The 57671-nt window shown below is 68.7% G+C and carries 42 protein-coding genes and 8 pseudogenes (2 of these 50 only partly in view); 21 read left to right on the top strand and 29 right to left on the bottom strand.

The window, feature by feature from the left end; all coding sequences use genetic code 11:
* The 7 genes and pseudogenes from ACFVV1_RS25520 to ACFVV1_RS25490 all read left to right on the top strand — a co-directional run.
* Positions 1-1006: the 3' portion of an acetyl-CoA carboxylase biotin carboxylase subunit family protein gene (locus tag ACFVV1_RS25520; protein WP_389993348.1), read on the top strand. It extends 26 nt beyond the left edge of the window; the window shows 1006 of its 1032 coding nt (coding positions 27-1032); its start codon lies off the left edge, out of view; the stop codon is at positions 1004-1006.
* A gap of 248 nt (positions 1007-1254) precedes the next feature.
* Positions 1255-4002 carry an alpha/beta fold hydrolase gene (locus ACFVV1_RS25515; protein ID WP_389993346.1) on the top strand — a complete coding sequence of 916 codons (2748 nt, stop codon included), beginning with the start codon at positions 1255-1257 and terminating at the stop codon, positions 4000-4002.
* Between the two features lie 40 nt (positions 4003-4042).
* Positions 4043-5029 (top strand): NAD-dependent epimerase/dehydratase family protein, encoded by a 987-nt coding sequence (locus ACFVV1_RS25510; RefSeq protein WP_389993343.1) that lies wholly within the window; start codon positions 4043-4045, stop codon positions 5027-5029.
* A complete protein-coding gene (locus ACFVV1_RS25505) occupies positions 5022-6968 on the top strand; it encodes a pyridoxal phosphate-dependent aminotransferase (protein ID WP_389993340.1) in 1947 nt (648 codons plus the stop codon). The genes ACFVV1_RS25510 and ACFVV1_RS25505 overlap by 8 nt, the downstream gene beginning before the upstream one ends.
* Positions 6969-7015: 47 nt before the next feature.
* Positions 7016-7474, top strand: coding sequence for a hypothetical protein (locus ACFVV1_RS25500; RefSeq protein ID WP_389993337.1), 459 nt, complete (start codon positions 7016-7018; stop codon positions 7472-7474).
* A gap of 53 nt (positions 7475-7527) precedes the next feature.
* Positions 7528-9309: a carbamoyltransferase gene (locus ACFVV1_RS25495; RefSeq protein ID WP_389993334.1), complete on the top strand. Its 1782-nt coding sequence runs from the start codon at positions 7528-7530 to the stop codon at positions 9307-9309.
* 499 nt (positions 9310-9808) lie between these two features.
* A pseudogene (locus ACFVV1_RS25490) lies at positions 9809-10570 on the top strand (salicylate synthase); the annotation flags it as partial.
* A 235-nt stretch (positions 10571-10805) separates the two neighbouring features.
* Here ACFVV1_RS25490 and ACFVV1_RS25485 read toward each other — a convergent pair.
* Positions 10806-11045: an Rrf2 family transcriptional regulator gene (locus ACFVV1_RS25485; protein ID WP_389993331.1), complete on the bottom strand. Its 240-nt coding sequence runs from the start codon at positions 11043-11045 to the stop codon at positions 10806-10808.
* A gap of 305 nt (positions 11046-11350) precedes the next feature.
* On the opposite strand from ACFVV1_RS25485, the gene ACFVV1_RS25480 reads away from it, so the two are divergent.
* Entirely contained in the window at positions 11351-12208 is an 858-nt protein-coding gene (locus tag ACFVV1_RS25480; protein ID WP_389993406.1) for a serine protease, read from the top strand.
* Positions 12209-12327: 119 nt separating this feature from the next.
* Positions 12328-12672, top strand: a pseudogene (locus tag ACFVV1_RS25475) (helix-turn-helix domain-containing protein); the annotation flags it as partial.
* Positions 12673-12941: 269 nt separating this feature from the next.
* Here the strand turns inward: ACFVV1_RS25475 and ACFVV1_RS25470 are convergent.
* Complete coding sequence (locus ACFVV1_RS25470; RefSeq protein WP_389993328.1) at positions 12942-13457, bottom strand: hypothetical protein; 516 nt, start codon at positions 13455-13457, stop codon at positions 12942-12944.
* A gap of 169 nt (positions 13458-13626) precedes the next feature.
* Here ACFVV1_RS25470 and ACFVV1_RS25465 point away from each other — a divergent pair, with 169 nt between their 5' ends.
* The 4 genes and pseudogenes from ACFVV1_RS25465 to ACFVV1_RS25450 all read left to right on the top strand — a co-directional run bounded on the left by ACFVV1_RS25465 (position 13627) and on the right by ACFVV1_RS25450 (position 18424).
* Positions 13627-14016: a hypothetical protein gene (locus ACFVV1_RS25465; RefSeq protein ID WP_389993325.1), complete on the top strand. Its 390-nt coding sequence runs from the start codon at positions 13627-13629 to the stop codon at positions 14014-14016.
* Between the two features lie 11 nt (positions 14017-14027).
* Positions 14028-17612 carry an NACHT domain-containing protein gene (locus ACFVV1_RS25460; protein WP_389993323.1) on the top strand — a complete coding sequence of 1195 codons (3585 nt, stop codon included), beginning with the start codon at positions 14028-14030 and terminating at the stop codon, positions 17610-17612.
* A 28-nt stretch (positions 17613-17640) separates the two neighbouring features.
* Positions 17641-17886 (top strand): annotated as a pseudogene (locus tag ACFVV1_RS25455) (transposase); the annotation flags it as partial.
* Between the two features lie 169 nt (positions 17887-18055).
* A complete protein-coding gene (locus tag ACFVV1_RS25450; RefSeq protein ID WP_359117993.1) occupies positions 18056-18424 on the top strand; it encodes a VOC family protein in 369 nt (122 codons plus the stop codon).
* Positions 18425-18471: 47 nt separating this feature from the next.
* Here ACFVV1_RS25450 and ACFVV1_RS25445 read toward each other — a convergent pair whose 3' ends face one another.
* Positions 18472-19311, bottom strand: coding sequence for a transposase family protein (locus ACFVV1_RS25445; protein WP_389993319.1), 840 nt, complete (start codon positions 19309-19311; stop codon positions 18472-18474).
* A gap of 58 nt (positions 19312-19369) precedes the next feature.
* On the bottom strand, positions 19370-19825 hold the full coding sequence (locus tag ACFVV1_RS25440) for a hypothetical protein (protein WP_389993316.1): 456 nt from the start codon (positions 19823-19825) through the stop codon (positions 19370-19372).
* 281 nt (positions 19826-20106) lie between these two features.
* On the opposite strand from ACFVV1_RS25440, the gene ACFVV1_RS25435 reads away from it, so the two are divergent.
* Positions 20107-20760, top strand: a complete 654-nt coding sequence (locus ACFVV1_RS25435) for a tyrosine-type recombinase/integrase (RefSeq protein ID WP_389993313.1) — start codon at positions 20107-20109, stop codon at positions 20758-20760.
* A 50-nt stretch (positions 20761-20810) separates the two neighbouring features.
* On the opposite strand, the pseudogene ACFVV1_RS25430 reads toward ACFVV1_RS25435, so the two are convergent.
* Positions 20811-21320 (bottom strand): annotated as a pseudogene (locus ACFVV1_RS25430) (transposase); the annotation flags it as partial.
* 643 nt (positions 21321-21963) lie between these two features.
* Between ACFVV1_RS25430 and ACFVV1_RS25425 the strand changes: the two are divergent.
* Entirely contained in the window at positions 21964-22569 is a 606-nt protein-coding gene (locus tag ACFVV1_RS25425; RefSeq protein ID WP_389993310.1) for a DinB family protein, read from the top strand.
* An 18-nt stretch (positions 22570-22587) separates the two neighbouring features.
* Positions 22588-23246 (top strand): annotated as a pseudogene (locus tag ACFVV1_RS25420) (IS5 family transposase); the annotation flags it as partial.
* 168 nt (positions 23247-23414) lie between these two features.
* Here ACFVV1_RS25420 and ACFVV1_RS25415 read toward each other — a convergent pair.
* The 7 genes from ACFVV1_RS25415 to ACFVV1_RS25385 form a co-directional block, all read right to left on the bottom strand.
* Positions 23415-24281 carry an NAD-dependent epimerase/dehydratase family protein gene (locus ACFVV1_RS25415; RefSeq protein WP_389993308.1) on the bottom strand — a complete coding sequence of 289 codons (867 nt, stop codon included), beginning with the start codon at positions 24279-24281 and terminating at the stop codon, positions 23415-23417.
* 26 nt (positions 24282-24307) lie between these two features.
* Positions 24308-26530, bottom strand: a complete 2223-nt coding sequence (locus tag ACFVV1_RS25410; protein WP_389993305.1) for an FAD-dependent oxidoreductase — start codon at positions 26528-26530, stop codon at positions 24308-24310.
* 12 nt (positions 26531-26542) lie between these two features.
* Positions 26543-28834, bottom strand: coding sequence for a hypothetical protein (locus ACFVV1_RS25405; protein ID WP_389993303.1), 2292 nt, complete (start codon positions 28832-28834; stop codon positions 26543-26545).
* Between the two features lie 104 nt (positions 28835-28938).
* Positions 28939-29817, bottom strand: a complete 879-nt coding sequence (locus ACFVV1_RS25400; RefSeq protein WP_389993300.1) for a carbohydrate ABC transporter permease — start codon at positions 29815-29817, stop codon at positions 28939-28941.
* Positions 29814-30764 (bottom strand): carbohydrate ABC transporter permease, encoded by a 951-nt coding sequence (locus ACFVV1_RS25395; protein ID WP_389993297.1) that lies wholly within the window; start codon positions 30762-30764, stop codon positions 29814-29816. Before ACFVV1_RS25395 ends, ACFVV1_RS25400 begins: the two co-directional genes overlap by 4 nt.
* Positions 30765-30771: 7 nt before the next feature.
* Positions 30772-32112 (bottom strand): ABC transporter substrate-binding protein, encoded by a 1341-nt coding sequence (locus ACFVV1_RS25390; protein ID WP_389993294.1) that lies wholly within the window; start codon positions 32110-32112, stop codon positions 30772-30774.
* A gap of 119 nt (positions 32113-32231) precedes the next feature.
* A complete protein-coding gene (locus tag ACFVV1_RS25385) occupies positions 32232-33233 on the bottom strand; it encodes a LacI family DNA-binding transcriptional regulator (protein ID WP_389993291.1) in 1002 nt (333 codons plus the stop codon).
* 235 nt (positions 33234-33468) lie between these two features.
* On the opposite strand from ACFVV1_RS25385, the gene ACFVV1_RS25380 reads away from it, so the two are divergent.
* From ACFVV1_RS25380 to ACFVV1_RS25370, 3 genes are all read left to right on the top strand, one after another.
* Positions 33469-34611, top strand: coding sequence for a mandelate racemase/muconate lactonizing enzyme family protein (locus ACFVV1_RS25380; RefSeq protein ID WP_389993288.1), 1143 nt, complete (start codon positions 33469-33471; stop codon positions 34609-34611).
* Between the two features lie 299 nt (positions 34612-34910).
* Positions 34911-37004: a DUF6351 family protein gene (locus tag ACFVV1_RS25375; protein WP_389993285.1), complete on the top strand. Its 2094-nt coding sequence runs from the start codon at positions 34911-34913 to the stop codon at positions 37002-37004.
* Between the two features lie 133 nt (positions 37005-37137).
* Complete coding sequence (locus ACFVV1_RS25370; RefSeq protein ID WP_389993283.1) at positions 37138-39591, top strand: S8 family peptidase; 2454 nt, start codon at positions 37138-37140, stop codon at positions 39589-39591.
* Between the two features lie 133 nt (positions 39592-39724).
* Here ACFVV1_RS25370 and ACFVV1_RS25365 read toward each other — a convergent pair whose 3' ends face one another.
* From ACFVV1_RS25365 to ACFVV1_RS25345, 5 genes are all read right to left on the bottom strand, one after another.
* On the bottom strand, positions 39725-40039 hold the full coding sequence (locus tag ACFVV1_RS25365) for a hypothetical protein (RefSeq protein WP_389993280.1): 315 nt from the start codon (positions 40037-40039) through the stop codon (positions 39725-39727).
* Positions 40036-40203 (bottom strand): hypothetical protein, encoded by a 168-nt coding sequence (locus ACFVV1_RS25360; RefSeq protein ID WP_389993403.1) that lies wholly within the window; start codon positions 40201-40203, stop codon positions 40036-40038. Before ACFVV1_RS25360 ends, ACFVV1_RS25365 begins: the two co-directional genes overlap by 4 nt.
* Before the next feature lie 334 nt (positions 40204-40537).
* Positions 40538-42202, bottom strand: coding sequence for an ABC-F family ATP-binding cassette domain-containing protein (locus tag ACFVV1_RS25355; protein WP_389993277.1), 1665 nt, complete (start codon positions 42200-42202; stop codon positions 40538-40540).
* A gap of 79 nt (positions 42203-42281) precedes the next feature.
* Positions 42282-43916, bottom strand: a complete 1635-nt coding sequence (abc-f, locus tag ACFVV1_RS25350) for a ribosomal protection-like ABC-F family protein (RefSeq protein WP_389993274.1) — start codon at positions 43914-43916, stop codon at positions 42282-42284.
* A gap of 595 nt (positions 43917-44511) precedes the next feature.
* Positions 44512-44985 (bottom strand): hypothetical protein, encoded by a 474-nt coding sequence (locus tag ACFVV1_RS25345; protein WP_389993271.1) that lies wholly within the window; start codon positions 44983-44985, stop codon positions 44512-44514.
* A 156-nt stretch (positions 44986-45141) separates the two neighbouring features.
* Here ACFVV1_RS25345 and ligD point away from each other — a divergent pair.
* Positions 45142-46066: pseudogene (ligD, locus tag ACFVV1_RS25340) on the top strand (non-homologous end-joining DNA ligase).
* A 413-nt stretch (positions 46067-46479) separates the two neighbouring features.
* On the opposite strand, the gene ACFVV1_RS25335 reads toward ligD, so the two are convergent.
* From ACFVV1_RS25335 to ACFVV1_RS25305, 7 genes and pseudogenes are all read right to left on the bottom strand, one after another.
* Positions 46480-47202, bottom strand: a complete 723-nt coding sequence (locus tag ACFVV1_RS25335; protein WP_389993268.1) for a dienelactone hydrolase family protein — start codon at positions 47200-47202, stop codon at positions 46480-46482.
* A 410-nt stretch (positions 47203-47612) separates the two neighbouring features.
* Entirely contained in the window at positions 47613-47735 is a 123-nt protein-coding gene (locus ACFVV1_RS25330) for a hypothetical protein (RefSeq protein ID WP_389993265.1), read from the bottom strand.
* A gap of 77 nt (positions 47736-47812) precedes the next feature.
* A complete protein-coding gene (locus ACFVV1_RS25325; protein ID WP_389993262.1) occupies positions 47813-48547 on the bottom strand; it encodes a dienelactone hydrolase family protein in 735 nt (244 codons plus the stop codon).
* A 312-nt stretch (positions 48548-48859) separates the two neighbouring features.
* Positions 48860-49099 (bottom strand): hypothetical protein, encoded by a 240-nt coding sequence (locus ACFVV1_RS25320; RefSeq protein WP_389993259.1) that lies wholly within the window; start codon positions 49097-49099, stop codon positions 48860-48862.
* A 249-nt stretch (positions 49100-49348) separates the two neighbouring features.
* Positions 49349-49825 (bottom strand): annotated as a pseudogene (locus ACFVV1_RS25315) (alpha/beta hydrolase family protein); the annotation flags it as partial.
* The gene (locus tag ACFVV1_RS25310) at positions 49786-50142 is read right to left on the bottom strand and encodes an FAD-dependent oxidoreductase (RefSeq protein WP_389993256.1); all 357 of its coding nucleotides are present in this window, start codon (positions 50140-50142) and stop codon (positions 49786-49788) included. The pseudogene ACFVV1_RS25315 and the gene ACFVV1_RS25310, both read right to left, overlap by 40 nt.
* Before the next feature lie 217 nt (positions 50143-50359).
* Positions 50360-50595: pseudogene (locus ACFVV1_RS25305) on the bottom strand (transposase); the annotation flags it as partial.
* A 650-nt stretch (positions 50596-51245) separates the two neighbouring features.
* On the opposite strand from ACFVV1_RS25305, the gene ACFVV1_RS25300 reads away from it, so the two are divergent.
* Entirely contained in the window at positions 51246-52466 is a 1221-nt protein-coding gene (locus ACFVV1_RS25300; protein ID WP_389993253.1) for a hypothetical protein, read from the top strand.
* 122 nt (positions 52467-52588) lie between these two features.
* On the opposite strand, the gene ACFVV1_RS25295 is transcribed toward ACFVV1_RS25300, so the two are convergent.
* The 5 genes from ACFVV1_RS25295 to ACFVV1_RS25275 form a co-directional block, all read right to left on the bottom strand.
* A complete protein-coding gene (locus ACFVV1_RS25295; RefSeq protein ID WP_389993251.1) occupies positions 52589-53563 on the bottom strand; it encodes a LuxR C-terminal-related transcriptional regulator in 975 nt (324 codons plus the stop codon).
* Between the two features lie 653 nt (positions 53564-54216).
* Entirely contained in the window at positions 54217-54999 is a 783-nt protein-coding gene (locus tag ACFVV1_RS25290) for an inositol monophosphatase family protein (RefSeq protein ID WP_389993248.1), read from the bottom strand.
* Positions 55000-55031: 32 nt separating this feature from the next.
* On the bottom strand, positions 55032-56432 hold the full coding sequence (locus ACFVV1_RS25285; RefSeq protein ID WP_389993245.1) for an MATE family efflux transporter: 1401 nt from the start codon (positions 56430-56432) through the stop codon (positions 55032-55034).
* Positions 56425-56982 carry a DUF1349 domain-containing protein gene (locus ACFVV1_RS25280; RefSeq protein ID WP_389993242.1) on the bottom strand — a complete coding sequence of 186 codons (558 nt, stop codon included), beginning with the start codon at positions 56980-56982 and terminating at the stop codon, positions 56425-56427. Before ACFVV1_RS25280 ends, ACFVV1_RS25285 begins: the two co-directional genes overlap by 8 nt.
* A gap of 49 nt (positions 56983-57031) precedes the next feature.
* Positions 57032-57671: the 3' portion of a glycosyltransferase family 2 protein gene (locus ACFVV1_RS25275; RefSeq protein ID WP_389993240.1), read on the bottom strand. 536 nt of this gene lie beyond the right edge of the window; 640 of the gene's 1176 nt are visible here — the last part of the coding sequence; the start codon falls outside the window, past its right edge; it ends in the stop codon at positions 57032-57034.

Genomic DNA, 57671 nt, shown 5'->3' with positions numbered 1-57671 from the left:
GGCGGTGCTCTCCGCCGGTCTCCGCGACCTGGCCGGCGTCATCAGCGTCCATGAGTTCGGAGTCTTCACGGCGGCCTATTTGCGCCAGCAGTTGAATCTTCCCGGAAACTCGGATTCCCAGGGAGTTCTCTTCTTCCGGGACAAGTACCTGCAGAAGAGCCAGCTCCCGCCGGAGGTGCGGCGCGCACGGGCCCGTTATGCGTCCCGGACCACGCCCTACGCGGAACTCGCCGAGGAACTGGGGAAACCGTTCGTCGTCAAACCAGCCATCGGCGCGGGCTCGCTGCGCACCGAGGTAGTCCGCTCTGCCGAGGAGTACCACCGCGTCCTGGAGCCGTTCCCAGGCGAGTCGGACGTCGACGTGGTCGCGGAGTCGTTCGTCGATGCCCCCGAGATCTACATGGACGGCATCTGGCAGGGCGGCGACCTGCACTGGCGTTCCCTGACGCGCTATCACAGCTCGCCGCTGAGCGCCGTGCACGGTCGCGTCCTCGCGGCCCATCTGCTCGACGAGCGGCTGCACCCCGACCTGTTCGAACAGGCAGAGGACCTCACCAAACGGGTGCTCAAGACCCTGGAGGCACCGGACTGCGTGTTCCATCTGGAGGCGTACGTCGAACAGGACGGGCTGACCTTCGGCGAATGCGCCATCCGCCTGCCGGGCGCGCTCTCCCCTCAACTGGTCCAGCTCACCTACGGAGTCGACCTCATGGACGCCGAGATCAGCCTGGCGCTCGGACTGAGCGTCTCCCTCCCCCCGGCGGTCCGCCCGCCGGAGCGCTTCCACGGCTATCTCCTGCTGCGGCGCCCCGACCACGGCAGCCTGACGCGCGAGGACTTCGCGCGTACCTTCAACTTCGACAAGCTCACTTATTCCTCCTCACCGGACACGCCACCCGGCCCCTACGGCCGCGTCGGCGAGGCGATCGTCTCCGACCCGGACGACCGGCGGCTGAGCCGCACGATCGCAGAGATCGTCCGGTTCAACGAGACTGGCGGGACGTAGGGCCCCGGCGCGAACAGGCCCATATTCCAGCGCCGCAGCGACTCCCACCGGCGCATTGTCCGCACGCGGACCGCCACCCGCCGACCTGAACCGGCCGCGACCGCGTGCCGCGCACCGCCCGCGGCGGGCACCGCCCCGCCCCGGACTCACCGGGCCTCACCGCTCGCGGATACCACCCACCCCTCCGCCAGTACGTGCGCGCTGATCCACCCAGTTCAGTCCCACCTCGATCGGGGGTCTTCACCGCCATGTCGGACATACGTCACGCCACAAGCGTCACGACGCTTCCGCATCTGCTCGAACGCGCCGCACAGGACACCACACGCGGCGTCACCTTTGTCGACGGTCCGTTCGTCTCCTACGCCGACCTGCGCGAAGGCGCCCTGAGAATCGCCCAGGGCCTGCGCAGCCGGGGCACCGCACCGGGGGACCGCGTCCTGGTCGCGGCTGGCGACCCCGAGAGCTTCTTCCGCGTCTTCTGGGGCTGCCTGCACGCGGGCGCCGTGCCCTGCCCGATCGCCCCGCCCGCCGATCCCTCCCGCCTGCGCCCGCAGCTGGAGCACCTGCGCGGCCTCCTCGGCGACCCGCTGGTCGTCGTACCGAAGGCATACGACGATCTGCCCGACGTCGGGCTGACCACGGTAGCCGCGGAGGAGCTGGACGCCGCCCCGGCCGAGCCCGAGCACATCCACGCGGCCGCCCCGGACGACCTCGCCCTGCTGATGCTCACCTCCGGGTCGACCGGATCGAGCAAGGCGGTCCGGCTCACCCACGCCAACCTTCTCGCGGCGCAGGCCGGGAAGTCGGGGGCGCTGGACCTGGGGCCCGCCGACACCATGATGAACTGGATCTCCGCTGACCACATCGCGGCCATCGAGGCGCACCTGCTGCCGATGCGCAACGGTGCGAACCAGGTCATCATCACCCCGGCCACCGTGCTGGCCGAACCGGTTGGATTGCTCAGACTCCTGACGACGCATCAGGTGCGGGTGACGTTCACCCCCAACTTCCTCTTCGGTCAGATCAACCAGGCCCTCGCGCGGACGGCCGGGACTCTGTCCGGCGTCGATCTCTCGCGGATCCGGTACATCATCTCCGGCGGCGAGGCGACCGTGACCGCCACCGTGCGGTCGTTCCTGGACGCCCTGGCCCCCTACGGACTGCGCCCCGACGTGGTGGTGCCCGCGTTCGGGATGACCGAGACCTGCGCGGGCAGTGTGTTCAACCGCGAGTTCACCGACCGCGACCTCGGCGAGGAGTTCCCGCCGCTGGGCCACCCGGTCGAGGGGCTGCGCATCCGGATCGCCGACGGCACCGGCACGGTGCTCTCCTCAAGCGACCGTCCCGCCTCGGCGGTGTCCGGCGAGGTGCAGCTGCGCGGAACCATGGTGACCGGCGGGTACTTCGGCAACCCCGCGGCCACCGCCGAGGCATTCACCGACGACGGCTGGTTCCGCACCGGCGACCTGGGCCGGCTCGACGCCGACGGGCGGCTGACCCTCATCGGCCGCACCAAGGACTCCGTCATCGTCAACGGGGTCAACTACTACAGCCACGAGCTGGAAGCGGTCCTCGATGAACTTGACGGCGTCCGGCGCGGACAGGTCAACGCCTTCCCGATCCGACCCGAAGGCGCCGACTCCGAACAGCTCGCTGTCGCCTTCGTGCCGGCCGGCGACCCAAGCGACGAGACGACCCTCTACCGCACGCTCGTCGCGGTACGCAGCTCCACGGTGATGCACTGGGGATTCCGTCCGCAGCTGATCCTGCCCGTCGCCGAGACGCAGATCCCGCGCGGCAACCTCGGCAAGGCCCAGCGGTCCCGGCTGCGCACGGCCGTCGAGTCCGGGGCGCTGGACGCGGCGGCCCGGCGCGCCCAGGAGGTGACCGGCCGCTTTCTCGGCGGCCACGTGGAGCCGGCGGACGAGGCGGAGACCACCCTGGCACAGGTGTTCGCCGAGGTGCTGAACGTCGAGCGGGTCCCGGTCACCGCGAGCTTCTTCGACCTGGGCGGCACCTCGCTCGACGTCCTGCGGCTCAAACTCCGCGTCCAGACCGCCTTCGGCCTCGACGACCTCCCCATGGCGACGCTCCTGCAGGCCCCGAGCGTGCGGGCGCTGACGGCCCGCCTGGCCTCGGCGCCCGGCGCGGACGGCGACGCCGCCTACGACCCGCTGGTGCCGCTCCAGGTCACCGGCGAGGGGACCCCGCTGTTCTGCGTCCATCCGGGCCTCGGCGAGGTACTGGTCTTCGTCAACCTCGCCAAGTACTTCACCGGGGAGCGGCCGTTCTACGCGCTGCGGGCCCGGGGCTTCGGGCAGGGGGAGTCGCACTTCGCCTCCTTCGACGAGATGGTCGGCGCGTATGTCGCGGCGATCCGCCGGACCCGCCCGAGCGGCCCGTACGCCGTGGCGGGCTACTCCTACGGCGGAGCCGTGGCGTTCGAGATCGCCAAGCGTCTGGAGGCCGACGGGGAAAGGGTCGACTTCGTCGGCATCTTCAACCTTCCCCCGCGCATCTCCGAGCGGATGAACGAGATCACCTTCTCCGACGGCGCCATCAACCTGGCACTGTTCCTCGAACTCATCAACCCCGCCGATATCCCCGAACTGACCACTGCCCTGCGTTTGTTGCCCGAGGCGGACCAGCTCGCCCACCTCGTCGAGCACGCCCCGCCCAGGCGGCTGGCCGAACTCGACCTGAACGTCGAACGGTTCGGCGCCTGGGTGAACCTGGCGCAGAGCATGGTGCACCTGGGACGCGACTACCAGCCGTCCGGCACGGTCGAACGGGTGCGAGTCTTCTACTGCACCCCGCTCAAGGGCACCAAGCAGGAGTGGCTGAACGGTCAACTGCGCGACTGGGACGAGTTCACCCGCGAGACGAACAGCTACATCGAGGTGGACGGGGAGCACTACACGCTGATGAGCCCCCAGCACGTCCAGAGCTTCCAGGCGATCCTGCGCAGGGAACTGACCCGCGCGCTGGACCGATGACCTGCCGGGCCCCCTCCGACACGACCGGGAGCGACTGACCATGCAAGGCAAGAAGATTCTCGTCACCGGCGCCACCGGACAGGTCGCGCGACCCGTGGCCGAGGCGCTCGCCGCCAGCAACGAGGTGTGGTGTCTCGGCCGGTTCGGCGATGCCGAGGCCCGCAAGGCGCTGGAGACCGCCGGCGCCCGTACCGTCGTCTGGGACATGGCCACCGACGAACTCGACGGACTGCCGGAGGACTTCACCCATGTGCTGCACTCGGCCGTCCACCGGGGCGACGGCCACGACTTCGAGGACACCGCCCGCGTCAACGCGGTGAGTACCGCGCGCCTGATGACGCACTGCGCCGGCGCCGAGGCCTTCCTCTACGTGTCCTCCGGAGTCGTCTACAACCGGGCCGACGCGACCCACCGCTACCGGGAGAGCGACCCGCTCGGCGGCGCGGTCCCATGGCTGCCCACGTACCCCGTCGCCAAGATCACGGCCGAGGGCGTGGCCCGGGGCCTCGCCGAGAGTCTGCGACTGCCGACGGTCATCGCCCGGCTGAACATCGCCTACGGCCCGTACGGGCATGGCGGCGTGCCGGTGATCCTCTTCGAGCAGCTGCGTAGCGGCCGGGCCTGCGCGGTGCCGCGCGAGGGTCAGAACTACTGCAACCTGCTCCACACTGATGACGTCGTCCGTCAGGTGCCGCTGCTGTGGGCGGCCGCCCGCACGCCTGCTCAGGTGGTCAACTGGGGCGGAGACGAAGAAGTCGGCATGACCGACCTCATCGGGTACATGTCCGCTCTCACCGGCGTCCCGGCCCGGCTCGACCGCGAGTCGCCCAGCCGCGAGACGGCGATTTTCGACCACCGCGTCCGCCGCGACCTCATCGGCGACTGCACCGTCGACTGGCGGCCGGGCATCGCTCGCACGCTGTCCGAAATGTTCGAGGAGTACCGCGACCGCATCGAGGCGCACCTCGCCGCCGACGAGGGCGAGACGTCCGGCGCCTCCGAGGGAGTGGAGGGCAGCGATGCGTAGGGAATCGGATGTCACCGAGCTGCGGCGCGTACTGTGCGCCGCGCTGGAGTCGGGCCGGCCGGTCGGCACGCCGGGCCGACTCGGTCTGCACCACGAGCGGTTCACGCGGGCCGAGGTGTCTGACCCGCAGCGCCCCACCTTGATCGGGGGAGTCCCCCAGGGCCCGAGCAGTCCCGTCGGCCTGCTTGCGGTGGACGAACTCCTCCGGCAGGCAGAGAAGTTGGGGCTGGAACAGATTCTCGTGCCGTACGTGCGCCGCACCGACGACACCGGGCCGCTGCGCGCGGCCGGGTTCGTCGCCGCCGCTGCGGGAAGCGAGGGGCTCGTACGGCTGCCCGGCGAGGTGGCCGACGTGCTGCGCGGCCGGGTCGGCGAGCAGCGGCTCGGCGAACTGCGCGCCCGCCACGACGAGCACCGGGAGCTGAGCTGGGAGCTGAGCCGGCTCGGCGACCTGCCTCGGCAGCCCGCGGTGCGCGAGGCGTTCGCCGCCCTCCATCAGCAAGAGGGCGGGCGTGGCGCGCTCTGGAGCGCCGAGGCGCTCGACGCCCTGGCCCAGGGGACCCTGGCGGACCGCACCGACCTGCTCGTACGCCGCCGTGGCTGCGACGTCGTACAGGCCGGGCTCCTCATCCGCTCGCACAACGGGCGCGGGATCTACAGCCTCACCCAGGCCCTGGCACCAGACGCTCCGGCCGTGCGGCAGGCCCTGTACGAGGCATCCCTGTACGAGCTGTATCTGCACGCCCGACGCACCGGCCTGGAGTGGGTCCACCTGGGGCCCGGCGACGCCGAGCGGACGCGGGCCCTGGGCGCCGACCAGTTCGTCCCCCTCGACCACTGGCTGCTCGCCCCCGGCGTGGACGCCGAGCCTGAAAAGCCCACGGAAATCGAGGTGTCGGCCTTCGCTACCGAACCGGTCGCCGCGGTACCGGTTCCGGGCCCGGCACGCTTCCGCGGTCGGCCCAAGTTCGACCTGCTCGACCTCTCCGGCAACACCAACCCGTTCCTCGGGGCGGACGGACGCTACCCCGAACTCGACACGGCCGAGTTGGCCCGTACGTATCTGACGACCGTCGGACGGCTGCCCGGACACGAGGGCCTCGGTAAACTCGGCGCGGAGTGCGCCCTGTTCACCAGCGGGGCCGTCGACGCCGTCATGCTGCTGCTCGCCGCGCTGGCCTCACCGGGCGAGGCGGTCTGCGTCACCCCTCCGACCTTCGAGCTGTACGCGCACTTCGCACGCGTGCTGCGGCTGCCCGTCGTCGAGGCGCCGCTGCTCGGCGACGACCTGGCGCGGCTGGACGTCGAACGGATCCTGGCGGCCGACCCGCGCGTGACGTTCTTGTGCGACCCCAACAATCCGGTCGGCACCAGGCTCGACCCGGAGCAGGTGCTCGAACTGGTCACCCGCAGCCGGGGCCTGGTCGTGATCGACGAGGCGTATGTGGAGTTCAGCGCGGGGCACTCGTACGCCCCGCTCATCGCCCGGCACGACAACCTCATGGTGCTCAGGACGCTCTCCAAGGCGTGGGGGCTGGCCGGGGCCCGCTGCGGTGTCGCTCTGGCACAGCCGGGGCTCGTCGACGCCCTGCGCCGGGTCCAGGTGCCCTTCGGGTTCACCAACGCCTCGCAGTGGGCGGTACGCGACCGGCTCACCGACTCCGCGCGGGTGCTGGACAGCGTCCGGCGCATTCTGTCGGAGCGGGACCGGATGGCCCGTGCGCTCGCCCAGCACCCGGCCGTGGAGCGGGTGTTCCCCTCCGAGGCCAACTTCCTCCTGGTCCGCACGCACAAGCACGAACGCGTCATGGAGCAGCTGCGCGGCGCCGGGATCATGGTTGCCGACACCGCCCGGCTGGTCCCCGACACCTGCCGCGTCTCCATCGCCGACGAGCGGGCCGGCGACACCCTGCTCGACGCCTTGTCCCGTGTGCGGTGACCGCTGGCCGACCGTCGCGCCACTCCCGAGACCGAAAGGACCGGCCCGTGGGTAACCGCCCCCAGACCGACCACCACCCGGTGCACGACCGCCCGCTGACCAGCGAGGTCGTCGCCGAGAACTACGACCGCTGGAGCCCGCCGCTGTACGCGGACTTCGCCGCCAACGAGCACAACGGCCGCGTCGGCGGCACCCTGCTGTTCGACACCGAGAGCCTGCGCGTCTGGGAGACGCGCCTCGAGCCGGGCGAGCGCCTCCCCGTCCACCGTCATGTCCTCGACTACCACTGGATCGCCCTCACCGACGGTCGCGCCCGCCAGCACATGAGCGACGGCACCAGCCGGGAGATCTCCTATGCGCGCGGACAGACGAGGTCCTTCACCGTCGCCGACGGCGGACATCACCTGCACGACCTGAAGAACATCGGTGACGAGGTGCTGTCCTTCCTGGCCATCGAGTCCAAGGACGGCCCGAACGAGCCGATCGACCTTCCGCAGGACCCGTGACGGCGGCCGTGGGGCCGTGCCGCAACCATCTTCGCCAGGGAGGCCGAACCACCGTGATCGTGCTCGGATACAACGGATTCACGAGGGGCGCCGAGATCTTCGGGCGTCTGTTCGGGGCGACCGGCGTCGCCCGCAACCTGCTCCTGGGCCACGACGCGTCGGCGGCCCTCGTGGTCGACGGCGAACTGGTCGCCGCCGTCGAGGAGGAACGGCTCAGCCGCGTCAAGAAGACCTCCGACTTCCCCACCCACGCGATCCAGTGGTGCCTGGACTTCGCCGGCGTCCCCCTCGACCAGGTGGACGTGGTCGCATTCCCCTGGCGCTTCTCGCCCGAGGTGGCCGACGAGATGATCGCCCAGGTCGCCTCGGGCGGTCAGTCGCCCGCCGAGAAGTTCGACGTCCTGCGGCGCGCCGGCGAGTTCTACACCGACATGGTCAGCCGTGAGGCGATCCACGACGACTTCGTCCAGCGCACCGGCCACGAGCTCGACCCCAACAAGCTGGTCCTGGTGCCCCATCATCTGGCCCATCTGACGTGCGGCGCCTATCTGGCCGGGGGCGGGGACGCGGCGTTCCTGGTGAGCGACGGACGGGCCGAGACCCTGTCCTCGGTGATGGGCGAAGTGCGCGACGGCGTGGTGCGCCTCTTCGACGACAGCACCATCCCGATGACCAGTTCGCTCGGCGTGGCCTACGGACGGATCACCCGCTACCTCGGCTTCGTGCCCAACAACGACGAGTACAAGGTGATGGGCCTGGCCGCCTACGGTCCGTCGCCACGTCGCAACCCCCTGCTGGAGCGTTGCGTACGGCTCCACGAGAACGGCACGTACACCATTTCCATCCCCAGGGGCGTGACGGCGTACTACGCGCTGTTCGACGAGCTGTTCGACGGAGACAGCGAGAAGCGCGAGGAGTTCGACTTCCGGGTGAAGGTCGCCGCCATGGCCCAGCACATGGTGGAGGCCGTCACTGCCCACCAAGTGCGGGCGCTGACGGCCGTCTCCGGTCTGGACACACTCCTCTTCGAGGGCGGTCTCGCATTGAACTGCGTGGCCAACACCAAGATGCTGGAACGCTCGTCGTTCACCGGCATGGAGGTCAGCTTCGGCGCGAGCGACCCGGGGGTCGCCATCGGCGCGGCCGTGTACACGGCCGGGCTCAGAAACCGACCCACCGACGCCGCCACCACTCCCTACCTCGGGCCCTCCTACGACGAGCCGCACATCCTGGAGGCACTGGAGGAGTACGCCGACCGCGTCGAGTGGCAGGAGGAGGCCGACATCGAGGCGGTCACCGAGCGCACGGCGCGGCTGCTGTCGGAGAAGAACGTCGTGGCCTGGTTCCAGGGGCGCACCGAGTACGGGCCGCGCGCTCTGGGCAACCGCAGCATCCTTGCCAACCCGGCCTTCCCCGAGATCAAGGACATCATCAACGTCCGGGTCAAGCACCGCGAGCCCTTCCGCCCCTTCGCCCCGGTCGTCCTCGAGTCCGAAGCGCCCCGGGTGTTCGACTTGGGCAAGAAGACCTCATCGCCGTACATGACGTTCGTCTTCCCGGTCCGCGAGGAGTACCGCGAGCGGATACCCGGAGCCTGCCACGTCGACGGCACCGCGCGCGTGCAGACCGTCGACGACTGCCAGAACCCGGTCCTGGCCCGCCTTCTGCGCGCTTTCACAGACCGGTCCGGCGTGCCCTGCCTCCTCAACACGTCCTTCAACGTGGCCGGTGAGCCCATCGTCTGCTCGCCGCGCGACGCTCTGGAGTGCCTCCTCGCCACGGAGATCGACCATCTGGTCATCGACCGCTTCGTGATCACCAAGAAGTCCGGCTGACCCCGGTGCCCCCGTTCCCGCGGTGAGCCGGGCGGATGCGAGGCCTACGGCGGCCGACACACCCGCAGTCCGGCCCCGCCCGCGCTCGCCGCAGGCCCGTAACCACCAGCCCGTCACGTCCTGCGCCCGTCCATCCTGGTCACCCACGTGGTCCCGGAGCGAGCGTCGGCCTTGGCGGACATGAGCGCGTCTGCGAACGTCTTGACCATCGCGCGCAGCAGATCGGGATTCGCCGCCGCGAGGTTGTCTTCCCGAGGGCGTGCAGGGGCACACTGTCAGGTGCGGTCATCATGCTGATCTCCTTCAAAGACCTGGTCGACTTGAAAGATCAGCCGGTGGCCGTTCATCTATGCGGGCCTCACCCCGATGCCGGAGCAAACCCTCTGACAGCCAGGCGGCAGAAGATCGGGACGCGGTGGCGACGCCTTCCCGCCGCACGTCAGGCCCTGCTCGCTCTGGCCCACCTGCGGTGCGGTGACACCTACGCCCGTCCGGGCGGGGCCTGTTGGAGAAAGCCGTCGTCTCGCGTGCGGTTCCGCTGCCCGCCGAGCCCGTTGCCGACTTCGCGGCGACCTGTCTCGCCGGCCGGCGGGCCAACACCCCCGCACGCTCCTTCCTCATCGACCTCGGCGGACGCAGGGCGGCCGGATTCAGTCCAGAAACGGTGCTGGAGGTCCGGCAGGACGGCCGGGTCAGCACGCAGCCGCTCGCGGGCACCCGCGCACTGGGGGCCGACCCGGTGGAGAACGACCGGCGGCGGGCGGAACTGCTCACGGACCCGAAGGAGATCCACGAGCACGCCGTCTCCGTACGCCTCGCCTGTGACGAGATGGGTGCGGTCTGCCGCCCCGGGTCGGTCGTGGTCGAGGAGTTCATGGCGGTCAAGCCGCGCGGTTCGGTGCAGCATCTCGCCTCCCGCGTCACGGGCCGGCTCCGGCCCGGCACCGGACCGTGGGCCGCCTTAGCATCGCTCTTCCCCGCGATCACCGCCACGGGCTCACGGAAGCGGGCTGCCCTGAGCGCGCTTGCGCGATACGAGGAGAGGCCTCGGGGCTTGTACGGCGGAGCGGTCTTCCGAGGAGGTACGGACGGTTCGCTGGACGCGGCCCTGGTTCTTCGCACGCTGCTGGGTGAGGCGGACAAGGCCTGGCTCCGTGCGGGTGCCGGCGTCACCGGCCAGTCCGTTCCCGCAAGGGAGATCGAGGAGACGTGCGAGAAGCTGCGCAGCGTCGCTCCCCACCTCAGGTATGCCGAGAGCTGACGGACGTACCGCACTTTTCATGAGGGCGGGGAGGGTGGGGGCAGCGCCGGGTACGGCGCTGCCCCCACGCTCCCCGACGGCGTCCCGCCGCTACTGCCGGATCGCGACGAGGACGTAGCTGTTGCCCACCTGCCAGACCGGGCTGGCATGGCCGAAGCCCGCTTCGGCCAGCAGCTCGACGTGCCGGCTGAGCGGTGTGCGGCAACAGCAGGCCCGAGGGCGGTGACGGCTCGGCTCAGTACATCCTGCTGATAACGCACGGCCCGTCACACCGCTCGACGGGCAGGGCGCAGGCGCCGCGCTGCCGGATCTTTGTACCGATAAAGGGAGGAGCCGAGCCCTCGATCGCCTCCATGATGTCGAGGACAGTGATGTCCTTCGGGGCCCGTGCCAGCCGGAATCCGCCGCGCGGCCCCGAGGTGGCGGCTAGGACGCCGCCCCGACCACCTTGCCGTACCAGCCCCGCCCACCGCACCCCCTGCCCGCCGCTCCGGCGACCCCGCCGGAGCTGACGTGACCTGGGGGAACAGCAAGTCGCGGACCGTGAGTGCGAGTTCGGGTCCGCTTGTGCACCGGGCCCGGCCCGTGCCCGCGTCCGCCGCGCCCGCGGACCGCGGCGGGACACGGACGTGATCCCACCCCTTGTCCCGCCGCCCGTCGGCACCGAAGAATGCGCACGTCAACCATCGGCTACAGACGTCACACCCGGCGTCGGCAAGGGGGCTCCACCCAATGTCACCTGCAGCACCGATAACACGCACGACACGTCGCTCACCGAGGATCGGCAAGGCGCTCACCGGCGCGGCGTTCGCGCTCGCCCTGGTCGGCGCGGGCGCGGCACCCGCCGTCGCCGGGACCGCGGGCGGGGACGCCGGCACCCGCGCGAGACCGAACGACACGCCCGTCACGTTCGCCGGCACTGTCGCGCTCAGCAACTGTTCCGGCTCCGTCGTGCGCACCCCGCAGTCACAGCCCGACGACCCCGCCCTCGTGCTGTCCAACGGGCACTGCATCGAGAGCGGCTTCCCGAAGGCCGGCCAGGTCATCGTGGACCAGCCGTCCACCCGCACGTTCAAGCTCCTCGACGAGGACGCCGGGGTGCTCGGCATGCTCCAGGCCGACCAGATCTCGTACGCGACGATGACCGACACCGACATCTCGCTGTACCGGACGACCACCACCTACGCCGAGATCGAGAGCAAGTACCACGTACGGCCGCTGCTGCTCGACCCGCGCCACCCGCGCAAGAACACCGAGATCACCGTGACGTCGGGGTACTGGAAGAAGCAGTACAAGTGCTCCGTCGACGGGTTCGTGGACCAGCTCAAGGAGTACTGGTGGACCTGGAAGGACTCGGTGCGCTACACGCCCGCGTGCCAGACCATCGGTGGCACCTCCGGCTCCCCGGTGATCGACGACCACACCGGACGCGTGGTCGCCGTCAACAACACCGGTAACGATGACGGCGAGCAGTGCACGCTCAACAACCCCTGCGAGGTCGACCGCAAGGGGCGCATCACCGTCCGCCAGGGCACGCACTACGCGCAGGAGACCTACGGGATCGTGCCGTGCGTCGTCGACGGCAGCAAGCTCGACCTGGGCCGCAAGGGATGTGAACTCCCCGAGTCCCAGGCCTAGGTGTTCTGCCCCGGGAGGTTGCGGACGGGTGATACAGGTCTCGGTTGAGGGATCTTGAACAGGTGAGGGCCTTCCGGTTCGGTGTGGATTGCGACGTCTACACCAACTGAAAGGCCCTCGTGCCCCACCGCAATACACCCCTGACCGAGACCGGACGCCTGCGCCTGGCCCGCTGCGTCGTCGAGGACAACTGGCCCCTGCGCCGGGCCGCCGAACGCTTCCAGGTCTCGCCGACCACGGCCCAGCGGTGGGCCTCCCGCTATCGCCGTTTCGGCGAGGCGGGCATGACCGACCGCTCCTCCCGTCCTCACACCAGCCCGCGCCGTACCCCGACCCGTACCGAACGCCGGATCATCAAGGTCCGCCTCGCACGCCGGTGGGGACCTGCCCGCATCGCGCACCTGCTCGGACTGGTGCCCTCCACCGTGCACCGCGTGCTGACCCGCTTCGGCCTGGCTCGCCTGACGGCCTCCACTAGGGTTCCCGCCACGACTGGCCCGGCTGGGGCATCCGATCGCACCGTCCACGGTCTGGGGAATCCTGCACGCGGCGGGCATCGGCCCGGCCCCGCGTCGCAGCGGCCCGAGCTGGCGCGAATTCCTCACCACCCAGGCCGAGGGGATCAACGCGGCGGACTTCTTCCACGTCGACACGATCACCGGCAGGCGGCTGTACGCGCTGGCGTTCCTCGAACACGACACCCGCCGGCTCCACATCACCGGCATCACCGGCATCACCGCCCACCCCACCGCGCAGGGGGGCGACCCAGCAGGCCCGCAATCTGACCGCCGACCTCGGCGCACGCGTCGAGTCGCTCCGCTTCGTTCTCCGCGACTGCGACAGCAAGTACACCGACTCCTTCGACGCCGTCTTCGAGGCCGAAGACATGAACGTGCTGCTCAGCGCGCCACAGGTGCCGCGCATGAACGCCCGCTGCGAGCGAGTGATCGGCAGGATCCGGCGCGAGGTCCTTTCCGGGCCGGGTCCGCGCAAGGACGGCCTTGACGAGACACTCGTACGGCTCGCGATCGAGCGGGAGCTCCGCTTCGATCAGTCCGTCGGGGTCGTGCAGAACTCCCAGCAGATCGCCCTGCAACTGACCGGCCGCGCCCGCGTGGTCGCCGCCGACGTCCGCCGCCGCGCCGACCGGCAGCCGAAGAACAGCGGACCCAAAGCGCTCGCCCAGCCATCGCCGACCGCTACGGACAGCCTGACCTTGCCGCCGACATGGTCTCACTGCGCCCAACACGGCAGAATGAGAACACGGAGCGGGGCCGACAGCACAGCCCAAATGGCTGAATTCGGAACCTCGCCCAGGCCCGAGGGAGGAGGGCAAGTGGTCGGTGGGATCGACCAGTTGAGTCGTTCAGTCCATCCTTGTACAGCCGGTTCGGGTCGAGTGTCGAAGGGGTACATCCGTGGAGCCTGTGACAGCCGAACTTCTCATGGCCCTGGCGAGCGGGGCCGCGGGAGCCGCGGGACAGAGTCTGTGGGAGCGGCTGCGTGGGCTCGTACGAAGAGAAGCTTCCGCAGGTGAGGGCGTAGATCAGCCTGTCGCCGAAGGTGAGTTGGTCGCGCTCGACGAGGACACCGGGAACACCCCGCGCGCCCGCGAACTCGCCGACGCCCTCGCCCTGCGCGCCCGCCAGGACCAGGCCTTCGCGGAGGCGCTCGAGCTGTGGCGACAGGAGGCCGAGCGGCTCCACAGCGGTGGGGTCGGCGGTGATATGCACCAGGAGGTGTCGGGCGGCACCCAGCGCAACGTCGTCTTCACCAGGGACGTGCACGGTTCGATCAACCTGGGCTGAAGGGCGCGGCTGTGAAGCACGGGGGAGCCGACGGGTCTCATCAGGAGATTTCCGGCGGCACACAGAAGAACGTCATCTTCGCGCGCGATATCCAGACGATGGAGATCCACGGGGATTACGAGATCCACTCGGGCTCCGGTCCTGCCGTGTCCTCGCGCCGTCTCGTGGGCCTGCTCGCCCACTTCGGCATCGCGCTCCTGGGGCTTTTCCTCATCTTCGCCCGCCCCGAACTGCCCCTCCTGGAAAGGTTCGACCCGGGGCCGGTGGTCGGCGGCTGGCTGCTGATCGCGGGCGCGATCGTGCTCGATGCCGGTACGAGGGTGAGGGCTGCGGTCTCCCGGCGCCGCCGCGCCGTCTGGCGGTCCGAGAAGAATCTCGCGCGCGCGGTCGAAGCCCTGGCCGAGGGCCTGGCCTTCCGATACGACCAGGACGAACGGCTGACGAGGATCAACGACCCCTATGCGCTCGACGTGAGCTGGGCGACCGAGTCGGAACACCCGGAAGCCATGGGGAGCGCCGCCCCGGAACCCGGCGCCGACTCCGATTCCGACGACGATTCCGCCTCCATCGCGGACTGCTTCGCCTCCACCCCGACCCGACGCCTCGTCGTCCTCGGCGGTGCGGGCGCCGGCAAGTCCGTTCTCGTCCTGCGCCTTGCGTACGAGCTCCTGCGCCGGCGTACCCGCGGCTCCCAGGACCCAGTACCCGCCGTGGTCTCGCTGGCGTCCTGGGATCCGGGGCAGGGCCTGCTGGGCTGGCTGGCCGGGCAGTTGGCGGCCGAGTATCCGGACGCCTGCACTCCGGTCGCGGGTGCGCCCCCGGTCGATGTCGCCTTCCATCTGCTGCTGACCCGGAGGGTCCTGCCCGTACTCGACGGTTTCGACGAGCTGCCCGAGCACCGGCGCGCGGACGCCCTCCGGCAGATCACGGAGACCATGGTGGGCCGCCGCCCGTTCGTCCTCACCAGCCGCGAGCCCGAGTACCGCGAACATGTCCCGGACGAGGGCGTGCTCGAGCGCACCGAGATCCGCCTGAGCCCACTGAGTGACGACACGGTGCGGGCGTACCTCAGCCCGGGACGGACCCGTACCCGCTGGACTCCGGTACTCGACCGGCTCGGCGACCGCTCCGCCGACGCGCCGGAGGTACAGCGGCTGCGGGACGCTTTGAGCGTGCCGCTCATGGTGGGCCTCGCGCGGGTCGCGTACGCGCGCGGGGACTCGGACCCGGCGGAGTTGCTGAAGCCCGGCAGATTCGACGACCGGCGGGATATCGAGCGGCATCTGTACGACGCGTTCCTCGATGTCGTCTACAGCGGCTCGCACGACGTACGGGCCGCCCACGGCGGATCACCGCCGGAACGGGCGCGCGTATGGGCAGCGTTCCTTGCCGCGCGGATGAAGGAGGCGGGCGAGCAGGACCTCGCCTGGTGGAAGCTCGACGAGATGGTGCCACGGGTCGTGCGCGCGCTCGCGCTGGTGCCGGCGTTCGTCGTGGGCGCACTGCCGGTCGCACAGATCGAATTTGGACCGCCCTGGTGGGGCACGTGGCTACCACTGAAGGGTGCGTTCGTGCTGCTGTGCGGCCTGGCGCTGACGGCTGCGGCCATGACGGGTCCGGCCCCTTGGCAGCACCCGCCGCGCCGCCCCACCAGGCCCGGCGGGGCCGAGATCCGTGCGGTGCTCGGCCGGCGGTCGGTTCAGGTGAAGGCGGTTCTCGCGTCGCTCGGACTCGTGGCGGGCTGGGCCACCGTGCTGGCCACCGACGTCTCGGTTCTTCCCTTGCTGATGGTGATCGTGACAGTGAGGGTCGTGTGGGTGTACGGAACGCGGGTCATCGGTTTCGTCTGGCACAGTTCCGACCCGGCGCTGGCCGACACCCCGGCCGGGCTGCTGCGCGCCGACCGGCGTGGGGTCCTGACCCTCGGCTGGCTTGCACCGGCCAGACAGGGAGTGGAGGAAACCCCGCTGGCTGTGCTGGTGCTGCCGCTCGCCATGCTCATGGCCTGGCAGATGTTCGCCGGTTCGGACGTCGTCTCCGCTCGCGACTGGCTCCTTCTGGCCATTGGGCTGCCATTCGCCTGGGTGCTGTACTCCTTCGGTGCGTCCGCGTGGGGCGGCTTCACCGTCGCGCGCCTGTACTTCTGGGCCACGGGCAGGCTGCCCCGGCAGCTCATGGCGTTCTTGGAGGATGCCCACGCGCGCGGGGTGCTGCGGCAGTCCGGCGGTGTATACCGCTTCCGGCACATCGAGTTGCGGGACCGGCTGGCGCAGGGCGCGGGTGGCGGCGCGGACACGAGCAGGCGCAGCCGTGGGTTCGGCGCGCCGGGCGGCGTGCCGGCCACACTGCTTGCGATGGCCACCATGCTGGCACTGCTGGCAGTCGCCTCAGGAGCCTTGATCGCGGGTTCACTGCCGGCGCCGTTCCGGTCGCTGCCCGCTGCCTGCGGGCTGCTCGCGCAACAGGACCTCGACCGGCTGATGATGGATCCCGCGAAGCTCGCCGACGCGGACGGCCAGAAGTGCAGCGTGGGCGAGCAGGCGCCGTTCTCCCGGAACATCCGGATCAGCGTCCACACCCAGTTGGAGACCGGGAAGGGGCGCTTCAACACGGGGGCGACCAAGGCGCACCTGGCGTACACGCGGGCGCATGCCGCGGCAAAGGGGTGGGCGACAGCGGCCGCGCGCCGCAGCATCCACCATGAGCTGACCGGATTCGGCGACGAGGCCTACCTGGCGGCCCTGCCCTATTCGGCTGTCGGCGACGAGATCAGCTCGTCGAGCGGATACTCCCAAGTCGGCATACGCGTTGGCAACGCGGTCCTGTACGTCGAATACCAGGAGGAGTTCGCATCCCTCGACCGGGTCGGCGAGGTCGCCCAGATCCTGGCCCGGGAGGCAGCGCACCGTGCCGGGCTGGCCGACGGTGATGTCGAAGACGGAGGTGCAGGTTCCGCCGGCAAGGAGGACGGGGCCGGAAGTACGCCGATCAGCGACCGGTCGCTCGTCAATCTGCCACCCCCGGCGGGGACGCCGACGAAGGACAACAGGTTCGCGTACTACTCCCGTCGCCCCGCGCAGTTGGTGTATGGAGCGACCTGGGCAGGTGACGAGCGGTCCTACCTCTGGAATCTCTGGCGGTTCCCCCTTGTGTTCCGGGCCCCGAAGCACCTCGACTGCGAGCGCAAGGAGGTCGACGACCCGGTCACGTACACCTGCAAGAGCAGACGCGCGAATGTGAAGGCGGGGTTCCTGCCTGACCTGCGCCTCGAATTCCGGTCCCACTACTGCGGCAGCTCATGCAGCAACCAGGAGACGGATGCGTTTCTACGCGGCATTCCCGACCATGCGCAGACCTCGTGGACGAAGGCCGACGATTCCACGTACTACGCGACGGATCGGTCCGGCGAGCCGGGCCGCTACCGCATGGCGATGAAGCGCCACTGGGGCTGGCAGGACAAGAGCGCACATGCCCAACACGCCTACCTGCTCTGGGTCAGGGTCGACATTACGGAGGAGCACGACGACACGGCCCAGAAGATCGTGAACGATATGTTCACACAGACCGGTGGCTTCCGCGAGGTGAAGTCCGACTGAGCAGGGCGGAGGGCCCGACGCCCAGGACGGGGACCCGGAGGTCCTGGTTGTGCTGGTCGCTGGATACGACGCCCCGCGCATCGCCCATCTGCCGGCGGGGCTGCCCGTCGAGATTCTCGGCCGACTCCGGCCCGACCGCGTGATGCGGCGGCCGACACCGCCGCGGGTCTACGACCCCAAGGGCGGCCGACCGCCCGAGCGTGGCGGCGAGTTCATCTTCGGTGACCTCGGCACCTGGGGAGCCGAGCAGGCCGCGACCACAATGAAGCTCCGCCATCTTGAAGTGGCTGGTCAGCGGGGTGGCGTGACCTGGTTTCGGGGTGCTCGTGCTGGTCGTGGGCGGCAGTCTGTGTTGTAGATCGTCCGGCGGGGTGGTTTTGCCGATGAGTTCACCGTCCTCAAACGGTCTACCCAGCGACACGACCGTTCTCGACAGGAGTGCCATGTCCACCATCCAGCCAGTGATCGTGACTGCCGACCAGGACGTTCTGCTCGGCTTCTATACGAAATTGTTCGGCGCTGAGGAGATCTTCCGGGTACCGGCGGAAGGCCCGGCCTTCTACCTCGGCTTGCGCATCGGCGACACCGACCTCGGGCTGGTGGCCAAGGAGAACCCGGGGACTGGGGCGGCGTCGCGGATCCTGCTCAGCATCGGTGTCGACGACGTCGACGAGACGCTCGGCCGGGTGGCGGCGCTGGGCGGCTCGGTCCGCAGCGGCCCCAACGACATGCCGTGGGGACAGCGCGTCGCCCACATCCAGGACCCCGACGGCAACCCGGTGAACCTCACTCAGCCGATCCCGGCCCGGTGACGCTGTTCCGGGGGCATGTGCTGATCGTGGGCTACCTGCGGTAGAGATCAATTGTCGGTAGTGGCCTCGATGTTCGTCAGGACGAGCAGCGCGCGAAACAGGTGGGTGGCGCGGGCGGGGTCCGTACGGAGTTTGGTGAGGATCCGCCAGTTCTTCAGGTGGGCAAAGCCACGTTCGACGGGGACGCGTCCGGCGGCCAGGACCCGGTTGGCCTCCTTCTCGGCGGATGAGAGCCTGCGGGCGCGGGTGGCCTTGAAGCCGGTGACGACCACGGGATCGTCCCCGTCGTCGTCCAGGCCGAGGAAGCCCAGGTCGGCCAGGGCGCCGAGGCCGGCAGCACGCAGGTGGGCCAGGATGTGGTCGCGGCGGGCGGCGGTGATGTCGTGGGTGCGGCCGGGCCGGGCGGCCGATATCCAGATCATCCGGCCTCGCTCGTCGGTCAGGGCGAGGACGTGCAGGCCGTGGCGGTGGTGTTTGCCGGAGTAGTTCGGGCGGTTCGCCTTGCCGGTGCGGCGCTGGGTGGGGATGAGGGTGCCGTCGATCAGGACGACCTCCCCGCCCTGCTTGGCGATCTTCTTCAGGGCGCGGTCCAGCCGCGGGGCCTTCGCGGCCAGCAGGGCGATCAGCTCGTCCCGCCAGCGGCGCACGGTGGTGGCGGAGATGTCGTTGCCGCCGGCCATGTCGGCCAGGCGCTGGTCGTGCCGCAGCACGGCCAGGACGATCACCGCGATCCTCCCGGGCGGCAGCGCCCGCCACCTGGAGCGTATGGCCTTCAGGTGGCGTCGCAGCAGGTCGGCGAGGTAGTTCAGGATGTGCGTGGACAGCGGCAGGCGGCACTGGTAGACCAGGGACTCGGTGTCCCCGGCGTGCTCTTTGGCTTTCGTCACACAATTCCAACAGCCGCCGAGGGCACCTTGGTTACGCCCCGATCGCCGTGCGGACCGGTCACGGGCGGGCAGTGAACTTCCCGTCGGGCCGCTTGTGCAGCCAGCCGCGGTCGGCCAGCTTCGTGAGCTTCCCGCGCAACGGCTCCAGCTTGCCCCGTACGCCCACCTCCAAGCCCAGCACCTCGCCGATCTGCCGGGTGGCGACCGGACCGGCGGCCTGCCGCACGGCGGTCAGGATGCGCTGGTACTCCGCCGGCAGCACGGACTCGGCCACCCCCGGACCACGGTCCGGGACCAGCCGCACCGCCCGACCCGCCACCTGAACCACCGGCGACCCGGCCTCTGCGCGCTCGTCGGCGAGCTGCTCGCTCATCCGCTGCCACACCCGCTCGGCCACGGCGAGCTCGTCCCGCTCAGCCCGCACCTCCGATAGCTGCTTGACCAGCTGCTCTTCGAGTCCGTCCAACTCCGCACGCCGCGCGGCGATCCGCTCCAGCACCTCGGGATCCATCATGCGCCGGAGCGTAGGAACGGCACCCGCGACGACGGACGGGAATCCACAAACCCACCCCCGCCGGACGATCTACACCCCAGACTGCCGCCCACGACCAGCACGAGCATCCCGAACCGGCATCACACCAGCACCCTGACCAGCCACTTCGAGATGGCGCAGCTTCTATGAGTGGCCCGGGGAGTGCGAGGCTCGTTTCGGCACCCACCCGGTGCAGGTGGGTCCATGAGTGGAACACCGTTGCCCATCTGGCTGACTACGAGGGGCGGCCGGAACGTCGTCCGATGACGCGGGATGAGATCCAGTGCTTCCTGGATCATGCCGATGAGCAGGTCGATCGGGCGGTGCGGATGGGCCGTAAGGGGGCGCTGGCGGCGTATCGAGACGCGACCGTTTTCAAGGCCATCTACGGGTGGGGGCTGCGCTGCAACGAGGCGTCGAGGCCTGACACTTGCGATTTCTATCGGAGTCCGAAGGCGCCGGAGCTGGGCCGATTCGGCAAGCTTCAGGTCCGCTACGGCAAGGCGAGCCGGGGATCTCCTCCTCGCCGTCGGACAGTGCTGAGCGTCATGCCCTGGGCGGTGGAGGCGGTGGAGGACTACGTGGTCAACATCCGTCCGCGGTACCGAACCAGCTCCGGTCCGGCGTTGTGGCTGACCGAACGTGGCGGTCGGCTCATGCCGCGGGAGATCGAGGACCGTTTCGCCCAGTACCGGGACGAGCTGGGGCTGGAGAAGGCTCTCACTCCGCACTGCCTGCGGCATTCTCACGTTACGCACCAGATCGAGGACGGTGCGGATCCGCTGTTCGTGCAGCAGCAGGTTGGGCACCGGTTCGCGTCAACCACGGACATTTACACGGGAGTCAGCGGAGATTTCATGGACACGATGATGCGCAAGGCTCTTGACCGGGCGTATGCCGCGGACCAGGAGCTGTGATGACCGCCAAGCTCGACTACCAGTGGTACCTGCGCACGATCACGGCGAGCCGGGGCATGTTCTCCACCACTGGTCTGCGGCCCTTGCTGGCCGATTAACGTGCCCTCGACCAGCGGAAGTTCGCCCTCGTGGTCGAGCCATGAGGAACGGTGAGTGAGCCGGGGATGGACCCGGTCCCATGCCTGAGTTTCGGCCTTGCCGTATTGCTCGTGTCGGTGACCGTGGTGATCGCGGGCTCGGGCCAGGTCTCCGGTTTGTGAAGCGGAACTCCGGGCCGTGCTTGGGCGGCCGGCCGTTGGCACCGTGCATCCTGGGTGGTTTCGGCAGACGCATGACGCGGTCGGACCGGACACGGCCGACCAGCTCGACGGGCAGGTCACGCAGGACCCACGCCAGGCGAGTGACGTCGTAGCCGGCTCGCTGACGATCACGATATTTGGGTCCCCGGCCTGCCACTGGTCCGCGGTGATGAGCCGCTCCACGACACCCCGCAGCTGGGCGGCGGTGACCGCGGTCGCGTCGTCCACCGGTCCCAGCCGCACCGCATCCAGGATCGCGGTCCGGCGAATCCCCATGCGAGCGAATCCGTTCGAGACGCCATTCGAGACCGTGGCACCATGTACCGCATGACGACGAACCGAAAGGTCCATGCCGCGTAGACGGCCAGGACAGATCCGTGCCGGCGCCCCTGGCAGCCATCGAACAACGGGTGCAAGGCTAGTCATCGACGGCCTGTCTTCGCGTGCACTGTCCGAGATCATCCGTCTCGAGCACACTCGCAACTATCTGCAGCCAGGCGACGTCAGCGCGGCTATGGGCCTCTGGAAGGACTACGTCCACCAGCCCGAGCGTGATCTGTGGCACAACGACGAGTGGGGCAACGTGCACTGGTACTGCTGTGGCAACCCTCTCGAAGCCCGAGCCCTCCTCGACACCGCGATGCAGGCCATATCGCCGCGAAGTGCTCGCGAACTTCGAAAGAATGTCAGCCGGTCAGACGCCGTCTGGAACCTTCCGTCCCCGCCCTACGACGCGGACGGAAGATAAAGAACAAGCTAAGAGATTGTCTCACGTGGCAAGTTTCGCGAGCTTCTTGTAGCAGGTCAGGGCGGCGGCCATGGCCAGGCCCTCGGCTCTGCCAGTCGTTGCGGACCACGTACGGGATCTTGAGACCACGAGCAGCCCATGGCAGGCTCATGCCGCATGATCGATGAATTCGCGAAAGACAACCTGCACGGGAGACTGCGGCGGGACCGCAAGGCGCTGCTCTGGAAACTCGACGGCTTGTCCGAATACGACGCCCGCCGACCTTTGACAGCGACCGGGACCAACCTCCTCGGCCTGGTCAAACACGTGGCCAGCGTCGAGGCCAGGTACTTCGGCGAGGTCTTCGACCGCCCTTCCCCGGAACCGCTGCCCCGGTGGCAGGACTCCAACGGCAGCGATCTGTGGGCGACCGAGGACGAGACCCGCGATCAGATCATCGGGTTCTACCGGCGCACGTGGGAACACTCGGACGCGACGATCAACGAGCTTCCCCTCGACGCCCCCGGCCACGTGCCGTGGTGGCCGGAGCCTTATGCCGACACGAACCTGTTCGCCATCATGGTCCATGTCCTCGGCGAGTCCATCCGGCATGCCGGGCACGCCGATATCCTGCGCGAGGGCCTCGACGGCCGGACCGGGTTGCGCGCCGAACACGAGAAGCAGATCGACGAGCAAGCCCGTGCAGCCTACTGCGCGAAGATCGAGCAGGCTGCCAGGTCGGCAGCACCAATCAAGGCTAAGACGTCGATTCCTATGGCGTGATCGCTCGTTGAACCGTGCATGAAGGATCTGGTTGAGCCGTTGGCGCCGGATGAGTTGTGGGTTCAGTTCCGGCGGGTGGTGCCGCCCACTGAAGTGAAGCGTCCGCAGGGCGGGGGCCGACGTCGGGCCGGTGACCGTGAGGCTCTGGCTGCGGTCATCTTCGTGGCTACCTCGGGTTGTACGTGGCGGCAGCTCCCGCCGGTGTTCGGCCCGGCCTGGCAGACCGTCTACCGCAGGTTCGCCCAGTGGAGCCGGGACCGGGTCTGGGCCCGGCTCCACCGTGTCGTCCTGGACGAACTCGGTGCCCGCGGCGAGCTGGACCGGTCGCGGTGCGCAATTGAATCCGTCAGCGTTCGGGCGGAAAAAGGGGGTTGCTGACGGGACCGAATCCGACCGACCGTGGCAAGTTGGGATCGAAGATCCACCTCGTCACCGACCGGAACGGACTGCCGCTGGGTATCTCCGGTGCCAACATGCACGATAGTCAGGGCCTGGAACCACTCGTGCGCGGGATCCCGCCCGTCCGCTCCCGTCGCGGACCCCGCCGCAGGCGACCGGCCAAGCTGCACGCGGACAAGGGCTACGACTACGACCACCTGCGCCGATGGCTCCGCAAACGCGGCATCCGCCACCGGATCGCCCGCAAGGGCATCGAGCACAGCCGGCCGACCTCACGGGTCGCGTCGATGACAGAGGCGGCCGACCTCACTGGCCGCGCGCCGTTCACCTTCGCCCGGCCGACGACGATTTGGTGGAGTCGTCGCGGATGTCATTCGGTACGTCACTCGGACTCGGGAAACGTCCTGTTCTCTCCCATCTGTGATGGCTCGGCGGCCGTCGTGATCTCAACTCGGCGGAACCGCCCCGTGACCGAGGAGATTCTGTGCCGTGAACCCCAGCAGCCTGCGCGCGGCCGAGGTGTCGACCGGCGCCGCGCGACCCGGCAGCGGGCGCCGCAGCACGGTGGTGGGGTGATAGCGGCGCAGCAGTTCCTCCGTCGGGTACGGCACGATGATCTCGGGGGCGCAGAGGTGTACCGCGTGCGCCGCACGGCCGGGTACGTCCAAGGCCAGCAGCGCGGCCCGCGCCGCGTCATGGACCTCGAGGTACGTCCACAGGTCCCTTGCCCCCGCGGCCGGGTCGGCCGTGAGCCGGGCGGCGTGGGCGTGCAGCCGTTCCTCGAATCCGCCCACGTACGGATAGCGCAGGCACACCACGCTCATCCCGTGCCGCCGCGCCATCATCTGCGCTGTCAGCTCGTCGACCTGTTTGGACAGGCCGTAAGGGTCGGCAACCTGGGAGGCCATCGCCTCATCGACCGGTGCGTACGGCGGATGCGGATCCTCGACGTCCGTCCAGGGCAGGCCCGTGACACCCCAGGAGCTTGCCACCGCCGCATGCCGGATCCCGGCCCGGCCGGCCTCCTCCAGGACGGTGAAGGTGGAGAGGCTGTTGCCCGCGAAGACCTCAAATGCGGTGTTGCGCGCCGGAGTCGGGATCGCCGCCAGGTGGATGACCGCGTCAGCGCCTTCCAGAGCCGCCCGCACGGTCTTCGCGTCGGCCGCGTCACCGGTCACGACCAGGCGCGCCGCGAGATCACCGGGATCATCGAGGACCAAGGCGTTCGCCTCGATCCCGCGCTCGGCGAGCAGCGTGAGGACCGCTCGCCCGATCCGCCCGGCGGCCCCGGTTACCATCGCTCTTCCGACCATCCAGTCACTCTCCTGCGTCGGTGCTTCTACTCGTAGGCGCGCACGGCGACGACGTGCGCCGACGCCGCACCGTTGGTGGCTTCGACGACGACCCGGATCGCCGATGTGGTGACCGGCTCCGTCGGCGTGTGCGTCTCGCGTCGCCGCCGATTCTGCGCCGCACGGGCGATGACGCGCCAGGCGCCGTCAGTATCCAGTGCCTCGACGCGGTAGTCGCGAAGGAGGGTGGGGAGGGTGTCGAAGGGCGTGCGGTGGTGGTGCAGGTTGATCAGGTCCTCGTTGACGTCGTCGTCGGCGATGACCTCGATCCGGCCCAGAGCGACCGGTTCGGGCCAGGCCAACTCGAGCCAGGGGGAAGGGACGTCCGTCAGTGGTGCGGAGACCCACATGTGCGGTCCCGCGTACGGGCGGGCATAGCCGTCGGTGGCCTTGGCGGGGGAGTAGGCCGCGGTCTCTCCCGTACGGAGGCAGAAGGTGCGGCGCAGCAGACCCATGTCCGTCCACTCGCGCAGCGGCTGCGGCGATTCGTCCGACGGGCGCAGCGGGACGCGCGTGAAGCACAGGACGCCGGGGGTCGGGCGGTCGGAGCGGTGCAGAGCGAGGGCGTCGTTGGCGCGGACTACCAGGAAGGCGTTGCGCGGGGTTTCGGGAGACCAGTCCAGGCCCGTCTTGAGCCACTGCCGGGCACCGGCGGCGACGGGCAGGGTGGTGGAGGTGACGAGGCGGCGCGGGACGTAGTTCTGGCCGAGTTCGGGGTCGTACAGATCGATCACGATCTCGGTGTCGCGGTCGGCGTCGACGAGCAGTTCCACCCCGGAGAGGTCCGGGTCCGCGGGGAGGACGAGTCCGGCGTCCGCCGCGAGCGGCCATAGCTCGTCGGAGTCCTCGACTGCCAGGCTGCTCAAGGTGGATGAGGCGGTTGCCCTCGCCCGCAGGGCCAGGTCCTCCGGGTCCGTCGAGGCGAGGCCGATGAGCGAGGCATCCTGGCGCAGCAGCGCCCGGTGCAGCTCAGGTACGGGGAGTTCGCGCGGGGTGACACCTCCGGTGGCGCAGAGCGCCGCCGCCGTGCCGGCCGCCTGGCCGATCGTGGCGCAGGTCGCCATGACGCGGGTCGAGCCGAAGGCGACATGGCTGGCGGAGATGTTGCGCCCGGCGAAGAGCAGATTCTCGGTGTTCACCGAGTAGAGGCTGCGGTACGGAATGTGGTAAATGCCGTCCGCGTAGAGCTGTCTGGCCCCTGCCCCGGTGGCGTACATGCCCTGCGGCGGATGCAGGTCGATCGACCAGCCGCCGAAAGCGACCCGGTCGGCGAACTCGGTCTGGCCGAGGATGTCGCCCTGGTGCAGGACGTAGTCGCCGAGGAAGCGCCGGTACTCCCGTTTACCGGGGACCGAGCCCACCCACTCCAGGGTCATGTTCGCCGCGTCGAACTCGCCGGAGTTCTTGATGTGGTCCCAGATGCCGTGGATCACCGACCACAGCTCGTCGCGGATGCGTTCGTTGTCGTGGACGGTGTCGAGCTCGCCGCCGAACTCGATCCACCAGTACGCGCAGCCGTTGTCGCCCGCCTTGATGATGCGGCGCTGCGGAATGGAGGTCCGGGTGATGTCCTTGGCGAAGTTCGGCGGCACGAATTTGACCGGGTGACCGGCATCCTTCGTATAGAAGAGGAGAGTTGAGCCCAGAGTGATGTCGTCGGCCGTCTCCGGAGCCCATGCCTCGTCGTACTCGGCGCGCGATTCCCGGCCGATGCGGTGGTGGGCGCCCGCCAGGTGGCCGATCAGGCCGTCCCCCGTGCAGTCGAGGAAGTGCGAGCTCTCGAAACGTATCCGCCGCTCCGAGCCCATCATCCAGCCGGTGACCGAGGTGATCCGCCGGGCCTCGTCCGGACCTTCGGCGTCGACCTCGCGCACGTCGGTGTTGAGGTAGAGCGTGATGCCGGGCTCGGCGCGCACGGCGTCCAGGACCACGGCATCCCAGTAATAGGGGTTCCCGTCCGGGTTGCGGAACTGGTTCTCCACGAGCAACTCGCCCATGATGCCGCCCTCACGGGCATGGTGATTCTTGCCGTGGCCGGTCGCGCCGCACACCCAGACCCGGACCTCGCTGCTCGCGTTGCCGCCGAGCACCGGCCTGTTGTTGATCAGAGCGACGCTCCGGCCGAGCCGGGCCGCGGCGATCGCCGCGCAGACCCCGGCCAGGCCGCCGCCGACGACGGTGATGTCGTGCCGTGCGGTTTCATTCCTCATGTCGTACGTCACTTACTTCCAGTCGGGATTGGCGGCGAGACCGTAGTAGACGCGCGGGGCGCCGTCGATGGTGAGGGCGATCTTGCCGCCGGAGGCTTTCAGAGAGCGTTTCTGGCCGATGCAGTTCAGCTCCCGCACCCTGCCGTTGACCGTCCCCGAGTGGGCGACGACCGTGGTCCTGGTCGTCCAGGTGTCGATCCATGGCTCTGGCGATGCGTACCAAGGATCCTCGCTGTGCTCGGAGTTGAGTATGTAGCCGTCCTTGCGGCTCCAGATGATCGACACCGGTCCGCCGGGAGTGGTGAAGAGGAGCCCCTTGATGTCCTGGTCCGCGAAGGCGAGATGCCGGACGAACTCGGCCTCGTCCAGGACCCGGGCGGCGGTCGCGAAGGCGAGGAGGGAGGGCTTGGCGCTGGTGTCGCGGTTCATCAGGCCGTAGTGGTACTCGGGGTTGGCCGGGTCGGCCTCCTGGGGGTGGTGGATCGTCGAGTCGTGCAGCTGGTACCAGTTGACGGCGCGTACCTTCTCGGACTTGGCGAGAGCGAGCGTGAGCAGCGTGTTCTCGGCAGCGTGCCGGTAGGTGTCGCTCCACCACGCGTTGGGCCGGGTCGGGGCGTACGCCTCGGTGAGCCACAGCTCCTTGTCGCCGCCGTACTCCTCCAGGACCTGGTTCGCCTTGCGCAGTGCGCCGAGGAAGTTCCAGTACGAGCCGGACGACCCCTGCGTCCACTCCTCGGGCGGCGGCGCGAAGTCGGGCGTGAAGTTGCCGCGACCGGGGTGGAAGGCGAAGGCGTCGATGAGGTCCCAGCCGCCCGCGTCATGGAAGTTTTTGGTCCATACATAGTCCATGCCGCCGAGGCCGGCGTTCATGACCTTCATCCGCGAGCCCGCCGCGTCGAGGCGCGTGGTGACCTGGCGCAGACCGTCCCGGACGTAGGCGTCGGCGCCGCGGCCCGACATCCAGGGCTGGTTGACCTCGTTGCTCACCTCGAAGTACGCGGCCTCGGCGTCCAGTGCCTTGGCGACATTCGTGTCGGCCCAGGCCGCGATCTGCTCCGGACTACCGCCCACGGGGATGCCGCTCAGCTCCACGTTGTGCCCGATGCCGTTCGCGTCCAGAGTCGCGGTGTCGATGCCCGGGGCGCCTGCGTAGGCGATGCGGATCCACTTGATGCCGAGCGTCCTGACCAGCCCGAGTACTGCGTCCTTGCCGGGCTTCAGCAGCCAGGGGTAGTTGGCGAGGCCGAACATCGACTCCTTGCCCGCCTTGTACGCGAACTCCGGGAGCACGCTCAGATTCGTGCGGGCCAGCGCCTTGTCATGGCCGCTGACCGCCTCCACCTCGGTGAACACGATGTTCTGCGAGGGCGAGGTCAGGGGAAAGGAGGCGTTCCAGGCGGCGCCCGCCGCGAGGCTCCTGCAGAGCGTTCCACCGGCGATCTTCTTGCCGCCGAAGTCCCGCGCCCACCAGGTGAGCGTCACCGTCCTGGCCTCGGCGGAGCCGTTGACGACCTGCGCCTTGAGCGTCATCGTCTGCCCGGCCGCCTTGTAGAGGTTGAACGGCTGGTCGGTCCACACCTCCACGCCGAGGGGCCTCTTGGCAGCGAGCGCTCCCGCCCCGCGCGGCCGCAGATCGCCGAGGACCAGATCGGCCTCGGTGACCGCGGTGCTCGCGCCGGTCGAGGTGCCGGGGGAATGGACCCATGTGGCGTTCGTGCTCGCCGGGTTGGTGGACGAGAGGCAGAAGAAGCCCTTCGATCCCGCCCACGTCTCCACGTACGCGCCGCCCGCGTTCACCTCGTACGGAATGCCGCCTCGGGCGTCCCGCTCCCAGACGGTCAGCGCTTCGTACGACTCCGCCGCGGTCGCTTCGTACACCGTGCGGGAGAACATGAAGCCGGCCGGTGTGAGCGTGCTGGAGCCGCTGACCTCCCACTTCATGTGTGCCTTGTGAGGGGTGACGTCGAAGGTGCCGCGCGCCGTGACTCCGGACGCGCCGCTCGCCATCGTGTACGTGACCTGAATCGCGGGCCGCCCGTCGGGGAGCGTGATCCGGGCGGGCGTACCGCCGAAGGTGCGCTGCTGGCCGAGCGCGGTGTCCTTGATCATGAAGTGGTTGAGCAGGATGCGGTCGGCGCCCGCACCGTCCTGCACGAGGACGCTGCCGTCGCTACGGCCGACCAGGGTGATGCCGTCGGCCTCGATGGTGACCGGGTCCGCGGCGTACGCGGGAACGGTCGGCAGCAGTGCGGCGCCGGTGGCGACGGCCGTGCCCTGGATGAATCTGCGGCGGGCGACTGACATGGAGGTGCCCTTCTCTTGGTCGGGGTGTTCCGGATGCTCCGAAGGCTCCGAAGCGGAAGGTGTGGTGGGGGAGTCGATGGCTCGGCCGTTGGCTCCGGTGGAACTCAGCCCTTGACTCCGGTGAAGCCGAGCCCGGCGACGATGTACTTCTGGCAGACGACGAAGACGAGCACCGGCGGAGCGACGGCGAGCACCATCGCGGCGATCAGCTGGTCCTGCGGAGCCTGCGTGGCGAGCTGGGCGAGAGCGACGCTGATCGGCTGCTTCTCGGGGTCGGTGATGGCCACCAGCGGCCAGATGAAGTCCTTCCAGGAGTGCATCACCGCGAGCAGACTGATCACGGCGAGCACCGGCTTGCTCATGGGCAGCACGATCTTGGTGAGCAGTTGCCAGGTACTCGCCCCGTCGACCCGCGCCGCGTCGAACAGCTCCTTCGGCAGGGCGTCGAAGAACTGCTTGGCGAGTAGCACCGTGAAGGCGTTCGTGCCGGCCGGCAGCCAGATCGCCCAGTAGGTGTCGCCCAGGTTGAGATGGAGGAACGGCACATCGATCACGGTCATGAAGAGGCTGACCATGTTCACCGTGTACGGCACGAACATCGTGGCGAGGATCGCCCCGTAGACGGCCTTGCCGAACTTCGGCCTGAGCACCGATAGGGCGAAGCCCGCCGTGGCCGAGACGAAGAGCTGCACGAACCACGATCCGCCGACCACCAGGAAGGTGTTCATCAGATAGCGGCCGACACTCAGATCGGTGTACGCCGCCGAGAAGTTGCCCAGGGCCGGCCGGTCCGGCCAGAGGGCCAGGGGCTGAGTGGTGAGCTCGGTGGGCGTCGAGACCGCGCCCTTGACCATCCAGTACAGCGGTCCGATGCCGATGAGCAGCAGCAGGATCAGGGTGAACACCTGGATGGAGCGCACTGCGGCGCGTACGCCGGGGCGTTGACGGTCGTTGGTGGAGACGAAGGTGGTGAGCGTGGTCATGACGTGCTCCAGCTGCGGGTGGCCCGCAGATACACCGCGGAGAGCAGGGCGAGGGCGAGCACCATCAGGAAGGAGAGTGCGGCGGCCTGGCCGTACTCGCCGTCCTGGAAGGCGTACCGGAAGATCAGCAGCAGGACCGTGAGAGTGGAGTTCTCGGGTCCGCCGCCGGTGAAGACGTACGGCTCGGTGAAGACCTGCACTGTGTTGATCAGCTGGACGAGCAGCAAAAGTCCGATGACAGACCGGAGTTGGGGCAGCATCACATGCCAGATCCGCCGCCAGATCCCGGCGCCGTCCACTTCGGCGGCCTCATAGAGTTCGCCGGGGATGCCGACCATCGCCGCGAGGTAGATCAGGACCGCGCCGCCCATGCCCGCCCAGGTGGCCTCCAGGACCAGCGAGAGCATGGCGCTGTCGGAGGACTCCAGCCACGAGTACGGGCCGAGCCCGACCTTGCCGAGGACGTTGTTGAAGAGCCCGCTCCCGGGATCGTAGAACCACTTCCAGAGCAGGATCGCCACCACTGGCGGGATGACCACCGGCAGATACACCAGGAAGCGGTAGACGCCCGCGCCGCGCCGCACCGTCGACATGATCGCGGCCAGGATCAGCGGCGCCGGGAAGCCGATCAGCAGGCCGAGGACCACGAAGAACAGGGTGTTCCCGACGGCGGTGCCGAGCAGCGGATCGTCGAACAGCGTACGGAAGTTGTCCAGGCCGACCCAGACCGCGGGCTCGACGAGGTTGGTCTTCTGGAAGCTGAGCAACAGGCTGCGCACGATCGGCCACCAGGCAAAGAGCCCGAAGACCAGCAGCGCGGGGACGAGGAACAGCCAGGCCGTGAACTGTTTGCGGGAGCCGGTGCCACGCCGCCGCTGCGGCAGGGTTCGCGGCACGGGCTCCTTGGCCACAGCGGCCGGGCGCCGGGACGGAGTGAGCAGGGCCATGGGCCGGCTACTTCTGGTCCGCGGCGAGCTTGGCATTGACGTCCTTCTCGGCCGAGGCCAGCAGGGAGTCGATGTCGGCGTCGCGCTTGGTGAGCACAGCCTGGACCACCGGGTCGAGCACGGTGTACAGCTTCTGCGCCTGGTACGGCGGCTCCGGCTTCAGTTTCAGCGTGGAGAGACCGTCGATGTACGGCTTGAAGTTCTGCAGCTTCACATTGACGTACGGCTTGATCGCTGCGTCGATCTCGGTCTGCCGCTTTTTGTCGAAGACCGGAAGCGTCGGAACGCCCACCGCGGACTTCGGGTCGGCAGAGAGCGCCTTGGCCTGCTCGGCGGCGATGTCGGTGCTGTACTGCGGCTTGGCGTAGGCGAAGGTCAGCCACTCGACGGCCGCTGCCGCATGCTTCGTGTCGGCGGACTTCGGGACCATGTAGATGTCGCCGCCGGTGAGTGTCGCATCGCCGCCGGACTGCGGCATCGGGGCCACTCCGAAGGCGTCGGTGTTCTCCATGCCGAACTGCATCTTCGCCAGTCGGTACGTCCCCGGGCTGCCCATGAACATGCCGACCTGCCCGGCCGCGAACTGCTTGATCACGTCGTTCTGATTGTTGAGCAGGGTTTTGCCGAGCGAATCGTCCTTCCAGCGCATGTCCTTGAGCAGCCGCAACCCCTTCTTCGTCGGCTCCCCGGTGAGCGTGGCGGCGTACTTGCCACCCTGCTCCTTCTCCAGCTCGCCACCGAAGGCGTACGACAGCATCGTCAGCTGCCAGCCGCCCTGGTTGTCCTTGGACTCGTGGACGAAGCCCGCCTTGCCGGTACTGTCGCTGATCCTCTTGGCGGCTGTGCGGACTTCCGCCCAGGTGGTCGGCGGTCTGTCCGGGTCGAGGCCGGCCTTCTCGAAGAGCTCGCGGTTGTAGACCAGGCCCTGGGCGTACGGATTCTGCGGTACGCCGTACACGTCGCCGGCGCTGTCGGTGAGCGGCTGGAGGACCTGAGGGTTGAACTCCTTGAAGTGCTTCCACTCCTTGAGCTGCCCGGTGATCGGCTGCACCTGCTTCTGCTGGATGAGCCGCTGCGGCTCGGTCAGCGGCACCTTGATGACGTCCTCGACATTGCCGCCGGACAGCTTCGCGGAGAAGGTCAGCGGGTCGAAGACCGTGGTCGAACCCTTGACTTTGATGCCCGGGTTGGCCTTTTCGAAGTCGGCCACCTGCTTCTTGAACAGGGCGACCCCCGGCTTGTCGGTGGCCGGCGGCATGCCCTGCACCCGCAGCACGAGATCGCCGTCCCCGCCGGCACTGCTCGGGGTGAGGGAGGAACAGCCCGCGAGGGTCGCGGTCAGCGCCATGCAGCCAAGTATGGCCGCGCAGCGGGAGTTTCTGGGCATAACGGCTCCAAGAAGGGCAGGAGTGGGCTCGGTGCGGCGTAGTGCGGTGCTTTGCTCGTTGTGGTGGTGTGCGCCGTGGATCAGTGGGCGGGTGCGGGGCCCGTCGAGGCGCGGGGGATCAGGCGGGAGCCGATCTCCACGAAGGGGGAAGTGACTTCACGTCCTTGTCCAGCACGGGCTGCTGTGTTCGCGATCGTCTCGATCAGGAGGTCCCCCGCGCGCGTGGCGATCTCTTCGGGGTCGATCCTGATCGTGGTGAGGCTGGGGGTGGAGACGGAGGCGAGCAGCGTGTCGTCGATGCCGATGACGCTGACGTCGCGCGGCACGCTCACGCCGAGGTTGGCCATCTGGTGCAGCACGCCGAGGGCGACCAGGTCGTTGTGGGCGATCACGGCCGTCGCGTCGTGGGCGGCGACGAGGGTGGCGGCGTGCACCCCTGTCTCGAACCGCGGCTCGTACGGGCCGAGCTCGGACAGGGAGAGGTCGAGCGCTTCGAAGGACTCCTGGATGGACTTGCCGCGGCTCAGCTCGGCGCGGGACGCGTTGATGAAGACGCAGCGCCGATGGCCGTACGCCTTCAGCTGCTCGGCGGCCTGTGCGATGCCGGCGGACAGTGAGATCCGGACCTCGGGGATGCCCGGCACATGACGGTTCACCACCACCAGCGGCATCTGGCCCGCGAGTTCATGGAGTCGGCCCTCGGTGAGGGTGGAGGCCCACAGGATCAGGCCGTCGACCCGCTTCGATACGGCCGCGATGGCGGCCAGCTCGTCCGCCTCGCGCTCGTCGCTGTCGGCGACCAGGACCGTGTAGCCCAGGTGCCGGGCGCGGGCCTGCATCGCCTTGATGATCGGCGGGAAGAACGGGTTGGCGATGTCCGGGACGATCAGGCCGAGTGTTCCGGTGCCGCCGCCGCGCAGTGAACGGGCCGCCGGGTTGGGGGAGTAGCCGAGCTTGGCCGCGGCGTCGAGGATGCGCTGCCGCGTCGTCGGCTGCACCTGGTCGGGTGCGGTGAACGCACGGGACACCGTCGACACCGAGACGCCCGCAGCGCTCGCCACCTCCCGGATCGTGACTGCCACGGACGGCCTCCTCGTCGTCTTGAGCCGGGGGACCCCGGTCGTCTCGCATCTGGATCCTGCGAATGCGGTTGATGTTTGCGAACGTTCCCATGACGTGTCAAGACGTGTGTCAGGACTATTTCATCGAGGAAAACCTTCTGGATGCACGGGTCTTGCGCTTCGACTCGACTGCTGCCGATGATGTGTTCTCAAGAACGGCACTGAAATTGCGGGAACGTTTTCATAGAGGAGTGGCATGAAGATCACCGGCCTGGAAGTGCTGACTCTCCCCGACCACGGCGACAGCATGATGCTGGTCGTGGTCGACACCGACGAGGGCATCCACGGCCTGGGCGAGGTCGGCATCAGGTCGCGCCAACGGGCGGTCGCGGGCGGTCTCGAGCACCTCGCGGAGCTGATCGTCGGCGAGGACCCACGACGGATCGAGCACCTCTGGCAGGTGATGTTCCGGCGCGGGTTCTTTCCCGCCGACCGCATACTCGGCGCCGCCATCGCAGCGGTGGACGTGGCGCTTTGGGACATCCGCGGCAAGGCGCTCGGCGTACCGGTGCATGAACTCCTCGGCGGCCGGGTGCGTGATCACGTACCCGCCTATGTGCATGTCGGCGACGGCTACCACGACCGCGCGTGGTTCCTGGACCGCTGCCGCGACCTGGTCGCCGAGGGCTGGCGTCATCTGCGGTTCGCCTCGCCGCACGACGCCGACGGCACGCTCGACGCCCGCCGTTGCCTGCGCGACTCGGTCGACCTCTTCCACCAGGTGCGGGACGCGGTCGGCGACGAGGTGGAGCTGATCCTTGACGTCCATACGCGCCTGGATCCGCCGGAGGCGCTGACCTTGTGCCGGGAGATCGAGGCGGCCCGCCCGTACTTCGTCGAGGACCCACTGCGCTGTGAGAACCCGGACAGCTACCGCATGCTGCGGACCCGCACCGGCGTACCACTGGCCGCAGGTGAGCAGTACGGCTCCAAATGGGAGTTCAGGACACTCATCGAGGACGACCTCATCGATTACGCACGCGTGGACGTCGGGGTGGCCGCGGGCCTGACCGAGGCGAAGAAGATCGCGGCGATGGCGGAGACCCACCACATCAAGCTCGCCACCCACAACCCGCTCGGCCCGGTCACCGCCGCTTCCTCGCTCCAACTCAACCTCGCCTGCCCCAATGTGGCGATCCAGGAGCACCAGACCGACCCCGATCCGGCCATCGCCGCCCTCTTCACCGCGCGGCCGACGATCCTGCCGGGGCGGGTGGAGCTGAGCGAACTGCCCGGCATCGGCGTCGACATCGACCGGGAGGCGGCGCGCCGGTACCAGGCCGCGGCGGCCGAGCGCCCGCACTTGCGCACGGCGGACGGGGCGTTCACCAACTGGTAGCCGGGCAGGGCCGGTCGGCCGCGCGGGCCCGCCCCCGCGGAATCGAAAGCCGCGTACAACCCTTGTGTCCCATCCGGTACCGAACGGGAGGCCGGACAAGAAGCGGGTCCCCTTCCGGTTACTGGCTGGGAAGCCGCACACCATGACAACGGGGCATCCGCATCACCGTCCCGGCGGGCCCACAGCCCGTGTCTGCACACTGAGCACGAATTCCGACTCCAGAAAGTGAGGCGAGTTCCGTCGTGTCGTTCAGAGGAGCCGCGAGACCGGTCGAACTGGGCCTTGCCGGCATAGCGTTCATGGGCGTGCTGGTAGGCGCGTCGGCGACCCCGGCCGGCAGCCAGGAACGCGAGAAGCTGCAGGTGACGGCCGTGTCGTCGCGGCCCGGCACGGTGTCGGGAGACGACGCCCTGATACGTGTCGAGGTGCCCGTCTCCATAGCGGCCGACAAAGTCCGGGTCGAGGTGGAAGGCCGAGACGTGACCTCGAGCTTCCGGCCGTCCGGCGAAAATGCGCTGATGGGCGTGGTGAAGGAGCTGTCCAAGGGCGACAACAGGCTCACGGCCAGGGCTCAGGGCGCGGACGCCGGACAACTGACCCTGAAGAACCACCCCATCACGGGGCCGGTGTTCGCCGGGCCGCACGAGCAGCCGTTCGTCTGTGACACCGCCGAGTTCAAGACGGTCACCGGCGGCACCCTCGGGCAGCCGATCGACAAGGACTGCTCGGTCAAGACCCGTGTCGATTACATGTATCGCACCACGGCCGGCAAGTTCGTTCCGTTGCCCGACGAGAACGTCCTTCCCGCCGACCTGGCGACCGCCACGACGAGCGCGGGCAAGAAGGTGCCGTACATCGTCCGCGTCGAGACCGGCACCATCAACCGTGGCATCTACGAGACAGCCGTGCTGCACGACCCGAAGTCCGGCACCCCCGACCCGCTGCAGCGTGGGCCGGGCTGGAACGGGCGCCTCGTGTACGGCTTCGGCGGGGGCTGTAACGGCGGCTGGTACGTCCAGGGCCGCAACACCGTCGGCATCATGAATGACACGTATCTGAGCAAGGGCTATGGCGTCGCATCGTCCACGCTGAACGTCTTCGGCAACAACTGCAACGACCTGCTGGCCGCCGAGACCATGAGTATGGTCAAGGAACGCTTCGTGGAGACGTACGGCGACCCGGCCTTCACCATCGGAAACGGCTGCTCCGGCGGCTCGTACCAGACCCACCAGATCGCCGACAACTACCCGGGTCTGCTGGACGGCATCCTCTCCGGCTGCAGCTTCCCCGACGTCGGCTTCGGGACGATTCAGACGCTCAGCGACGCCCAGCTCCTGAACCACTACTTCAAGGAAGTCGCACCGGACGCTTTCACCAAGGACCAGCAGAAGGCGGTCTCCGGGTTCGGCAAGTGGGAGAGCATCGGCAGCCTGGCCAGGGCGGGCGGCCGTATCGACCCCACGGTGTTCTGCCCGCCCCAGCTGCCCGAGGGGCAGCGCTACGACCCCGACACCAATCCGGACGGTGCCCGCTGCGACGTCTACAGCCACACCGTGAACGTCTACGGCGAGGTGCCGGAGACCGGGAAGGCGCGCAGGCCGCTCGACAACACCGGTATCCAGTACGGACTTGAGGCCCTGAACAAGGGGACCATCGACGTGGACCAGTTCATCGACCTGAACCGGCGCATCGGCGGCCTCGACGACGACGCCAAGCCCGCCGCCGAGCGCACCGTCGCCGATCTCAAGGCGGTACGGACGGCCTACCGCACGGGCCGCATGCTGAACGGCGGTGGCGGTCTCGCCGACGTTCCGATCATCGACTACCGCGACTACACGGACGACGCGGCGGCCGGCGACATGCACATGCGCTTCCACTCCTTCTCCACCCGTGCGCGCTTGGACAAGGCCAACGGCACCCACGCCAACCAGGTCATGCTCACCCGCTCCAACGGGCACGGATTCACTCTCGCCGGGATGCTGTCCGACATGGACCAGTGGCTCACCGGCATCAAGGGCGACTCCGGCAACGACGCCCCCATCGAGAAGATCGTCCGCCACCAGCCGCAGGGTCTCACGGACGCCTGCTGGACCCGCGGCATCGGTGCGAAGAAGATCACGGAGCCCCAGGTCGAGGGCATCGACAACACCGAGTGCAACACCCTCTACCCGGTGTGGACATCGCCGCGTATGGTCGCCGGAGCCGATGTGGCCAACGACATCGTCAAGTGCCGCAAGCGTCCCGTGGTCCGCTCCGACTACCGAGTGCCGGTGACCGACGGCCAGTTCGAGGATCTGAAGGCGATCTTCCGAACCGGTGTCTGCGACTGGTCCCAGCCCGGGGCGGGTCAGCAGGGCCTCGCCGGTACATGGCTCTCCTTCGACCCGAAGTGACGGGATCGCGGCAGGTGAGCCAATACGGGGGCGGGCGCGACCTCCCGCTTTGGCATCAGTGATGGTGAGTTCCCGCGTTCGTCCAGGTCAGCACCTGTTTCCGGTCCGCTGAACGGGAGCTGGCCCGCGAGGCGTGGCCAGCGGCACCGACTACGCGCTGCGCCGGTGGTGGGCACGGCGCCGGTACCCGGCCGCCCGCCTGGCACGCACCGTCCAGGGCACGTCCGCCAGCGCTGCCACGTCACGGATCGTCCGGCTTCTGGTGCTTACTTCCAACGTAGATAGAAACGTGTCCGCCGACACCTTGTTCCGCTCCGGAAGCAGGAATAGCATCCGGCGCAATCGATCTTGGAGGGGTTTCGGAGTGTCGAACATAAAACGCGTGAAGCCGGCGCTGATCGCAGCGCTGATACCGATAGTGGTGCTCGGCGTCGCCGCGCAGCCGGCGATGGGGCAGGTGCCCCTGCCACCGCCGATCAAGACCTACGAGGGAGATCCCGGCCGGCTCGGCGACGCAGCGAGCTGGCGTACCCCTGAGTTCAACCGGGACGCCGGCCTGGTGTCGATGGGAGCCGAATTCGCCTACGCCGCCGGCTACTCCGGCACCGGGATGAACATCGGCGTCGTCGACTCGGGCGTCTTCGCCGGGCACGTCCGGGAGCACGGAAGCCTGGACACGAACTACGCGGTCGGGGACCGCTACTTCTCAGTGGAGGCCCAGGGCGGCCAGACGGGCCCCACGGCGGGGTTCTACAACCCGGCGCTCAACGACAGCCACGGCACCCACGTCAGCGGGACCATCGGTGCGAGCCGCGACGGCGTCGGCGAGACGCAACCGGCCGGGCCGGATGCCAACATGCACGGCGTGGCGTTCAACAGCAACGTGTACATGGGCAACACCGGCAAGACGGACGGCGTGCTGTACGGTCTCCTGCCGGCGAACGCGACCGCCGCGCAGACGCCGGACGACGCCTACATCGGCAATGTCTACCGGGCCGTGAACTCCGCCAAGACGGCGAACGGCGAGCCCATCAGGATCACCACCAGCAGTTGGGGTAGCCAGCCCAACACGGAAAACTACAACACGTATGACACGCCGCCCGGCAGCCCTGCGGGCTTCGGTCTGAACACGGCATGGCGCCTCTGGTCCACTCCGGACGGCGTCGTCGACGCGAACGGCAGCTCCGCCCACTGGCTGAACGGTGCCATCGAGGCCGCGCGTACCGGCACGGTCATCCAGTTCACCGCCGGTAACAGCGGCTACGTGAACCCGTCGCCGCGAGGCGCCGCGCCGTACTTCATGCCCGAGCTGGAGGGCAGCTGGTACACGACGTCGGGGATCAACCCCACCCTGGGGCGCACGTTCAACCCTGACGGCTCCGTCCTGGTCCCCGGCCAGCAGACGTTCAACCAGTGCGGCGTCGCGAAGTGGTCCTGCGTGACGGCGCCGGCCAACAGCATCAACAGCACGACCGTGTCGGTCGTCAACGGCGTGCCCGAGCCCCGTTACGGCAGTTCGTCGGGGACGTCGATGGCCGGCCCGCACTCGGCGGCCGCACTGTCGTTGATCATGCAGCGCTTCCCATACATGACCAACGAGCAGGCGCTCTACACGATGTTCACCACCGGCCGGCAGAACAACACGATCAGTGACGCGGATGGCAAGGCCGTGCTGAACCCCACCGCCGGCCAGACCGTGCAGGTGCCGGACGGCCGCAACGGCTGGGGCACGGTCAGCCTGCGGGAGGCCATGAACGGCCCGGGCCAGTTCCTGGGGCCGTTCGTCGTCGACACGCAGGGGCGCGACGACGTGTGGTCGAACGACATCTCGGACGTCGCGATCCGGGCCCGCCAGCAGGAGGACGCCGCCGAGGCGGCCGCCTGGGCAGCGACCAAGGCCGCCAAGGGCTGGACCAAGGGCCTGCCGGCCGGCGCGAGCGACGCCGACAAGTCGGACTACGCCATCGGGGTCCGCCGTGAGCAGGCCCGCGAGGCCCGCGCCTACGAGGGCAGCCTCACGAAGCGTGGCGACGGCACCCTGTTCCTCACCGGCAGCGAGGCCTGGCACGGGACGAGCACCGTCCTCGACGGCAAACTTTCGGTCGTCGGCTCGCACGCGAGCGCTGTCGACGTGCGCGGCGGAACGCTCGGCGGCAGCGGCACCGTGGGTGACAGCATCAACGTCAGCCACGGCGTGCTGCGGCCCGGTCTCACGGCCGACGAGGCCGCGCAGACCACCGGCGCTTCCGGCGCCGCAGGCAATGTCCTGAACGTCGGCGGGAACGCGACCATCGGCAAGCAGGGTCGCGTTGCCGTCACGATCTCCGGCGACCGGGACTACACGAGCGTCCGGGCGGCGGGGAACCTGGTGCTGGACGGTGAGCTGGACCTGGACGTGCGGGGCGAGCTGACCCCGGGCACCGTGTTCACGATCATGAGCGGTAGCTCGATCAAGGGCGCCTTCCACGCGCTGCCGGAGAACCGGGCCCTGAACGTGGGCGGTTACGTGTTCCGGGTGTCCTACAAGAACAACAGCATGACGCTGACCGTCATGCACGCGGTGCCGAACACGGGAAGTAAGCCGTGAGTCGTTAACTCAACTCGGCTTGACCACGGTCGAGCCGTGGTCAAGGGGCAGAAAGGAAGGGTGGGCCGCGACGCCGATCTCGGCGTTGCGGCCCACCGGTTCACGTGGTCATCTGTTGCGACCGGGCGTCGACTCAGCCGCGCCGAACCCGTGTCGCTCGGCCTCTGACCGCCGACGGAGCACCGTCTACTGGGCAGGCGCCGCCGGCCCGGAGTCGGCCACCCCAGTCCGGGTGGGCGGCGACGAACGCGTCGACGGTGTCGTCCCGGACCGCCTGCAGCAGTTGCATGCTGGTCGGGCTGAGGATCTCGGCGCTGCCGACGCCCGGCACGGTGCGGCTGTTGAACGTGCCGTTGTTGGTCTTGATCGTGGTGATCGAGTCGGGGCGGATCCCCCGCATGGCAAAGGCCCAGTCCTCCAGCGGGATGCCGCCGTCGTCGACGGTCATGGCCTTGCCGACCGCAGACAGCAGCCCGGCAGCTTGGTCGGCGAGTTCAGGCCGTCGGTCACCACCTGGTGCAGCACCGCCTTGATGAACTGCTGCTGGTGGCACTGCCGGCCGTAGTCGAAGTCGTGGTTCGCCAGCAGGTCCCGCTGTCGGACGAAGTCCAGCGCCTAGCTGGTCACAGCGGATTCACAGCTCCTACCTGCGATGTCCCGCTGATGTGCCCAGCGGAGGCAGACGGGTCGCTCTCTGTTTGCGGGTCCGCAGGTTCCTCTGCCCGGTCATCTCGTGCCGCCCGCCGCCGACGCACGGCCTCGGAGACCGCGTCTGACTGACGCCCGCCCAGGAACGCCCCGCCCGCAGAAGGGCCGACGCCCTCCCACCCGCACGACCCTCGGGAACCCCTCAGCGTGGTCGATGACGTCGCAGTGGTTGGTGTGCCTTCCGACCCAGTCGTCGAGGACGGGGACGACGGCGAGTGAGCGCCGGGTTGGCCCTCGGTCAGGACCGGGAACGGGCCGCCGCCGTGTTCTCCCGCTGACCGCGTCCCGGCTCCAATCGGATCTCGCGCCCCTGCCAACGTCGGCGAAGCCAGCGGTCGTGGCTCGCGAGGACGATCGCGCCCGGGCCGGTCCTCAAGGCCTCCTCCAGTTCGTCGCACAGGCGCGGGGAGAGATGGTTGGTGGGTTCGTCGAGCAGCAGCAACTGGGGCGGACGGGCCACCAGGAGGGCCAGCGCGAGCCGCCGGCGCTGGCCGACGGACAGCTGGCCGACGGGTTTGTCCAAGTCCGCCGCGTGCATCAGACCGAGCGAGCTCAGCGGCACCTTCTCGGCCCGCGTCGCCCCCAGCAACAGCTCGTAGGTGTCGTGGACTGTGCGGTCGTCCCGGTCGAACACGGTGTCCTGGGCGAGCAGCCCCACCGTCAGTCGGCTCCGCCTGCGTACCTCGCCCTCGGCGGCAAGTCGTCCGGCGAGCACGGCGAGCAGCGTCGACTTGCCCGCCCCGTTGCTGCCCGTGACCAACAGCCGGTCGGTTGCGGACACCTCCAGGGCGTCCAGAGTGAGTCGGCCAGAAACCCGTACGTCCCGCAGAGACACCAGGGACGGCGGGCCTTCCTCTGCCCGCGCGGCCAGTTCCCCGGCCGCGAACCGCAGGGGGCGCGGCGGCTCGGCGACCTGGGTGCGCTCCAATTCCTCCAGCCGCCGCGTGGCATTGCGCACCCGGCGGGAAATCTGGTTCTGCACCCGGCCCGCCCGGTGGCCGTAGCCCATCTTCTCGTTGTCCTGTCGTCCCCGGTCCGGCGCGACCAGGTGCGCTGTCACGCCCGCCGCGTGACGTAGTCCCTCCAGCTCCTCCTGCTCCTCGGCGTACCGCCGCTCCCAGCGCTCCCGCTCGGCGCGCTTCTCACCCAGATAGGCGCTGTAGTTGCCGCCGTAGCGGACCGGGCCGTCCACCGTCGGGTCGAGGTCGACCAGGTGGGTGCAGACAGCGTCAAGGAACGCCCGGTCGTGACTGGCGACCACCACCGTTGCGGGCAGGCCCCGGATCTGTTCCTCCAGGAAGGCGGCGGCGTCGTCGTCGAGGTGGTTGGTCGGCTCGTCCAGCAGCAGCGCCGACGGCCGTCGGACAAGCAGCGCGGCCAGGGCGAGCCGGCCTCGCTGTCCGCCAGACAGGGAGCCGAGAGTGCGGTCGTGCCCGACCGCGCCGAGGCCCAGCCCATCGAGCACCAGGGCCGCGCGGCGATCGGCGTCCCAGGACTCCCGGTCTTGGGCCTGCTCAAGCCGCCTGCCGTAGGCGTCGAGGAGTTCCTGGTGGCCGGGGGCGTCCTCGGGGACACGGGCGAGTTCCACGCCGAGCCGTTCGAGTTCCGTGACGTCCTCGCGGGCCTCACGCAGCGCCTCGTCCAGTACGGCCGTGATGGACGAGGCGGCCTCGAAAGGCATTTCCTGGTGCAGGAAGCCGATGTCACCGGGGCGCGAGACGCTTCCTGCGTCGGGTTGGTCCACGCCGGCCAGTACGCGCAGCAGGGTGGACTTGCCGACACCGTTCTCCCCGATCAGGCCGATGCGATGGCCGGGGGAAGCGGTCAGGGAGACGCCGTCGAGAACCCGTCGGCCCCCGAGGTTGCGGACGAGTTCGTGGGCGAGCAGAGCGGGCTGGGGCACAGAAAACCGTCCAACGTGATCGATGGTCGGCCCGCCGGGCACGGGGCCTCGGACGCGGGCCACTCAACACGCCGACGACTCACACCGCGGGGGCTCCGGTCTCCTCGAGAGCTCCGTCGGCGAGCCGCAGCCAGCGGTTCACCCCGATCTTGGCAAGGAACCGCTCGTCGTGGCTGATCACCATGAACGCGCCCTGGTAGGAGTCGAGCGCGCTCTCGAGCTGGCCCGCACTGACCAGGTCGAGGTTGTTGGTCGGCTCGTCGAGCAGGAGCAGATGAGGGGCCGGTTCGGCGCACAGCACGCAGGCCAGGGTGGCGCGCAGCCGTTCACCGCCAGAGAGTACCCCCACCGGCAAGTGCGCGCGGGCGCCCCGGAAGAGGAATCGGGCGAGCAAATTCATCCGCTCCGCCTCGGGCCGCTCGGGGGCGAACGCGGCGAAATTCTCCGCCACGGTGCGGTCCAGTTCCAGCAGGTCCAGGCGCTGCGAGAGATAGGCGATCCGTCCGTCGTTGCGCGTGATCTCCCCGCTGTCCGGCGCGAGATCGCCGGTGATCAGCCGCAGCAGGGTGGTCTTTCCGGCACCGTTGGGCCCGGTCAGCGCGATTCGCTCGGGGCCGCGGATAGTCAGGTCGACGCCGCCGTCGGCGAACACGGCCTGGCCGGCGTGGTGCACCTGCATCCCCTCGCCGAGGAAGAGGTTGCGTCCAGCGGGCACCTGGGTGTCGGGCAGTTCAAGGGTGAGGCGCTGTTCCTCGCGCAGGGCGCGTCCGGCCTCGTCGAGCCGGGCCTTGGCCTCGCTGACCCGGGACGAGTGCATCTGGCCGGCCCGGCCCGCAGACTCCTGCGCGCCGCGCTTCATGTTGCCGGCGAAGATGCGGGGCAGGCCTGCGTTCTTGAGGTTGCGGGCGGCGTTGCTCTGGCGGCGTTCGGCGCGCTCGCGGGCCTGCTGCATCTCCCGCTTCTCTCGCTTCAGCTCCTGCTCGGCGTTGCGGACGTTCTTCTCCGCGACCTCCTGCTCGGCGCGCACGGCCTCCTGGTACTCGGTGAAGTTGCCGCCGTAGAAGCGCAGTTCATCGCTAGCGAGTTCGGCGGTACGTTCCATGCGGTCGAGCAGTGCGCGGTCGTGGCTGACCAGGAGCAGGCAGCCGTTGAAGTCCGCCAGCACGTCGTAGAGCTTGTGCCGGGCTTCCAGATCGAGGTTGTTGGTCGGCTCGTCGAGCAGCAGCACGTCGGGGCGCCTGAGCAGCTGGGCGGCGAGGCCGAGGGAGACGACCTGGCCGCCACTGAGCGTGCTCAGGCTCCGGTCCAGCGCGAGGCCGCCCAGCCCGAGACGGTCGAGCTGGGCGCGGGTGCGCTCCTCGATGTCCCAGTCGTCACCGATGGTGGTGAAGTACTCCTCGCTCACGTCCCCGGATTCGACGGCGTCCAGGGCGCGGATCACCGCGGCGATGCCGAGCACCTCGGCGACCGTGAGGTTTCCGGTCAGAGGGATGCTCTGCGGGAGGTAGCCCAGGGTCCCGTTGATTGAAACCGAGCCGGTGGCGGGCTTGAGTTCTCCGGCGATCAGCTTGAGCAGCGTGCTCTTGCCGGAACCGTTGGGTGCGACCAGGCCCGTGCGGCCGGTGGCCACGGTGAAGGACAGGTCTGTGAAGACCGGGGTGTCATCAGGCCAGGTGAAGGAGAGGTTCGAGCAGACGATGGCAGCGTCGGACATGGAGCGACCTCGAAGAATTAAGGGCAGACAGACCTCTGCCCTGGGCAGTGTGGGAAAAAGGGGTACGACGAATCAGCCACGCCGGCAGCACTACTGAGCGCTGTCCGGTGGCTGGTCAAATCCGGATCTCACCCGGAGATGTCGTCTTCACCCACCACGTCTGCCACTCCTCGATTGCACAATGCAGTAACTCGTACCGTAGCAGGGGTTGCTCCCTGCCTGGTCCGGGCAGTGTTTGCCCGAGCAGCTTCAGCGTCGCTGCCATCGGTCCGACGCGTCGGCTGAGTCGAGAGCGGTAGGCGGACCTGACCGCCGCCAACCACCCCGCTGGCCAACTGAAGCGCTCACACCGGCCAACTGCGCTGCTCAGCCACAGCCTCAGATGGACTCCAGGGTCCTGAATGGTTGACCACCGGTCGACGAACTGGCCAGCTGCGGACCGACAGCAACCGCTGACCTGCGGGCTCGCCCGAATGCTGTGGCCATGCATACGCGGAGTCACAGGATCTGTGACGGACCGCGATCCGGCACCGGGGATGTAGTGGCGTGGGCGGCTGGCCAAGGCGGTCGGTACTCACGAATGGGCAACCCCTGATCAGTCCGTCGCCAGCGTGTCGGTGCCCATGTCTAGACGCATGGCTGTTCGGACGTCCGCCAAGGAATTCATCACCTCTGGGAAGATGCGTTCGCACTCCTCGTCGCCGTTCTCCATGCCCGTGCCGGTCGCGTCTCTCAGCTTGCGCACGCTCCGGAAGTACGTGAGTGCCGGCTCAACGACTGCGCGGGGCGCAAAGACCTCAAGCTGGTAGCGCAGTTCGTAGCACCTGGCAAACGTCTGCCGCGCCACTACGATGCGCTCAGCATCCGGAAGAGAGCGGTTAAGGACGATGACCTGTAGGTCGCTGCGAACCTGCGCAAGCGTCGCCAGGTAGGCGCTGTATAGCTCCCGCTTGTTGCGTCGCCACTCACCAGCCGTCTCGCGTCGGTCTTTGCGCACCTCCACGAGGACTGTCGATCCCATGGCGATGGTCGCACCGAGAAGTGTGGCCCCCAACGTTGTCCACTCCATCTCAGCAAGCTAAGGGAGATGTGCTGTTCGAGGTAGGGCGCCTTTCGGCGGTTGCCGTCCGTGGTTGGACTGCGAAGACCTGTCCTTCGCGCAATCATCGAAGGTGTGATTTCGAATTCCAGGCGCGCCCGGTTCGCGCCGCCGTATATCGCGCCGATGCTGGCCATGTCGGGACCGCTGCCCGCGCGGGATGAGGACTGGGCGTTCGAGGTCAAATGGGACGGTGCGCGGTGTGTCCTGATGACTGAAGGCGACGGTGCGGTCCACCTGGCCTCCCGGGCAGGCAGTGATGTCACCGTCACGTACCCCGAGTTGCAGACGATGGGCGGATTCTTGCGTGGCAGCAGTGTCGTCCTCGACGGCGAGGTCGTAGCCCTGGACCCGGCAGGGCGGCCGGATTTCGGGCTGCTCCAGCGCCGGATGGGTGTGGCGAACCCCCCGCCGTGCCACCCGTCTGGCACGGGAGATCCCCGTTCATCTGATGATCTTCGATGTCATGTTCCTTGACGGCCGCCTGCTGCTCGACTCCTCATACCGCGCGCGTCGCCAGATCCTGTCCGGCCTGGGACTGGCCGGTCCGCACTGGTCGACGCCCGCATCCCTTCACGGGCACGGTGCCCAGGCATGGGACGCCGTTGTGCGCGAGGGCCTGGAAGGGCTGGTCGCCAAGAGACTTTCTTCCCCGTATACGCCGGGAGTCCGTTCGCCTCACTGGCGCAAGACCAAGAGAGTGGAGACCCTGGACGTCGTCATCGGCGGCTGGACACAGAGCCGCGGTGCACCCCGGGGCATGCCGGGTGCGGGTGCGGTCCTGGTCGGCGTGGACGCGCCGGACGGTCTGCGGTACGTAGGGTCGGTGGGCTCGGGGATGTCCGGACGTGAGCGCGGCGAACTCGCCTCGTACCTGGCAGTCCTCGCTCGCACCGAGTCGCCGTTCACTGACCCGGTCCGGGTGGCTGACGCGCACTGGGTCGAACCGCGACTGGTTGCGGAAGTCGCCGTCCTCACGTGGACCGCCGCCGGTCGTCTGCGTCATCCGGTCTGGAAGCGGCTGCGGCCGGACCCGACCCGGCTGGACTGAGTATCGGACAGCGGCGTTCGTCTCCCGCCCTGCTCCGCGTCGTAGAGCATGCCAGCGCCAGCATTTCTGCCTCTTCTCAGCGAAGTTAGTCGCCGCAGATGCCGCTGACCTGGGTGGACCGGATTGGCTGAGACAGCCGTCACGGCTTGGGATGCCCCGCTCGCCGGGGACGCTGTCCTTGGACAGTGAAGCCAGTCGCCATGTCATCCAATCGAGGCGTTTGACACCGAACCTAGGCGTCCACGCCCTCGCGCCGCCCCGACCGCCCGGTAACGCCGTTGGCCGGTACCGCCGCGATCGGGGCGGTTGTGCATCTGCCGGGCGCCGTCATCGAGGAGGGCCGGGGCCTGTCCTCGATGACGGCATCATGGCCGACGCCGCTTACCGTCTGCTGCTGGCCTGACGGCCCGGCCTCACTTCAGGTGCCGGCCGAAGAACCGGTCCCCGTCCTCCACCTCGAACCACGGGGTACCGACGTGTCCGCCCAGATTGGCGTGCAGCGTCTTCTCCTTGCTGCCGAAGGCATCGAACAGGTCCAGTGCCCGCTGCCGGGGGTTCCCCTCGTCGTCCCACTGCAGCAGGAACAGCAACGGAACGGTGACCTGCCGGGCCTCTTCGCGCTGGGCGCGGGGCACATAACCCCCGGCGAAGAAACCGGCGGCCGCGATGCGCGGCTCGACCACCGCCAGCCGAATGCCGACGGCGGTCCACCCCGAGTACCCGACCGGGCCGCCGATCTCGGGCAGCGCAAGGAGGGCGTCCAGGGTGGTCTGCCATTCCGGGACCGCCTTTTCGACCAGCGGGCCGATGAAGGACTCGAAGATCTCATCGACCGGCTCGCCGGCCTGCATCGCCCGGCGGAGGTCGGCGCGAGCCTGCTCATCAACGGCGGAACGGGGCCGGTCACCGCACCCGGGGGCGTCGATGGAGGCCACCGCGTAGCCGTACGCCGCGGAGTGCCGGGCCCGGGCCACCAGCCGGGATTCCCCCTTGGGCAGGCCGTTGTTGTGGGCCATCAGGATCAGCGGGGCCGGTGCGGGGGATTCTGGCGTCCACAGGGTGCCGGGGATCTCGCCGAGGGTGAATTCGCGCTCGAGGACGCCGTCGTCGAGGCGCTGTTCGGAAGTGAATTGCATGGTCGTGCCTTTCGGGAGTGCTCTTGAACGGCGCTCCCGGACGACCTATCGCCCGACCGTGACTCCGGAGGAGAGCACCCATGTCAATACGTTCACGGGTACCACCTCCTCGTTCTCTCGCACGGCCTCCCGAAAGTTAGCAGTGGTCGCCGTGGTCCGCCAAACGGGTTTTTGCGGAGGCTCTGTGGCTGGATGCCACGGAGCCACTCGCCTAAAGGCCAAGGCCGTGTGGTCAAGGGCTTCGGGCCTTGGCCCGGGCCTGGTACAGCTGCGACGATGCCGCCGCCATGAGCCTCCGTGGTGGGCCGGGCGCGCCCCGGGCTCCCGTTTACCACGTACCTCCGCCACCATCCTTTGACATCGAAGTAAGTCCGCCCAGGTCAGCTGATTGAGGTGGACCAAGTTGATTGTCAAAGGACAGACGCCCCGGCGGCGACGGCGAGCAATTCCGCCGCGCCAGCCGAAAGCTCCCGGACGAAGTCGGCCTGCTCGTCGGCCATCCAGCGTTCGGTGGCCAGGCGGGCCACAGCCATGCCGACATCGGTGTGCCCCGTCGCGCAGTCTGCTGGTCGCAGCCGTGTGCTTCAGGTTTGGTTTCCGAGCCGGAGCCTCAGCTGTTGGCCAGGGTGCGGTCCAGGAGGGGGAGCAGGCGGTCCCAGTGGCGCTGCAGTCCGGCGAGATCGAAGGCGTCGGTGTCGGACATGGTGAACCCGTGGACGGTGCCGGGGTAGATCTCGGAGGTGTAGCCGACACCCGCGGCGTCCAGGGCCCGGTTGAGCTCGCCGAGGGCCTCGGGCGTCAGGTCGCTTTCGGCGTGGCCGAAGTGGACCTGGGCGGTGATCTCGGCGAGGGCGTCGGGCCCGTCCGCGCCCACGGGGCCGTGGAATCCGGCGACGGCGGCCACCTGGCCGGGGTGGGCCGCAGCGGTGCGCATCGCCAGGAGGCCGCCTATGCAGTAGCCGGTCACCGCGACCGGTCCGGCGCCGACCTCGGGCTGGGTGGTGAGGAACCTGAGGTAGGGGTCGGCGTCGCTCAGGACACGTTCGGCGGTGTGCGCCTCGATCAAGGGCATCAACTGGGCCATGAGCGCGGGCCGGACCTCTTCTCCGATGTGCTCGGGAAGTTCGATCACCGGTGCCGGGCCGTGCCGGTAGAAGAGGTTGGGGACGAGCACGTAGTACCCGTGCCCGGCCAGTTCGCGGGCCATCTCCCACAGCACGGGCCGGATGCCGAAGCCGTCCGCGTACATCAGCACCCCTGGGTGCCGCTCGCCGTGATCGGGGTAGGCGGCGAAGGCGTCGGCCTGGCCGTCCGTGGTGGGAATCTGCAGCGTCTTGGTGGGCATGAATTCTCCTGTCGTGGTTGATGTGTGGAGCCTGTGATCAACACGACGGAGGCGGAGCCCGCGCAGCAGCGCAAGATCCTCGATCGAACAGCGGGCCCGCACCGGCCCGTACGGCGCTCAGAAGAGCACCGGGTCACCAATCCGTGTGTGGCGCAATGCCGTCCCGGTATTCATGGCCGCACAGAATAGCCCACCGGACAAAGGCCGACGCCAGCACCCCAGTCCACAGTGCGGTTCACGAGAATGATGTCGGACAACACCTCGGATCCTGAACCCGGGCTGTCAAGGGGAGGCTGATCTGTTGGCCTCTGCTCATGCCGGTGTCGTCCGGGATCGTGCGTATCTGATGTAGTGGCGGAAGGAGCCGTATGTGATCAAGCAGTCGTGGTGGTCCATGAGTTCTGTCCAGATCTGCCGTCCATCGAGCCCTCTGCAGATCATGCTCTCGACCAGGTCGGCGAGTTCGGTGTCGAGGTACCGGTGACCCTTGTACGACGGCGCCACGGACGACACCAGCAATCCCCTCCCCGGTATGACCTCCACGAAGATCATCCCACCCCGGTCAGCCAACGTGACAATGCCCTTGACCGGCGTCGGCGGGGTATGCGGCAGTCCGGCGAGAGGATCAACTACGGACAGCCGAAAGTGTCCTGTGCCACTGGATCCTGACCAACGCCGGTTTGTGACACTGAAGATTGATCGCCGCAGATCACGTTCGCCCGGAGCCCAGCTCGCCGTCGTGAGGTCGATGCCGGATGACCTCTTCTGAGCGGGGTGTTCTTGCGACATGGTCTATGGGTTCTATCGGTCGGCACTGGCGGGCATATGGGTGTCGAGGAAACCCAACAGCCTGGTGAGCAGGTCGGACACCGCGTGCGGCAAGTCGATGTGGTGGCCCTCGGAGGGGTAGACGACGAGCGTGGAGTCCGCACCGTGGTGGGTGAGGGCATGGTGGAACTCGATCGCCTGTGTCGGAGGGGTGCATCGGTAGCGTCCGCCGGTGACATTCAGGACCGGGGTCCGCACCTGGTCGGCGAAGAAGACCGGGCTACGGGTGAAGAAGTGGCCCTCGGGCTCGGTCGGGGAGGAGCCGAGGAACAGTTCGTCGAAGTCGGGGATGTTCGACGTGAAGTGCTGACTGATCCAGTTGGTCACCGGTGCCATCGGAATCGCGGCGGCGAACCGCTGGTCCTGAGTGACCAGCCACGCCGACATATAGCCCCCGTAACTGCGGCCGGTCACGGCGACTCGGGCGGGATCGATGAGACCGCGCGCGGCGAGCGCCTCGACTCAGCTTGTGAAGTCTCCCCCGTCGCGAAATACGACGATGCCGGCCCAGTACCACTCGCTCTCTTCGGGCCCGTCGGAGGCGACCGCCACCACACTGTTCCCGCTCCACTCGGCCTCCCAGACCGACCAGCCGGACGGCGACAGCCGGCTGACCGAGTCGTCGTCGGTCTCGACGCGCTCGTCGATCCGAACCCCACGCCCCCCGCCTTGTCGACAACGGTCACGCGCCGACCGGCACGGGACAGCTCGAGCGCGATCGATGATCCGATCACGCCCGCTCCGACCACTACGACGTCCGTACTCATATCGGATTCCTCCTCGGTCGTGCGGTACCTCGATGGACCCCGGGCGGCAACGCGGTGACAACGGGATCGCCGGCGTCCCACGCGCCGTACGACCAGTCTCATCGGGGGCTCGCGCACAGACATCTGGCTGCCGTCAAACGTCGTCGCCTGTCGATGCGACGGACGTCGAGGCGCCGGGGCCAGGCAGGGGACCTGAAGAAGGTCCTCGGAGCGCGTCGTGGGCGATCCGAGCCGAGCGGGTGGTGAGCCGGGGATGAATGCGATTCCAGGCCGTCGCCCGGGCGGTCCCGTTGCGGTCGGTGATCTGCGTGGTGGCGCTTCGGGCTCGCCCCAGGTGTACGACCTGGCGACGCGGAACTCCTTGCCGTGCTTCGGGGGCTGCCCGCTCTCGCCTTGGGGCGGGTAGATCCGGGGGCGGGGCACTGGCTTGCGCATCACCCGGTCCGAGCGCAGCGGCTCCGCGGCGAACTGGGCGCTGCAGGCGAAGCGCCGACCCGCCAAGCGCCCAGCGCACAGCCATCGCGAAGCACGCGACGCGATCGATCTGAGCCTCGTTGGGGCGAATCCGGGCCTCGGTGCCTTCTACGCCGCCCGCTCGTCTTCATCCCCGCGCGCCCCTTTGCTCGCACCGCCCCGACGAATAGGACACCGTCAAAGTCCGAAGTCTTCGCGTGCATGAAGCGGGGGTCTCGTTGGTTTGTTTGTGATGACAAACCTGGAGACCCTCGCGACTGCACCGTACGTGAGGATCGATGGCTCTCTGGCAAGAACGCGGCGAATGGGCCGTCCTCCGCGGCTGACGGATGCCGAGCTGTTGACGCTCGCGGTAATGCAGGCAGTCCTGGGCTTCGTCTCCGAAGCCCGCTGGCTGCGGTTTGCTCGCCGCCCCCGCCCGTCGCGTACGAGGGGCAGTTGCGGTCGAACCGGTTGGAATCGCGCAGACCGGGCCGCCGGCAGCGGACGCGTGACGGGATCCATGAGGTTGTCAGGTTCCAGACATGCCGGTTTCAGACAGTGAACGACCCTTCTTGATCGGGGAGTTGGGCTTACAGACTGGGCGTCGCCCTTGGATGCCCTACCGGGCGCCCTCGAAAGGAGACCTCGTGAAGAAGATCCTGTCTGTGGCCGCGAGCCTGGCGATCGCCGCAACCTGTGGCCTTGGCATGGCGCTTCCCGCGCACGCCGCTGACGCGACCGGCGTCACGACTGCGGCGAGCCGGTCGCTGCAGTCCTCTATTGACACCTCCTCCATGGACCCGCAGCACCAGGCCATCGTCGACCGGATCCTGGCCAAGCTGCCCGCCGACTGGGAGGCCCGCCTCGACGCGGCCAAGGCCAAGTACGGTCTGAAGGGCGAGGAGTGGCAGCAGATCCGCGACGACGCGATCAACCCCGGCGACTACCAGTGCCGGACGACCGACCTGTCGACGTACGCCAACTCCCTCCTCGATGGCGCCCAGGACCCGTTGACCATCTTCATCCTTTCGCTCTTCGGCGGCTTCGACATGCCCACCTACGACGCGCTGATCTACGGCAAGGAGTCGTCGTCGAACACGTTCGGCGTCAAGGGTGAGTACACCCAGCAGCTCAACTCCGAGATGAAGAACCTCAAGCGCTTCTGGGATATCGACTCGGCGCGCATCGAGCTGATCCCCATGCACGGCGCGGACGTCTTCACCAGCCCGGACCGGCTCGCCCGCACGCTCTCCGTGCTGTACGGCGGCACGCCCGAGGAGAACCTCGACCTGGCCGACATGTTCATCGAGCTGGTCGACTCGGAGCCGGTCCTCCAGGGCGGCGCCAACCCGATCTTCACCTTCAACGCCTTCGCCTACAGCGAGAAGGACGACCCGGAGCCGCTCGGCATCACGGACCGGATCATCATGGGTGACGGCATCCTGCAGGGAATGAACGCGGTGAACCTGGGCGACGTCGCGCCGCGCGGCATCCTGGGCCACGAGTTCGGTCACCACGTCCAATACCAGAAGAACCTCTTCGAGAGCGACCTGACCGGCCCGGAGGCCACCCGCCGCACCGAGCTCATGGCGGACTCGTTCGGCACGTACTACCTGACCCACTCCCGCGGCGAGTCGCTGAACGCGGCCCGCGTCCTCAAGTCCGAGAAGTCGTTCTACCAGGTCGGCGACTGCAGCTTCACCAGCTCCGGCCACCACGGCACGCCCAACCAGCGGCTCAACTCGGCGACCTGGGCGGCGGGCGTGGCCAACGAGGCGCCGAACCAGGGCCACATCCTGCCCGCCCTCGCGTTCGACAAGCTCTTCGAGGCCAAGCTGCCCGACCTGGTCAAGCCGGACAGCAAGTAACGGTCACCACCACGCCGCGGGGCGATGAACACCTGAGCGGCTGAGGACCCGCGCGGGACGGGCCGGATCACGCACCGGCCCGTCCCGCGCGCCCACGCGTCCATGGCACGAGCCCGACCGCGTCACAGCCAGCCGCGACGGCTGGCCTGGACACCGAGCTGGAACCGGGTCTTGGCGCCGAGCTTCTCCTGGAGGCGGGCGATGCGCCGGGCAACGGTGCGCTCGCTCACACCGAACTCACGGGCGATCGACTCGTCGGTCAGCCCGGCGCTGAGGTAGCTCAGGAGCTGCCGCCCCTCAGGGGCCGCCTCGCTCTTGACCGGCTCACAGGCCGGCGGGAGCGGAACGGCGATTCGCCAGTACGACTCGAAGACGCCGATCAGCCCGTCCAGGAGCCCCGACGGCTGCACAACGACACTGTGGTGTCCCGTACGGTTCGGGGCGGCGACGGACACCACGGCGAAACGGTCGTCGCAGACAAGCACGTTCAGCGTGAAATCGGGGAAGACCCGGGCCTGTTCTCCCCGGGCGACGCACTCGTGCGCCACTTCCAGCGCCTTGGGGTCCTGCAGGATATTGGCGCTGTACACCACTCGGTAGTCGATGCCGCGGTCCAGCGCGTCCAGCGTGCCAGGGCCTACCTCCGGCACCCGGTCGCTCCCGCCCACCGGCCCTATCGACAGCGCGCGCACCTGGGACACGGCCCCGTTGTGCACCCGTGACTGGATCTCCCCGCGCCGCTCGGAGGTATCGACGACCTCGACGTAGCTCGCTCCGGCGGTGTGGTCGAGCCAGTACCGCGACAGGGCCGTGGCGCTCTCGTGGGCGATCCGGGCCTGGCGCGCGCGCCGCTCGGCGACCGCCTCCAGCACTCCGCGGGGCGGCTGGGCGGTCAGCCTGCCGTCCGTACGGGACACCAGGCCGATGTCGCTGAGTTCGGCGACGGCTTCCTTGAGGCCGTCGAGCGGCGACCCGACCAGCGCCGGCCGGTCCGTGAGCTCGGTCAGGGTCTGCGGACCCCGTTCCACGAGCGCGAGGTAGGCGGCCTCCGCTGTCGCGGAGAGACCGAGAGCCTGCAACGGGCGCAGTGTGCGCATGTCCCCCCAACCCGGCGCCGCCGCACGGCACCACCCACCGACCCCGTTCTACGGTGGCTGTCATTCCGCCAAAGATCGTCAGCCTAACACCGGCATGATCACGCGGACCGGGAGCGGACGGCGTGACGGGCCGCGCTGATGAACGCGCCGGCGGAAGCGTCGACAGTCGGTCCGCGCCCGCCGGCATCGGGGGCGCCCGACCACCCCGCCGACCCACCCGGCGCCGCCCACCCTCAGCCGCACACATCACCGCCCTCGCGTCAGAACCTGCACACGCCAGCACGATCCGCGCCCGTAACGCCACTGCCTGCGCAGACGTCGCCTGCCGAGCCCAACGCTCCAACACCGCACGCTCGTCAGTTGGCAATGGTGATCGTGGCGTTGTCCAGACCGAGGTCTTCCCACCGGAGTCCGCAGACTTCAGCCGGACGTAGACCCATGAGGGACAGCAGAAGCGGAGCGTACAGCCGTTCTTCCTTGAGCCGTGAACGAACGTCTGAACCTCCGCGATGTTCCAGGGCCTCACCTCCTGCTTGTTCTTCCGCTCTTCCTTGCGTGCCCTACGCGGAACGGTCACGTGCTGGGCCGGCTCCCCACACCGCGGACGCCAAGGACGTGCCGGACACGGAGGGGAAGCCCTGGAACGCTCGCCGTTACGGCCGCTCGGCGGTGACGAGTGAACGGAGATCGTCATGCAGCGAGGGCCCTGCGGCCACGACTCCGCTGTCGAGCTGGGAGACGATACCTCCGGCCTCACTCACGATGAGCGCGCCGGCGGCCCAGTCCCAGAGGGCGAGTTCGTCCTCGTAGTACGCGTCGCACCGGCCGGTCGCGACCCAGCACAGGTCGAGGGCGGCGCTCCCGCCGCTGCGGATGTCACGCACCACGGGAAGCAGCCTGGGCAGGAGGGCGGCCTGGCGCGCCCGTGCGCCGGCCCGATACGAGAAGCCGGTGGCGACGAGTGCTGCGGGCAGTCCGACGGCGGTGCTGACGGACACCGGCTCACCGTTCAGCCGGGCGCCGTCACCCTGGACCGCCGAGAACATTTCGTCCCGGGCCACGTCGTACACGGCACCGGCGACCGTCTGCCAGCCGTCACCGCTCGACCGCTGACATGCGATGCTCACGGCCGAATGCGGGATGCGGTAAAGGTAGTTGACCGTGCCGTCCAGGGGGTCGACCACCCAGCGCAGCCCACTGTGCGACTCCCGTTCGGTGCCCTCCTCGCCGAGGATGCCGTCCTCGGGCCGTTCCGTCGTAAGGAGTGCGATGACGGCTGATTCGCTGGCCAGGTCGGCGTCCGTCACGGGATCGGTGGCGGACGACTTCGTGCCGGTCTGCCGGACGTCATCGACCCGGCGCCGGAGTTCGCCGCCGCCCAGACGGGCCGCACGCACCGCCAGATCGAGCAGGGCCGGGGCAAGTGATGCGAGCAAGTGTGTACCTCCACGGGGCGCTGCTCACGATGTCAGTCGATCAGGACACGCATCCACCGGCGACGCAGCAGCCGGCTTCCGCTGATGAAGAACCTGACGATCTCCTCGGCGTTGATGGCCAGGAAAACCAATGGGAACGGGACGTCCCATACGAGCGTCACCAGGGCCGTCAGCGGCACCGCCACCGCCCACTGGGTGAAGATGTCCACCCTGAGCACGAATATGGTGTCGCCGCCTGCTCGCAGTAGCCCGTTTTGGATAGTGATGTTCATCGCCCGGAAGAGGAAGACGATCCCCAGCACAAGCGCAGTGTCGCGGGCGACGCCGAGTGTCTCCGGGGCGACTCCGTCGTAGAGCACGGGCAGCCAGAAGTAGGCCGACAACAGCACGAGACAGGTGCCGAAGGCGATGCCTGCGGTCCAGATCAGCAGCGCCTTGCTCAGGCTCCAGGTCCGCTCTGGTTTCCGCTCGCCGAGACTGCTGCCGACCATGACGCCGGCAGCCGTCGAGACGCCTATGAAGACGGCGATGGCGAACGACTCGAGTGGGTTGACCATGGACAGCACGGCCAGTTCCATGGTGCCCGCCCTGCCCACCAGGATGCTGTACGCCAGGATGCCCAGCGCCCAGGAGGTGGAACTGAGGGAGACCGGCACGCCGACGCGCCGCACCTTCGCCGAGATCCCGTCCCTGAAGCCGTTGACGCAGTCCCGCAGGCGGAAGGCCATCACGTTCCGGGACAGGTACACGTAGCCCACAAGCAGCAGCGCCTCGGCGCAGGTGCTGGCCAGTGTGGCCCAGCCGGCGCCTCTGACGCCGTATGCGGGCAGCCCCCAGTGGCCGAAGACGAGCGCGTACGCCAGCGTGAGGTGCAGGAGGATCCCCACTAGCGCGCAGGCGGCGGCCACCCGGGCCTGTCCCACGCAACGCAGGGCCGCTGCCAGTGACGAGATCACCGCGAACGGCAGGATCATCCCTATGACGGCCCTGACGTACTGGGCGCCCAGATCGATGACTCGGGGATCTTCCGTGGCCACGGCGACCAGGGGTCTGGCCCAGGAAAAGCAGGCTGCGAAGGCAGCGAACGCTATGCCGACGGTGATGGCCGTGGTCACTGCACTCGCACAACGGGCCCGGGCTGCGTCACCGCTGCCCCGGAACTGCGCGATGATCACGGCACCGCCGTCAGCCATGCCCATGGTGGCCAGCATTACCACGAAAACGACACGGCTTCCATAGCCGATCGCGGCGATCTCGTCGGTGCCGAGACGGGCTACCAGAACCGTGTCGACCATGGTGCGTGACGTCGACAACAGGGCCTGCAGGGTCACCGGTACGGCGGTCGTCACCAGCGCCGAGACGAACGCCCGGTCGCGAGCCAGCCCAAGGCCGCTCGGTTCGGTGGGCGCGGCGACCCTCACCGTCTCAGGCATGAAGGTCCCGGGAGATCGGCTCCGTGACCCTGAACCCGCTGAACCTCCCGGTGAAGCCCGCCCGTTGCGGGGAACAGGCCATGACACCGACCTGGCAGGTCGTGGGCAACGGCAGATACCCGAGACGCAGCAGCTGCCAGTCACCTGCCGGGGTCCGGAATTGGACTCGGATGGCGGTGTCGTGCCGGGTCATCCGCAGTGTGACGGAGCCGGCCGCCTCGGGCACCGTGATCACGGACCAGTCGGAGAAGTCCCGGGTGATGACACAGCTGAGGTGCGTATGGCCGTCAGTGAACTCGACGCCGGTCTTCACCCAGTTGTTCTCGTCGGCCCTCAGCATCAGCCCCATCTGGTCATAGAGCGTTTCGTAATCTCCGGCCAGAGTGACCTGCGCGGTGAAGTCACCCGTCACCTCCTGGCCGAAGAAGTGTCCGTCGTCGCGGACGAAGCCGTAGAACGTCTCCCGCCAGAAGTCCGTCTTGTCGCCTGTGGTGACCACGAGGCTGCCCTTGTCCACGGACCAGCGAGGAGGCTCATTGAGCCACTGCATTTTTCCGAACACGTCTTCTCCAGCGCGGCGTTGAGGGAACTTCTGCGGCTCAGACTGCCGGAACCGGCTCTTCCCCGGCCGGCCCGGTCACCGTCCTGGCCACTCGCTGAGCCTCTTCGAGGATAAGCTTCAGATACTGGTCGGAGAGCCTGGTCACCGGAGGCAGCACGTGGCACACATCGATGCTCTGGTCAGGGAAGGGCAGAGCCAGCCCCGCGATCGGGAGCACCTCGGGTCGCGGATGGGCGTCGAACCGGACGCCGAGTCCGGAAGGAGCCTGGGTCTGACCGAAGTCGACCACCGCTCCCATGACCAGAACTCTCTCCCCGTTCACTTCGCCCAGCACCGCGGCAAGACCACGGCCGTCGTCGCCGACGGCGGCCGCCAGCTCCCTCCGGAATTCGAGCGCCAAGCCGTTCGCCTCGAAGTCACCGAAAGCAGCCGCGAGTTCCACGTCCGTCCCGGGCCATTTCCGGACGAAGCGCCGGTAGTTGAGCCGCTCCGTCGCACGGTTCCCCGCGACACTGCGCGCGTGCGGCAGGTGGATGCCGAAGACGTCCTGACCCATGACGATCGCTGTGCCGGTGGCGCAGATACGGTGGGCCCACTCGAGATCCTCCACGCCGTATCCGCGGAAGTCCTCGTCGAAGTACAGATCGTGCTCCAGGACAAGGCGGGTCGGTAGCGCG

It is taken from the genome of Streptomyces sp. NPDC058092 (assembly GCF_042884935.1).
GTDB lineage: Bacteria > Actinomycetota > Actinomycetes > Streptomycetales > Streptomycetaceae > Streptomyces.
The sequence above is the reverse complement of the archived record's forward strand: the minus strand, read 5'-3'. Positions and strand labels throughout refer to the sequence as shown.

Excerpts from the sequence above, each read along its gene's own strand:
- ACFVV1_RS25515 (WP_389993346.1), top strand. The coding sequence starts at position 1,255 with ATGTCGGACATACGTCACGCCACAAGCGTCACGACGCTTCCGCATCTG.
- ACFVV1_RS25510 (WP_389993343.1), top strand. The coding sequence starts at position 4,043 with ATGCAAGGCAAGAAGATTCTCGTCACCGGCGCCACCGGACAGGTCGCG.
- ACFVV1_RS25505 (WP_389993340.1), top strand. The coding sequence starts at position 5,022 with ATGCGTAGGGAATCGGATGTCACCGAGCTGCGGCGCGTACTGTGCGCC.
- ACFVV1_RS25450 (WP_359117993.1), top strand. The coding sequence starts at position 18,056 with ATGTCCACCATCCAGCCAGTGATCGTGACTGCCGACCAGGACGTTCTG.
- ACFVV1_RS25440 (WP_389993316.1), bottom strand. The coding sequence starts at position 19,825 with ATGATGGATCCCGAGGTGCTGGAGCGGATCGCCGCGCGGCGTGCGGAG.
- ACFVV1_RS25435 (WP_389993313.1), top strand. The coding sequence starts at position 20,107 with ATGACGCGGGATGAGATCCAGTGCTTCCTGGATCATGCCGATGAGCAG.
- ACFVV1_RS25425 (WP_389993310.1), top strand. The coding sequence starts at position 21,964 with ATGATCGATGAATTCGCGAAAGACAACCTGCACGGGAGACTGCGGCGG.
- ACFVV1_RS25415 (WP_389993308.1), bottom strand. The coding sequence starts at position 24,281 with ATGGTCGGAAGAGCGATGGTAACCGGGGCCGCCGGGCGGATCGGGCGA.
- ACFVV1_RS25410 (WP_389993305.1), bottom strand. The coding sequence starts at position 26,530 with ATGAGGAATGAAACCGCACGGCACGACATCACCGTCGTCGGCGGCGGC.
- ACFVV1_RS25405 (WP_389993303.1), bottom strand. The coding sequence starts at position 28,834 with ATGTCAGTCGCCCGCCGCAGATTCATCCAGGGCACGGCCGTCGCCACC.
- ACFVV1_RS25400 (WP_389993300.1), bottom strand. The coding sequence starts at position 29,817 with ATGACCACGCTCACCACCTTCGTCTCCACCAACGACCGTCAACGCCCC.
- ACFVV1_RS25395 (WP_389993297.1), bottom strand. The coding sequence starts at position 30,764 with ATGGCCCTGCTCACTCCGTCCCGGCGCCCGGCCGCTGTGGCCAAGGAG.
- ACFVV1_RS25390 (WP_389993294.1), bottom strand. The coding sequence starts at position 32,112 with ATGGCGCTGACCGCGACCCTCGCGGGCTGTTCCTCCCTCACCCCGAGC.
- ACFVV1_RS25380 (WP_389993288.1), top strand. The coding sequence starts at position 33,469 with ATGAAGATCACCGGCCTGGAAGTGCTGACTCTCCCCGACCACGGCGAC.
- ACFVV1_RS25375 (WP_389993285.1), top strand. The coding sequence starts at position 34,911 with ATGGGCGTGCTGGTAGGCGCGTCGGCGACCCCGGCCGGCAGCCAGGAA.
- ACFVV1_RS25365 (WP_389993280.1), bottom strand. The coding sequence starts at position 40,039 with ATGACCGTCGACGACGGCGGCATCCCGCTGGAGGACTGGGCCTTTGCC.
- abc-f (WP_389993274.1), bottom strand. The coding sequence starts at position 43,916 with ATGTCCGACGCTGCCATCGTCTGCTCGAACCTCTCCTTCACCTGGCCT.
- ACFVV1_RS25345 (WP_389993271.1), bottom strand. The coding sequence starts at position 44,985 with ATGGAGTGGACAACGTTGGGGGCCACACTTCTCGGTGCGACCATCGCC.
- ACFVV1_RS25335 (WP_389993268.1), bottom strand. The coding sequence starts at position 47,202 with ATGCAATTCACTTCCGAACAGCGCCTCGACGACGGCGTCCTCGAGCGC.
- ACFVV1_RS25330 (WP_389993265.1), bottom strand. The coding sequence starts at position 47,735 with ATGGCTGTGGCCCGCCTGGCCACCGAACGCTGGATGGCCGACGAGCAG.
- ACFVV1_RS25325 (WP_389993262.1), bottom strand. The coding sequence starts at position 48,547 with ATGCCCACCAAGACGCTGCAGATTCCCACCACGGACGGCCAGGCCGAC.
- ACFVV1_RS25320 (WP_389993259.1), bottom strand. The coding sequence starts at position 49,099 with ATGATCTTCGTGGAGGTCATACCGGGGAGGGGATTGCTGGTGTCGTCC.
- ACFVV1_RS25310 (WP_389993256.1), bottom strand. The coding sequence starts at position 50,142 with ATGAGTACGGACGTCGTAGTGGTCGGAGCGGGCGTGATCGGATCATCG.
- ACFVV1_RS25295 (WP_389993251.1), bottom strand. The coding sequence starts at position 53,563 with ATGCGCACACTGCGCCCGTTGCAGGCTCTCGGTCTCTCCGCGACAGCG.
- ACFVV1_RS25285 (WP_389993245.1), bottom strand. The coding sequence starts at position 56,432 with ATGCCTGAGACGGTGAGGGTCGCCGCGCCCACCGAACCGAGCGGCCTT.
- ACFVV1_RS25280 (WP_389993242.1), bottom strand. The coding sequence starts at position 56,982 with ATGCAGTGGCTCAATGAGCCTCCTCGCTGGTCCGTGGACAAGGGCAGC.